16 protein-coding genes (2 of these 16 cut by a window edge) are annotated in these 57671 nt (G+C 34.5%); 12 read left to right on the top strand and 4 right to left on the bottom strand.

Annotation, left to right across the window (positions count from 1 at the left end; genetic code table 11):
* The 3 genes in view from AC1RRQ_RS07450 to AC1RRQ_RS07440 are tightly spaced (at most 24 nt apart) and all read right to left on the bottom strand, a layout consistent with a single transcriptional unit that may run on beyond the window.
* Positions 1–1952: the 5' portion of a GNAT family N-acetyltransferase gene (locus AC1RRQ_RS07450; RefSeq protein WP_493022381.1), read on the bottom strand. Its footprint begins 505 nt before the window's first position; the window shows 1952 of its 2457 coding nt (coding positions 1–1952); its start codon is at positions 1950–1952; the stop codon falls past the left edge of the window.
* A complete protein-coding gene (locus AC1RRQ_RS07445; protein ID WP_493022380.1) occupies positions 1933–3450 on the bottom strand; it encodes a pyridoxal phosphate-dependent decarboxylase family protein in 1518 nt (505 codons plus the stop codon). The genes AC1RRQ_RS07450 and AC1RRQ_RS07445 overlap by 20 nt, the downstream gene beginning before the upstream one ends.
* A gap of 24 nt (positions 3451–3474) precedes the next feature.
* Positions 3475–4101: a nitroreductase family protein gene (locus tag AC1RRQ_RS07440; protein ID WP_493022379.1), complete on the bottom strand. Its 627-nt coding sequence runs from the start codon at positions 4099–4101 to the stop codon at positions 3475–3477.
* 272 nt (positions 4102–4373) lie between these two features.
* On the opposite strand from AC1RRQ_RS07440, the gene AC1RRQ_RS07435 reads away from it, so the two are divergent.
* Positions 4374–5486, top strand: a complete 1113-nt coding sequence (locus AC1RRQ_RS07435) for a Fe(II)-2OG oxygenase family protein (protein ID WP_493022378.1) — start codon at positions 4374–4376, stop codon at positions 5484–5486.
* Between the two features lie 119 nt (positions 5487–5605).
* On the opposite strand, the gene AC1RRQ_RS07430 is transcribed toward AC1RRQ_RS07435, so the two are convergent.
* Positions 5606–6274: a response regulator gene (locus AC1RRQ_RS07430; protein WP_493022377.1), complete on the bottom strand. Its 669-nt coding sequence runs from the start codon at positions 6272–6274 to the stop codon at positions 5606–5608.
* A gap of 313 nt (positions 6275–6587) precedes the next feature.
* On the opposite strand from AC1RRQ_RS07430, the gene AC1RRQ_RS07425 reads away from it, so the two are divergent.
* The 11 genes from AC1RRQ_RS07425 to AC1RRQ_RS07375 all read left to right on the top strand — a co-directional run.
* Entirely contained in the window at positions 6588–6803 is a 216-nt protein-coding gene (locus AC1RRQ_RS07425; RefSeq protein WP_493022376.1) for a hypothetical protein, read from the top strand.
* 126 nt (positions 6804–6929) lie between these two features.
* Positions 6930–8888, top strand: coding sequence for an ATP-binding protein (locus tag AC1RRQ_RS07420; protein ID WP_493022375.1), 1959 nt, complete (start codon positions 6930–6932; stop codon positions 8886–8888).
* A 266-nt stretch (positions 8889–9154) separates the two neighbouring features.
* Positions 9155–9676 (top strand): UpxY family transcription antiterminator, encoded by a 522-nt coding sequence (locus AC1RRQ_RS07415; protein WP_493022374.1) that lies wholly within the window; start codon positions 9155–9157, stop codon positions 9674–9676.
* 15 nt (positions 9677–9691) lie between these two features.
* Positions 9692–18382, top strand: a complete 8691-nt coding sequence (locus tag AC1RRQ_RS07410; protein ID WP_493022373.1) for a non-ribosomal peptide synthetase — start codon at positions 9692–9694, stop codon at positions 18380–18382.
* Between the two features lie 363 nt (positions 18383–18745).
* Complete coding sequence (locus AC1RRQ_RS07405) at positions 18746–25129, top strand: amino acid adenylation domain-containing protein (RefSeq protein ID WP_493022372.1); 6384 nt, start codon at positions 18746–18748, stop codon at positions 25127–25129.
* 6 nt (positions 25130–25135) lie between these two features.
* Positions 25136–32785 (top strand): amino acid adenylation domain-containing protein, encoded by a 7650-nt coding sequence (locus tag AC1RRQ_RS07400; RefSeq protein WP_493022371.1) that lies wholly within the window; start codon positions 25136–25138, stop codon positions 32783–32785.
* Between the two features lie 30 nt (positions 32786–32815).
* Complete coding sequence (locus AC1RRQ_RS07395; RefSeq protein WP_493022370.1) at positions 32816–37174, top strand: beta-ketoacyl synthase N-terminal-like domain-containing protein; 4359 nt, start codon at positions 32816–32818, stop codon at positions 37172–37174.
* Positions 37175–37249: 75 nt separating this feature from the next.
* Positions 37250–48241, top strand: coding sequence for a hybrid non-ribosomal peptide synthetase/type I polyketide synthase (locus AC1RRQ_RS07390; protein ID WP_493022369.1), 10992 nt, complete (start codon positions 37250–37252; stop codon positions 48239–48241).
* A gap of 38 nt (positions 48242–48279) precedes the next feature.
* Positions 48280–53001 (top strand): amino acid adenylation domain-containing protein, encoded by a 4722-nt coding sequence (locus AC1RRQ_RS07385; RefSeq protein WP_493022368.1) that lies wholly within the window; start codon positions 48280–48282, stop codon positions 52999–53001.
* 59 nt (positions 53002–53060) lie between these two features.
* The gene (locus AC1RRQ_RS07380; protein WP_493022367.1) at positions 53061–54050 is read left to right on the top strand and encodes a TauD/TfdA family dioxygenase; all 990 of its coding nucleotides are present in this window, start codon (positions 53061–53063) and stop codon (positions 54048–54050) included.
* Between the two features lie 74 nt (positions 54051–54124).
* Positions 54125–57671, top strand: partial view of an amino acid adenylation domain-containing protein gene (locus AC1RRQ_RS07375; protein WP_493022366.1) — the 5' portion only. 2681 nt of this gene lie beyond the right edge of the window; only the first 3547 of its 6228 coding nucleotides appear in the window; its start codon is at positions 54125–54127; the stop codon falls past the right edge of the window.

Below are 57671 nucleotides of genomic sequence, written 5' to 3'. Positions count from 1 at the left end.
CGATGAAACCATTCGTGCAGCATTTCCAGGTCATTATCTATATCAAGAGGGCGTAAACTTATAGTCACATCTTCTTTAGGGAAATAACGATTGTAGACTAAATCTTTTCCTTTTGGATTTATTAATTGCTCTGAAAAAAAGCGTTTGTGTAAAACATTTGGGAAATTGATGCGGGTAACGCCAGCAGGATTACCGCCGCAGTCAATATCATTAAGTGCTGTAAGCAAATTGCCTTTTACTTTCCAATATCTGCTTTCTAGAATAAATGTAACCAGACCGCTTTCGTCTTCTTTTTGTAAAACCTCTAAAGCATCGTATAAAATATTTAGGAGATTTTTTTCCGCCGCAAGTCCGTTGGCGCCAAAAGTATTTACAACAGCCAATATATTTCCTACCCAGAAATAATGAAGCAGTAAATTGAATAAACGATCGTCTGGTATAAACATTTTTCCGTTTTCAGAGAAACCGGGTACGATAGCATTTAACTGTTCTTCAAAAGATTTTCGGAATAAAAAACTTTGATTATCACGGAAAAATAGTTTTTCAGGCAGGAACGCTCCATTCAATTGTACAAGTGTATTTTGCTGATGCCACTCGCAAACCATTCCCTGTTCATTAAACATTTTTACTACGCCGTTAAGTATAATATCAATGTATTTTTTGAACCAAATCTCACTGGTTTTTTCTACAGATAATCCGGTTTGTTCAGCAGCTTTTTGAATGATGTTCTCCATTCTGGAAGAATCTCCCAATATGCTGTCCTGACATAAAGAAGCTAATAAAGAGACATTATTTTCTTTTTCGGCTCCAGTTCTTTTAAACGGATTGTATCGCACACTGGTAGAAAAAGGATCCAGTACATTTCCGTTATAGGATACAGATATAAAACCCGGATCACAAATCAATTCAATATCAGGATAGGTTTTCTTTACATTGTCTCCCCAGGCAGTCTGCATTAATCGTGATACATCATACCCTCTGTAAAGTTCATGATAATGATTAATACGTTCTGCGCCTGTAATTTTTACGTGAAGCGAAAATTTATACATATAATCGCTTTCGTTATTGTATACGGTTCTTACAGAAGAAGTTGCTGTGAATTCTTTTCCAAATTCACCTAAATCGATAAGCAGCTTTTCTTTTACCAGTGTATCAAATACGGCTTGGTTTTTAAAATGTGAAGCTTCCCACGGATGAACTGGAAGTACTTTCCACTGCGGATTTTTTTCCAGTAAATCTTGCAATTTTTTATCTTCTTTACCTGCTTCTAATACTGTTGCTTTTGCAAAATCAGAAGGTAAAATATTATCTACAGATTTTTCGGTAACCAAATCAGGATGTACTAAAAAATAATGCAGCTTAAAATAACCGCCGGTTTCGGGAGCATATTTTAAAACTTCAGCTTCCGTAAATCCTTCACGTCCTTTGGTAAGAGGGTGCAGTAAATGTCCAGCTGGAAATAATTGTTCTGCTTCAATAAAAGTCATTTCCGCTTTATTAAAATCCTGCTCGGTAGTTTTAAAATGCTCTAAAAACTGCGCTATTTTTTCGGTGCTTAGCTGCATTCTTTTTTTTACATTTTTAGAATCTGCCAACGGATACTGCTGTCTTATGTGAGTTGTAATTAGTTCTAAAAGACGATCTGCATCTATTTCTTTTATAGTTTCAGTAGTAAGATCACGTTCCATTACCGGAAAATCATATAAATGTCTGAAAGTTTCAGATCTGTAGCGTACTGGCGCATAGACTTCAACGTTATCAACAGGAAAATCCAATTTTAGATGAAGCTTATGATCGTACTTTGACATATAAGATTTCAGAACAGGATCGTATTTCGGAATCCCTTCATAAAAACTGCTGTTGCCTAATTCGCGCAGGCAGCAGTTAAGTAAAATAGTAAACGTAATATGGACTGCTTCCTGAGCAATCTCTTTAGGAGAAGATGTAGTCATTTCCGTGTTTTTTTATAATTGAAAGGATATTATTAATGTGTGCAATAGTCGTTAATGGGTTCAAAATGGTGAACTTCAGGTAAAAAATGCCATTTACTTTTGTACTTGCCACTAAAACTTCACCATTAAAAAACATCTTCTTTTTGATATGTAAATTCATTTTACATGTATCTCCAGGCCAGCCGTCTAGTTTATATCTAAAAACCAAAACGCTTAAATCAGAATCTGTTAAAAGTTCAAAATCTTTGTCGTTGTCTATAATTTCAGCCGTTTGCTGCGTAGTTTCGATAATGGTTTCTGTATACTGTCCCAGTTTAGTTCTTCCCATGTGGCGCAGCGTACACCATAACTTTAAAGCATCAAAACGACGTGTACTTTGTACCAGAGACTTGTTAATTTGAGCCGGAAGTTCATCATAATCCTGCTCTTTAGGATTTAGATAATCGGCGTGGTGTTTTATAATATGAAGATGCTGTTTGTTTCTCACCATAAAAGCACTGCTGCAGATAGGCTGAAAGAAAGATTTATGGTAATCAATCGTAACAGAATCAGCTTGTTCGATACCGTTTAGAAGATATTTGTATTTGTCTGTCAGTAATAAACCGCATCCATAAGCAGCGTCAACATGCATCCATAATTCATGTTTTTTTGCCAGAATTGCAATTTCAGATAATGGATCAATATTTCCGAAATCGGTTGTGCCGGCTGTAGCCACAATAGCAATAGGAATGTTGCCTTTTTCCAGTTCTTCAGTAATGGCCTGCTGTAATTTTTCAGCATCCATTCTATAACGGCTATCTGTAACAACCTGTACGATAGACTGCTCGCCAAGTCCTAAAATAGAAGCGTTTTTTTGATTGCTGAAATGAGATTTTTCAGAAACAAAAATTCTAAACTTACTCGCTTCCGGAGGGCATCCGTTTAATTTGATGTTCCAATTCAGGTATTTTAGAGCAAAATAATCTCTTGCCAAAAGCAGTCCCATAAGGTTACTCTGCGAACCGCCTCCAGTAAAAATACCATCACAATCAGCATTATATCCAATTTGTTCACCTGTCCAGGCAATCAATTTTCTTTCTATAAATGTTCCTCCGGCACTTTGATCATAGGTATCCTGCGATGAATTAATAGCGCTTATCAGCACATCGGCAGCTAAAGCAGGAATTACTACAGGGCAATTTAAATGAGCTATATATTCTGGTAAATGATAGGCAGTTGCATGGTTGACATAAATTTCATCAATCTCATCCCAAAGGCTTTCATAATCTTGCAGCGGTACATCTAAGTTTACAGCTTCTACTTTATTTCGTATTTCCTCAGGTTTAATACCGCTGAACGGAATTTTGGTATTTTCAAGAAAACCATTTACGCGTTTTTGCACTAATGCTATGGCGTTGTTGTATTCTGTACCGGAATTTTCATGAAAAATATCCTGATAAAAATGGTCTGCAGGACTTTTAACTAAGACTTCCTGATCGTTGTCTAATAGGTTTTGCATAATTATTAGTTTTTAAAATTTGGGTTACTTAAAATAGGTTACTTTGTTGGAAACAGGGGTTCTCTTTTTTCTTGATGGTTCAATATCTTCGGGATAGTATCCAACATAAATCAAACCGAGAGATTTTTCATTTTCGGCGAGATCAAATTGCTTTAAATAATCAATAGCACCTGCCGATGTACTCCAGTAACTGCCAATATTATGGGCAGTGCAGGTGAGGGCGATGTTTTGAACGGCAGATGAAACGGCGGCAACTTCTTCCCATTCCGGAAGGTTTATTTTGTGATTGCGAACCATGACAACGCCAATCACACAAGCTGAATTAAGAGGATATTCTTTAAGCAGATTGTACTTTTCTAGAGCCGTTTCGGCAGAAAACTTTTCATAATAAAAGTCTTTGTAATAGGCCGCCAGAAAAGAGCCTAGTTTCTCTAAATAGCCATCCTTGAAAACAATAAACCTCCAAGGTTCGGTCATTTTGTGCGTAGGCGCATAAGTTGCATTTATTAAAATTTCATTTAATAATTCATCCGGTATGTCTTGCTTAATAAACTCATCAGCATAAACACTTCGTCTGGTCCGGATAATCTTTGAAATTTTTTTTTGCAAATCTGAGCCCTTGATTTTACTGGGTTTAGTGCTAATATTCATATTTTTTTAATAAATTTTTTAAGAAAATTCTTTTTTAAATTATAAAAACAAATATATTTGTAAGTAGATTTTATTTAGAATGAATAAAAACAGCGCGAGCAAATGTAGAAATTAATCTTTATAAAAAAAATAAAACCGAAAAAAAATTATACGAAATCCTGTACGTTTTTAAAGTACATTGGAACAAGGTTTTATTTGTATAGAATTTAGTTTTAGAAGTTTGTGTTTTTTATTTGTCCCAATTGTTATTAACTGTTAAATAAACTAATGAAATGAAATCACAATCCTTAATTGAAGATGAAATACCAGTAAAAGAAAATTATGCCTATCAGATTCCTACAAGCCCGCTGATAGTGGAGATTACGCCTCAGGAAAGAAATATTTTATCTAATGTGGGAGCACTTTTGGAGAAAGCATTCCAGAGCTATGAAAATCCGGATTATATAGAGGCGCTTCATCTTTATTCTTTTCAGCTTCTTCCGGAAAGAATAGCTAGAATCTTAAGCCGTTTTGGAACAGACTTTTCGGCAGATCAATACGGAGCCATTATTTTTAGAGGTCTTCTGGAAGTTGATCAGGATCATCTGGGACCTACTCCCTCTAACTGGCAGAGTGCCGATTATTCCAAACTTAATAAATACGGATTTATATGTTCACTGCTGCATGGCGCAGTTCCGTCAAAACCTGTTCAATATTATGCCCAGCGAAAAGGCGGAGGGATTCTTCATGCTGTTATTCCGGATGAAAATATGGCCGCTACGCAGACAGGATCAGGATCAAAAACTAATTTGTATGTTCATACCGAAGATGCTTTTCTGCTTCATCAAGCCGATTTTTTAAGCTTTCTTTATTTGCGAAATGAAGAAAGAGTTCCTTCAACACTTTACTCAGTACGATCACACGGCAAGGTTAATAAAGTAATGAAAAAGCTTTTTCAGCCTATTTATCAATGTCCAAAGGATGCTAATTATAATGAGGAAGTTAATGATGGTCCGCTGGCTTCGGTGCTATATGGAAACAAGGAACTGCCTTTTATTAGATTCGATGCGGCAGAACAGATATTTAATGAAAAAGCAGGACAAACTCCTGAAGCTCTTTACAATTTAACTGAATTCTGGAATGAGGCCAAAGAGTTAATAAATAGTGATTATATACCGGATTCCGGAGATGTTATATTTGTCAATAATCATTTATGCGCGCACGGCAGAAGTGCTTTTATAGCAGGGCAGAGAGAGGAAAATGGCAAGATTGTAAAATGTGAGAGAAGACAAATGCTCAGAATGATGAGTAAAACGAGTCTAATTCATATAAGGTCAATGACGCATACCGATGATCCGTATTTTGTTATGGAAGAACATTTGGGAAAAGTTTTTGATCAGGATTAAGCAGCGAGGCTGCATTAGAGAGAGATGTCAAAATAAGTTTGATGTCTCTTTTTTGTATCGGTTTTATAAAAAAACGAGTTAAATAGTATCCATTTAACTCGTTTTTTATTTTTAACTTTTTATAACAATCCTAAGTTCTTCGCTTTTTCTATTAAATCTTTATCGCTTCCTTTTCCTTTTAATAACTGATCTTTAATGTTTGCTTTTCTTTTTTCTATAGCACTCATCGAAAGAGGAATATAATCCGGAAGATTTACCGTTTTTACTCCTTCAGAAATTAAAATTAAAATCTGATTGTCATGATTATCCCAATTTATATTTTTCTTAAATAATTCTCTTTGGGATTCTATTATTGTAGGACTTCTATATATTGTTCCTTCAATAATACTCTTGCAGATTATCGAAAATAATTCAAAGTTGATATCAGTTTTTGCTATAAAACCTTCAGGCTGTATTCCTTTTATAATTTTGTCTACAGTTAAAGGTTCACTTCGCATTGTAAGGAGAACTATTTTACAATTAGGAAATTTTTCTCTAATTAAAGATGCCAAATCAATACCACTATTAATATTCATTTTTTTAAAAGGGGGCATATTAATGTCGAGTAATGCAAAGTCAATATTAATATTTTGCTTAAAGTGAAGCATGATTTTACTATAAGCATCTTCACAATTATGACTTTTTATAAAAGTTGGCGGATTTTCCTGAAATTCTTTATCCGACAAGAGGTTGACATAACTATCCACGGTCATAGGATGGTCATCAACTATTAACATATTTAGGCTCATAATTTATGGGGGATTCTATTTGAAACAAATCTAATAAAAATATTACGGACTTTACGTACAATTTTTCGAATCAGGTTTTTTTTACTATTAAATAACTTAGGAAAATTTTATTTTTTGAAAAAAAACATCCAATCATTACACGCTATCGAGCATTGAATTGTGAAATTTAGAGTCGATTGTTATCTAGTGATTAATAGTTTGTTATTGATTTGTTTTTTTTATATATGTAAGTGTAATATTACGGATTTACCGTAAATGCCAATTAAGTATTAGCTGTTCTTTTGTTAAAGTAAATAATCAACCCCACTTTTTTATGAGAAAAAAAATGCAAATTTTAGGATTACTTTCTTTAGCTTTATTAACTTTTTCCTGTTCAAATGATGATTATGAAATTCAGGATGCTAAAAGCAGCGATCTAAAAGATTTATCGATTGAGAGCTTAAAAAAAGAGTTAAAAGAAACCAAAACCGACTCAATTGGAGTATATAGAACTAATGGAGAACCAAACAATCCAAAACCTCCAAGATAGTAAAAGGCAGATTAGAGTATGTAATTTATTTTAAAATTACATACTCTTTACATGTTTCAAAATAGTATATTTGAAACTGTTAAAAATAATTTGATCTTGAAAACTCCTTCCAGAATTCTATTTTTTTTGTTCGTCGTATTTTCCTTTTTTTCATGTAAAAAAAATGAAACTATCTTATTTGATAAAATTCATATTAATGAACTATCAGAAAGTAAAAAAGAACATTATCTGGATTCTATAGTGGTTTTATTAAAAAACAGAAAAAACGATTCGGTTACCAGAAATCTTTATCTGGATATTGCTTCTGAATACTATTACCTCAATAATTTAAAAAAATCTTTAGCCGCCAGTTTCAAGGTTTTGCATTTATCTACTCAGGTTAATGACACCATTCGAATGGCAAAGGCATCTTACTTTGTGGGCGACTGCTATGAAAATTCTAAAAAAGACAGTGCCTATTTTTATTATTTAAAAGCAGAGAAAATATACTATGCAGTAAACGACTATAATAATGTAGCCAGAATGTTGTTTAACAAAGCGCATGTTTTGTTTTATGATGCTAATTATATAGAATGCGAAATTGAGGTTTCAAAGGCGTTGCAGTATTTAAAAGGATCTGGAAATCATAAATTGTTATATTCTTGTTATACCTTAATGGGAAACTGTTTAGAGAAGTCAGCAAATTATAACGAAGCATTAAGGTATCATAATCTGGCGCTGACTGAGATAAAAAGTATGAAGATTAAAGATGATATCAATAATTATAACGTTATCTCAATTATTAATATTTGTAATTTATACGACCTTCAGGGACAATATTCAAAATCTATAAAGGAATTGCAAGGTCTCGTTTCAGAGGATTTAAAGAAGAAATGGCCAAAATTGTATGCTAATGTTTTAAGTAATCTGGCTTATTCTAAAATGAAGAATGGAGATTATAAAAATGTGGAATCAATGTTTTTAGAATCTCTTAAAATTGTAGACAGCATTGGAATTGAATCGGATGTATTGTATAAAAAGATTTATATAGGCGAGTATTTTTTAACTCAAAAAGATACGCTGAAATCAATCAAAAGCCTAAAGGAAGCAAATCAGCTTGCCAATAAAATTAAAAACTTTAATGAGGTTTTGACTTCATTAAAACTGCTCTCAAAATTAGATAAAAAGAACCGTCTTTTTTATACCAATAAATACATTAGAGTAAGTGACAGTATTAATGCATCTCAAAAAAATACTCATAATAAGTATGCCAGAATTGAGTATGAAACTTCAAGGATAGAGGATGAAAACAAAGTTTTGACAAAAAGGAACTTTTACATTTTAATTTTTTCATTTGGGCTGATTTTATTACTGGTAGTAATTTTTGTTTTGAGGTATTTAGAGTACAAAAATAAAGAGCTGCAGTTTTTAAAGAAACATCAAAAAGCGAATGAAGAAATATACCAGCTGCTGACGGAACAGCATGAAAAAATAGATGTTGCCAAAGAGAATGAAAAAGCCAGAATTGCAAAAGAATTACATGATGGTGTAATGAACAAAATTTATGGTGTTCGAATGAATCTTGGTTTTTTTAATTCTAAAACAGATGCAGCCATAATTGAAAAAAGAAAAGTATATATACATGAGCTGCAAAATATTGAAAATGAGATTAGAACTATATCGCACGACTTAAGCCGGGGTTCTTTTTTTGATGGTAATGATTTTGATGTGCTGCTGCTAAGTTTAATCGAAAATCAAAGAGATATAAGCGGTACTCAGTTTAAATATATAAATGACGAAACTTTTGAATGGTCGACTGTTCAAAATATCTATAAAATAAATTTATATCGCATAATTCAAGAGGCTATTTTAAATATTAATAAATATGCAAATGCAGAAAATTGTGAAGTAAAAATTCAGTGTGAGGAGAACAATCTTTTAAAACTGACTATTACTGATGATGGAAATGGATTTGATATTAAAAATAAAAGAAATGGTATTGGATTAAATAATATGAGAGAAAGGGCAAATTCTTTAAAAGGTCAATTTAACATTGAATCGAAAATTGGAGAAGGAACAAAAATTGAAGTTACATTTAATTTTTAGAACTTATCTATACCCCAAATTAACCATTCTCAGCTAAATCCATAATTTCAAATTCTTCATAAGATACTATTGATTACATTGTTTGTACTCAATAGTATTTCTTGCGTTATATTTAGGTTATCCGCTCATTATTAATCGTTTGTACATTGGATATAAAAGCCCGTAATTTTTATATCAAAAGCCCGTAATTTTTAGATAGATGTTACTGTTATTTTCGTAACAGAGGATAGGTAAGCTATGTTTAAAAGCCTATACTTTATCTTATTATGAATGGAACTAACAATGGCTGGCATGTTCTATATGTTAAATCTCGCCATGAGAAAAAAGTATACGAAGCGCTTAAAGATTTATCAATGGAAGTTTTTTTGCCTTTAGTAAAAGAACATCGTCAATGGAAGGAAAGGAAGGCAGTTGTTCAAAAGCCGCTTTTCCCGTCTTATGTTTTTGTATACATTAACTCTTCACTCAATTTTTACAAAGCGCTGTCAGTAAGCGGGGCGTGCATGTATATTCGTTTTGGAATAGAGTATGCTAAAATTTCTGAGGAAGAAATTAATAAAATTAAGCTTCTAATTGGTAAAGAATACATTACCAACATAGAGACTAGTTCTATGATGCCAAAAATTGGCGATTTAATGGAGATTACAGATGGTCCGCTTTCGGGCTTCAACTGCAAAGTTGTAAAAATAAATAATGAACATAAAATCATTGTTCGTATAGAATCATTGCAGCAAAACATAACTGCGGCTATCCCAGCCAGCTTCTTGTTTAATAAACTAACGGTATAAAATAATTATAATAAAATGGATCACATCAACAACAAAATAGCTAAAGACTATTGGCATAAAAAAAACAGTAGAATTGTTTATTCTAAAGAAAGTTTTCCGGGAAGTTCTTCTATTAATTTTATTATAGTTGATGCTCAGGAACTTTCTTATTTCTACAAATTGACAACGGAAAATACCGTTGCTGAATTTACTGTTTTAATTACACTTTATAATATGCTGCTGCAACGGTATTTTGGAGATTGTAATATTTTGTCTTCAAAATCATTTTTACCTTCTCAAGAAAAGCTGCTGTGCTATGAATTTCAATCGATTGGGCAAAAAACGCTAAAAGAGTTTATGCAGGAAACTAAAGAAGAAATTCAAGAAGTTTATAAGTATGCGCCTTATTTTGATGAAGCATTTGCTGAAAAAACATCCTTTGTAAATAATATTCCCTATCAGTTTAATTATGGGGTTCATAATAAACTAGATGACTCGTATTACGGATTGTCATTTTATGTTGAAAAGTTAAAAAATAAGAGTTTAAAAATTTCATTATATTATTCTGACCAATTTGCTGACAGTACTATTGTCTCACATTTTTTAAATAATTTTAAAATCTGGTTGGAAGAATTAGAAGAATATATTAATATATCGGCATCTAAGATTCCTTTAACTTCCAAAAAGGAAGAAAGAGCGCTGTTAGATGCGTCGAATGCTTCAAAATACGACGATACGCTGACACTAGCCGAAATTGTAGAAAGACAAGCAGATAAAACACCTCAAAATATTGCGGTTGTCTGTAAAGAAACAGTACTTACTTATGAATCTTTTAATGAACAGGCAAACCAGCTTTCCTATTATTTTATTAAAGAGCATGGCATTGCCCAAGGTGATTTTGTTGGGGTTAAAATGGAAAGAAGCGAAAAACTGCTTATCACTATATTGGCGGTTTTAAAGGCAGGAGCTGTTTATGTTCCTATCGATGTAAATTATCCTGAGGAAAGAATTACCTACATAGAAAAAGACAGTAATTGCAAGTTGGTTGTTGATGCTGCAGTATACTGTGATTTTCAGGAAAACCAAGTTCAATACGCTAAAGAAAATCCATCAAATAAGACAACATCCAGCAGCTTGGCTTATATTATTTACACTTCGGGCACTACAGGAAACCCTAAAGGCGTAATGATAACCCATCAAAATGCTGTTGCTTTAATTCATTGGGCGCAAGAGGAATTTAATAGTCAAAGTTTTGACATTGTTTACGCAGCGACTTCGCATTGTTTTGATCTGTCTGTGTATGAAATGTTCTATCCGCTTTCAATTGGTAAAAAAATAAAAGTATTAAACAATTCTTTAGAGATTGGAGGAGAATTAGTCAAAGATCATAATATATTATTGAACACCGTTCCTTCGAGTATGCGAAATATTTTAGAGGAAGGTTTTTCTCTTGAAAATGTCAGCGTAATTAATCTTGCAGGAGAACCCTTTCCGGTAGATATAGCCAATAAACTATTGCAGACTAATGCCGAAATAAGAAATTTATACGGTCCGTCAGAAGACACAACATATAGTACTTGTTATCAATTATCATCAGAAAAAATATATCAAAGCATTCCTATTGGAAAACCTATCAGCAACACACAAGCTTATATTTTAGATGAAGAGTTGCAATTAGTGCCGGCGGGTGTTATTGGAAAATTATATCTTTCCGGAGATGGAATTGCCAAAGGTTATCTCAATCAGCCGGAATTAACCGCTGCTAAGTTTATAGAAAATCCTTTTCAAGAAGGGGAGAAGATGTATGATACGGGCGATTTAGCAAAATGGATGCCGGATGGAAACTTAGCCTTTCTAGGAAGAAAAGACCATCAGGTAAAACTCAGAGGCTATCGTATTGAACTCGGAGAAATAGAAAATGCCATTTTTTCGTTTTCTGAAAACATATTACAAGCAGTTGCTGCGGTTAAAAAGAATAAGGGGGCAGATGTTTTAGCAGGGTATTATTTAGAAAATACTGCTGTAGATAAAACACAATTAAGAACTTACTTAGAAAAACAGCTTCCGGCTTACATGATTCCTTCCTACTTTATAAAAGTAGACACGATTCCGCTAACACCTAACGGAAAAGTAAACAAGGACGCTCTTCCTGAAATATCGGATACTACTATTATTAAAAAAGATTATACAGCGCCTGCAGATGCCGTAGAGAGAGAATTGGTTCAAATTTGGGAGCAAATTCTGGGAATTTCGCCTATAGGCATGAACGATCATTTTTTTGAATTGGGAGGCCATAGTTTAATGATTTCGCAGATTATTAATGCCATCTACAAAAAGCTTAATAAGAGTGTTCCGTATAAAGTATTTTATACCAATCCTACGATCAGTGATTTAAGAAAAGTACTTAAAAACAAGGAGTATCAGCCAATTCCTTTGGCTCCTTATTCAGAATCATATCCGCTGACACATTCTCAAAAAAGATTATGGTTATTAAGTCAGTTAGAGGGCGGTAACGAGGCCTATCAAATTTCGGGAGCAGTAGTATTAAAAGGAGCACTTCATGCTGATAACTTTATCAAAGCATTTGAGCAGGTTGTCGCACATCATGAAGTCCTTAGAACAATTTTTAAGAAAGATAACGAAGGAACAGTAAAACAATATAGTATTCCAAATCAGGATTTTCATTTTGTTGTAGAAAATCAAGATTTTTCTAATCAGGAATTACCATATAATGCGGTTCAAAAGTATATAAGAGAAAAAAACGAGCAAAGTTATAATCTGGCCGAAGCACCTTTATTTAGAGTTTCGTTGTTAAAAACTGCTAATGATAATTTTGTGTTTTACTTGTCGATCCACCACCTTATAAGCGACGGATGGTCGCTGAAAGTATTAACTGCGCAAGTATTAGAAAATTATGCAGTTTTAGAAAAAGGAGATGCTGTTACATTACCTCAAAATCCGGTTCAGTTTAAAGATTATGCGGTATGGCTAAATGATGAACAGAATAATGACAACTATAAAACGGCAAAAGAATATTGGCTAAAACAATTTGAAGAAACAGTACCAGTGCTTCAAATACCGGGTTATACGAGTCGTCCTGCTGTAAAAACATATTCAGGGAATCAGCAGCGTTATACTTTCTCAAAAGAATTACTGAACGGATTAACAACTCTTTCTAAGAATTATCAGGTAACACTATTTACTGTGTTAATGACAGGAGTAAATGCATTGTTATCCAGATACAGCAATCAGGACGATCTTGTTATAGGAACTCCTATTGCCGGACGTGAGCATCCGGATTTAGAAAATCAGATTGGTTTGTATATTAATACACTTGCCATACGAACAGCAGTAAATCAAAAAGAAGAATTTTCGACATTGCTGCAAAAGACAGGAAAACATCTTTTAGAAGCTTACGAACATCAGAATTTTCCATTTGATGCTTTGGTAGAGCAATTAAAAATTTCCAGAGATACTTCAAGATCACCTTTATTTGATATTATGGTGGTGCTTCAAAATCAGCATCAGGTAGCTGGCTTTGCAAATAATAATTCTTCTGATATTGTTATGGAAGATTTCGAAATCAGCAGTGCTGTTTCTCCGTTTGATATCGTCTTTACTTTTACGGAAAAAGAATCACTTCATTTAGAAATTCTTTATAATACCGATATTTATACTGCAGCATTTGTTCAGGGAATAGCGGAGCACCTGGAGAATTTGTTTCTTCAGATTGTAAAAACTCCTGAAATCGCGCTGGAAGAAATAGATTTAGTTTCTGAAAACGAAAGAGAAATTCTATTGAACACTTTTAACGATACTGATTTTGTTTTTGATACCGATCAAACCGTTATAGACCACTTTTTGTATAAAGTACGTAAGACACCTCAAAAAATGGCTGTTGTGACAGAGGATAAGACTTTGACTTATATTGAATTAGATGAATTGTCTAATCGATTGGGAAATTATCTAATCGAAAATTATCAAATCACGAAACAGGATCTGGTCGCTGTTAAACTGGAGAGAAGCGAACATTTGCTTATCTCATTATTAGGAATTTTAAAAACAGGTGCCGCTTATGTGCCTATCGATATAAACTACCCTGAAAACAGAATCAAAGATATTCTGGAAGAAGTAAACGCCAAAGCTATAATAGATGATGCTTTTCTTGATGTATTTTATAGCAAAGAAACCTCATCTCTACAGCCAAAAGTTAAAAGATTGAGTACAGATTTGGCTTATGTAATTTTTACTTCGGGTTCTACAGGAAAACCAAAAGGCGTTATGATTACGCACCAGAGTTTGGTAAACTTGTGTTTTTGGCATAAAGAAGCCTATAAGGTTAATGAATCCAGCAGAGGAACTTTATTTTCCGGAGTTGCATTTGATGCTTCCGTTTGGGAAATCTACCCGTATCTTATATCAGGTGCTTCGCTTTATCCAATCCAAAAAGAAGAAATACGTCTTCAGACCTCTAAATTAGTGTCTTTTTTGCAAGAAAAGGAGATTACTCATGCTTACCTGCCTTCAAAAATATGCCAGGATCTTATGGCAGAGGACAATCTAACATTATCAACCATAATACTTACCGGAGGAGAACGCTTAAATTATAATGTTAACACGTCCTTACAAATCTATAATAATTACGGCCCAACGGAAAATGCTGTTGTAACGACTTATTATGATTGTAAACAAGCTTTGGAAGAAAAAGTATCTATTGGAAAACCCGTATTTAATACTGAAGTTTATATCTTATCCGATAACTTAAAATTGCAGCCAGTTGGCGTTATTGGAGAGTTATGTGTTTCGGGAATTGGACTTTCAAAAGGTTATTTGAATCAGCCTGAACTCACCAAAGAAAAATTCATTCAAAACCCATTTTTAGCAGAAGAAAAGCTGTATAAAACGGGAGATTTAGCCCGATGGCTGCCTGATGGAAATCTTGAATTTATAGGAAGAAAAGACAATCAGGTTAAAATTCGCGGTAATAGAGTTGAATTAGGAGAAATAGAACATGTTATTAGAGAATATGACGCTGCAATATCCAATGCATTAGTGCTTGTAAAAGAAGTAAATAATGAACCAGCTATAATTGCCTACTATACTGCTTCATCAGCTGTAGATAAAAAATCACTTAGAGATTATTTAAAAGAGCATTTAGCTGATTATATGGTACCTAGTTATTATATCGCACTGGAAACTGTACCATTAAACGCAAATGGAAAAGTAGATCTTTCAAAATTACCGGATGTTTCAGAATCAGATATTCTGAAAAAAGAATACGCTGCGCCAACTAACGAAACCGAAGCAAAGATTGCAGTAATCTGGCAGGAACTTTTAGGACATCAAAAAATTGGTGTTACTGATGATTTCTTTGAACTTGGCGGACATAGTTTATTATTAACTAAACTATTAAGCGAATACCAGAAAACATTTAAAACAGCGCTTGATCTTAAAACACTTTATACGAATACCAATCTAAAAAGCCATGCCGTTCTTTTAAATGATTCGGAGGAAGAAGTGTATGAAATCGAAAAATTAGCTTCTCAGGAATATTATGATTTATCTCCTTCGCAAATTCGATATTGGCTGCTTTATAAAATCGACGGAAAATCCAGAGAATTTAATATCTACAGCACGCTTGATTTACCGCAGAATTTAAATTCTGCAGCTTTTGAAGCCTCGTTTAATGTTCTTTTGGAACGTCATGAGATTTTAAGAAGCATATTTGTAGAAGATGCAGGTATTCCGAAACAAAAAGTACTATCTCATCTGCCGGCAGCTATTCCGTATTTTGAATTGGAATCAGATATTAAAAACGAAGTATTCGAGCATGAGTTTGATCTTGATACCTATCCTTTGTTTAAAATAGCCATTTTAAAAGATGGTTCAGCTCATAGATTGTACTTTAACATACACCATAGTATATGTGATGGCTGGTCTATGGGCGTTATATCCAGAGATTTAATGAACCTCTATAATGCTGCCGTAACAGGAAAAACGGCCGTACTTCCGGAATTGTCAATACAATATAAAGATTATGCACAATGGCAGAATAAGGTGCTGCAATCATCACAAGTTAGTGCTCAGGAAAATTATTGGAAAGAACAATTAGCCGGACCATTGCCTTATTTGCAATTACCGTCGGATTACATCTCTAAACTAAAAACGAACGACAGCACTTCATCTTCCTATACTGTTTACATTACCAAAGAACAGAAGAAAAAGATAGAAGAATTATCTTCAAGAAACGGAACAAGTGTCTTTGCTGTTTTTGCTGCTACGCTAAAAATGCTCTTGTTTAGACTTACTTCAGAAGAAGATATTATTATAGGAATTCCGGTGGCCAACCGAAATCATTATCAATTAAAAGACCTGGTAGGCTGCTTTATAAACACGCTTATGCTGCGTGATAAAATAAATGAGAATGAATCTTTTGGAAAATGGTTACAGCAGGTGAATGAAACCTTAATAAACGCTTTGGCACATCAAAACTATCCTTTTGAACAGTTATTAGAATTGATTGATGCTCCTCTTAATGATAATCGTTTTCCTCTAAGTCCGGTCTTTTTAAACATGGTTGATTTTGATACAAAAGCGCTGGAAACAATAACAGACTTTAGTTCAAACCACGAAGTGCTAGAAGCTGCTCCAAAATTTGATATAGAATGCTATATAAAAAGTTTTGTTAATGGTTACAGCATCAACTGTGTTTACGATCATGAGCTCTTTAAAAAAGAAACCATTGTGTATTGGATAGAGGCTTATTTGTCGATTATAGATCAAATAGCAGTCGATAGCGAAAAACCGTTACGATCTGTAAAAATATTTGAAAACTATATTGGTCAGGAAGAAGATTTGAAACCAACTAATGATTTTGAGTTTTTTGAGGCAGAAGAAATCCAGCAAAGTATAGCGCAGCGATTTGAAAAACAAGTAAAACGATTTCCAGATCGTACGGCAGTATATTGTAATAATACGGCACTTACCTATCAAGTACTGAATAATTGTGCCAACCATTTAGCACAGCAAATTATAGAAAAAGCGAATCAGTCAACAAAGCGCATTGCCTTGCTTTTAAATCACAATGAAACCTGTGTAATAGGAATGCTGGGCGTGCTTAAAGCCGGATTTACTTATGTGCCTATAGATGCAAACAGCCCATTAAATAGAATTCAGTTCATTATTGAAGATTCAGGATGCGATCAGTTGGTCTGCAACGGTTCCACTTTAGAAAAAGCACAACAGCTGCAACAGGAATTACCGCAATTATCTATCATAAAACTGTCTGAAAATTATAATCTTCCGGAAATTTCAAATCCAGAGAATACGGTAAGCGCTTCTGCAGAAGCTTATGTATTGTATACTTCAGGGTCTACGGGTATGCCAAAAGGAGTTTTGCAAAACCAAAGAAATGTACTTCATTTTATTAGAATATATACGAATAATGTTCACATTTCAGCACAGGATAATTTAAGTGTTTTCTCTACTTATACATTTGATGCTTCTGTAAAAGATATTTATGGTGCCATTTTAAATGGTGCTGTAGTTAGTATTTATGATATAGTCGAAAACGGGCTTGATCAGCTTTCGCACTGGCTGCAGCTTCAAAATATTACGATTATACACATGGTGCCTACTATCTATAGAAACTTTTTAAAAGGACTGGAAGAAGGTAAATTGCTGCCTGGCATAAGATTAATTGATTTAGGTGGAGAATCATGCCACAAATCAGATTTGGATTTATTTAAAAAGCATTTCCTTGAAGGCGCTTTTTTAGTAAACGATTATGGACCAACTGAATCTACTATTGTGGCTCAAAATTTCTTAAAACATGAGTCTCAATTAACCAGAAACAATATACCTCTGGGCAGAGTAGTTGAAGAAACGGAAATTTTCTTATTAGATGAAAACAACAAACCGAGAGGTGTTTATCAAACGGGAGAAATTGTTTTCAAAAGCGAATACCTTTCATTAGGTTATCTAAACAGAGAGGAATTAACAGAGAAAGTTTTTATAACAGATCCGGTAACAGGAAAAGGCAGAGTTTATAAATCCGGCGATATAGGAAAAATGCTTCCTACCGGTGAAATTGAATTTTTGCAGCGTAAAGATTCTCAGGTAAAAATCAACGGACTGCGAATAGAACTATCTGAAATTGAGTATCAATTAGAACAGGTTGAGTTGATAAAAGAAGCAGTAGTTTTACTGAAGGAACTACAAGGAAACAGTTATATAACGGCATATATAAGGGTGACTGAAGATTTTGAAGCAGCTAAAGTAAAAATGGCTTTAGGACAAATATTACCTAAATACATGATCCCGACAATCTATATAACTCTGGAACAATTTCCGTTAACAAGAACCGGAAAAATAGAACGAAAAGCATTGCCAGACCCAACAGTGTCCGATTTGAAAACGGTGCCTTATGCTGCTCCTAAAAACGATATAGAAAGTGCATTGGTAAATATTTGGGCCGAAGTTTTAAAACTCGATCCAGCGATAGTAGGAACTGAAGATAATTTCTTTGAACTGGGAGGTAATAGCCTGCAGGCTGTAGTTTTGATTAATAAAATAAACAAAACATACAATACGGTCCTTTCTATAACAAACTTATATGATACCTTAAACATACGGGATTTAGGAGCGTTGCTGCACTTTTCAATTCTTCAAAATCATGAATTAGATACAGTACTTCAGGAACAAGATCAAGACGAAATTATTTTGTAATGATTTTCAAAATAGAAGATGGAATGTTTCTCATTATTAACTGATTAAACATTTTAAAGATAAAGGGCTGCTTTTAATAGTAAGCCCTTTTTTGGCTTCTGTATGTAAAATTTTAATAAAAAAAATGCTGCCTTTACCTACAGCTTGTATAATCATTTTACTGATTATTAGTGATTTATATGACTTGTAGGAAAGTCCGTAAATTATAGATTAAAAGTCCGTAATTTTTATAGCCATGTTGCTGATATTTTTATATAAAATATTTGATGCTTTAATGCTCGCAAAATAACTCTCAAAAACAAATTACAGTTGTTGAGGATAGCGAAGCTGTTTGTTTAATACTAGATTTAAACTGTTTTTTTTATGAAGAATGAAATTATAAATAAACTTACTTCTTTGGGAGTTCAGTTGAAAATAATTGATGGTAATCTTAAGGTAAATGCTGCAAAAGGAGTATTAACAAAAGAATTATTAGAAGAAATTAAAGAGCACAAAGCATATTTAATCAGTTTGATATCTTCAAGTACTTCAATCCCAAAAGCTAAAGTAACAGAAAGTTACGCCTTGACTCCAACGCAATACTTCATGTGGTTTATTCATGAACATCTGGGAGGAAACAAAGCCTATAATATTACTTCGACATTAAAGCTGGAGGGAAAACTGGATAGTGCACTTCTGGAAAAAGCATTTAAACAGGTTATAGTAAGACACGAATCACTTAGAACTGTTTTTAGAAAAAATCAAAGCGAAGAAATACAACAGTATATCCTGAGAAATGAGGAAATAGAATTTAAGCTTCAAACTGTAATTGTAGAAAATTCTTCTATTGAGCAGCTTCACCAGCAAATAAAACAACAATACCAAAAAGCTTTTGATTTAGAGAAAGGTCTTTTATTAAGTGCCGCATTATTTAAGAGAAATGAAGAAGAACACATTCTGCTGTTCAATCTTCACCATATTATAGGAGATGGCTGGTCATTACAAATACTTACCAGAGAAGTCATGGTAGTTTATAATAGTTTGGCTGGTAATCAGGAAATACAATTATCCGAACTTCCTATACAATACAAAGATTACAGCGAATGGCTTAACGAAAAGCTTGTAAGCACTGAATATAAGAGCAAATTAGAATACTGGAAAAAGCAGTTTGAAACAAGCTGTCCGGCATTGAATTTAGTTCCGGGAAAACGTCCGGTTATGAAAACCTATAAAGGGCAAATCCATCAGCATGAATTTTCGAAACAGTTTTTAGGAGACCTAAATACATTTGCCAGAGAACAGCAGATGACCTTATTTATGTTATTACTTGGAGGTCTTAACGGATTGTTTTCAAAATATACAGGTCAGACCGATATAACATTGGGTACTACTGTTGCAGGACGAGAGCATTCAGATTTAGAAAATCAAATAGGATTGTACTCAAATGCTTTGGCGATTCGTACACAATTTGAAAAAGAAGACAGCTTCCTGAAGCTTATGCAGCAACAAAAGCAGACGCTTATAAAAGCTTATGAAAACAAAGAATATCCTTTTACAGCGATTGTAAATCAATTAGCACTTCCTAAAGACCAAAGCAGATCACCGTTGTTTGACATTATGGTGTTATTGCAAAATCACCAGGGATTGGAAATCAACGATCAGAAAGGAATAAACGGAGTTGTGGCTTCTCACTACAATGAAGTAGAAAGAGAAGTAAGCCAGTTAGATATTAGTTTTGTATTTGTAGAAAATGAAAAAGGATTATCGCTTAGTGTAGAATACAATACAGATATCTACGAGGAAACTTTTATAGTTAATTTATTAAACCATTTTGAAGTATTTGTAAATGCAGGTATTCGAAAACCGGATTTAGCAATTAATGCTATTGAAATTGTATCTCCAGCAGAAAAAAATACGATTCTTAACGAATTCAATCATGCTTTAACTCCTTATGATTCTTCCTTAACGGTTGTGAACCTTATAGAATCAATAGCGAAGGAAAATCCAAATCAAACAGCATTCATTCACCAAGGAGAAAAAAGCAGCTATGCTTATTTAGAAGAATACAGCAATAAATTAGCCAATTACCTTGAGCAGCAATTCGATGTAAAAAAAGGTGATTTTGTTGGAATAGAGTTAGAAAGAAATTCGTGGACTATTATTACCATCATCGGCTTACTAAAAACCGGAGCTGTATATGTACCTATAGATCCTGCATATCCTGAAGCACGTAAAAATTATATACAGCAAGACAGTGCGTGTAAACTGATTATCAATAGCGAAATATTAGCAGCGTTTAAAAGTAACTCACATCATTATCCTGCACTATATACAGCTGCACTAACTCAAAAAGATTTAGCTTATGTAATATACACTTCGGGATCAACAGGAAATCCTAAAGGAGTTCAAATTACACATGAATCTTTTGCAGACTACGTACTAACTTTTAAAAATCATTTTCAATTAACACCAAATGATAGCGTAGTACAGCAAGCCAGTATTTCTTTTGATACCTCTATAGAAGAAATATTCCCAATTCTTATAAGTGGAGGAACGTTAGTATTTCATGAAGAAAAAGGTGATTTCGAAGAATTATTCAGCCTTTGCGAACGCCATAAAATAACAGTTTTAAGTACGAATCCGTATGCCTTGCAATATTTAAATGCTGTATATAACAAGTTCAATCTTAACATAAGAATACTCATTAGCGGTGGTGACACATTACAAGCAGATTATGTCAATAACCTGTGGGATAAAGTTTGTGTGTATAACACTTATGGTCCTACAGAAAGTACAGTTTGTGCAACGTATCATCAAATAACAAATAAAGAAGTTACGATTCCTATTGGTAAACCTATAGCAAACAGACAAGTTTATATTATAGAGCCTGATGCTGCGCAATTAAGTCCTGTGGGAATTGTGGGTGAGATCTGTATTTCCGGAAAAGGATTAGCGGCGGGTTATTTGAATCAGCCTGAACTAACCAGAGAGAAGTTTACAGCAAATCCTTTCAGCGTTGATGCATTGATGTATCGTACAGGAGATCTTGGCTATTGGACACCAGATGGTAACGTGAATTTTATTGGCCGTAAAGACCACCAAATAAAGATTCGCGGCTACCGTGTAGAACTTGGCGAAATAGAATATGCTTTAAAAGAAGATAAAACCGTAACCAATGCAGTAGTGCTCATTAAAGAGCATGCTGGAGAGAAAGTTCTTATTGCTTATCTGGTTGGTACAAATATAAATATCGAAGAATTAAAAAATTCCTTAAGAAGTAGTTTGCCGGAATACATGATTCCCGGATTCTATATAGAACTGGATTCAATTCCTTTATCACCTAACGGAAAAATAGACAAGCACGCACTGCTGGCTATAGAAGATTTAGGCATAAAAAATGCGGAGTATACTGCACCACGAAACGAACTTGAATCTCAAATAGCATTGATATGGGAAGAGATTTTAGGAATATCTAAAATAGGAATTACAACTAGCTTTTTTGACTTAGGCGGACACAGTTTGAAGATACTGAGACTTATAAACGAATTAGAAAAGCTGGGTTATGAATTAAAGGTAAAAGATGTTTTCGAAAGCCCTACCATAATGGGAATGGTAGAAAAATTACATGCATCTTCCAGAGAGGTGCTTACTAAAGCACCGGAGCAGGAATACTATCCTGCGACTTCTTCACAAAGACGATTATGGACTTTAAGCCAATTTGAGGGTGGAAGTGCAGCTTATAATATTACGAATGTCTTGGAATTGAAAGGGGCATTAGATATTTCATTATTTCAAAAATCAGTAGATAAACTAATTGAACGTCATGAAAGCCTTCGTACTGCTTTTAAAAGAGATGAATGGGGAACATTACATCAATATATTCTGCCTGCGCACGAAGCTGCGTGTCTGGTAAACGTACATCATGCATTACAAGATGAAGATGTTTCGGCAATAATAAGCAGCCATATTGACCATCCTTTTAATCTGGATGAAGCACCATTACTTAAAGTAGAAATTATAAGTTTCAGTGATGAGCATCATTTGTTGTTATTCAATCTTCATCATATTGTGGGTGACGGCTGGTCTATGGAAATACTTTCGAGAGAAATAGTAGCGCAATACAATAATTTAAAACAATCCAAAACAATAGCCCTGCCAGAGCTGCCTATTCAGTATAAAGATTATGCGTATTGGTATAACAGTGCCTCAAATCAGGAAAAATTAGCCCAATCAGGAACTTATTGGCTGGAGCAATTTGCAAGCGATCTTCCTGTATTGGAATTATCGACAATGGCAAACCGCCCAAAAGTAAAAACGTATAATGGAGATAGTTTTTCCTATACTTTTCCTGCCGATTTTACAGCTGGTTTAAAAAGCTTTTCCCAACAAAACGGAGCTACTTTGTTCATGGCTTTAATGGCCGGATTAAACGGATTGTTTTACAGATACAGCGGACAAACCGATATCATAATCGGAACTCCGGTAGCAGGAAGACATCATTCAGATTTAGAATATCAAATAGGACTTTACCTTAATACAATAGCCATTCGTACTCGTTTTGAAGCCGCAGATACGTATGGCAGTTTATTAGAAAAACAAAAAAAGGTACTTCTGGATGGCTATGCAAACGAGTCTTATCCTTTTGATGTTCTGGTTGAACAATTATCATTAAAAAGAGACCTTTCAAGATCAGCATTGTTTGATGTTATGGTGGTTTTGCATAATCAGCAGGATATTTTTTCTAAAGAAGAAACTTTTTCAGAAATAGAAATCTCATCATACAATAAAGTACAAAAAAAGTCGAGTCAGTTTGATTTAAGTTTTTCTTTTGTGGAAGAAAAAGACAGTTTAAGCGTAACGCTTACTTATAATACTGATATATATACTTCGAAATTTGTTCAAAAACTACTTCATTATTTTGAAAAGTTTATTGCTGAAGGTATAGAAAAACCAGAAAATAGTATTGCTAAAATTGACTATGTTGGAAATGAAGAAAAGCAACGATTATTGCACGTTTACAACGCAGCAGACAGCGACTATCCAGGTAATACAACAATTGTAGACTTCGTAGAATCTCAATGTCTGAAAACACCGGATGCAATTGCACTTATTTCTGATGACAAAACAGTTACTTATAAAGAACTACAACAAAAATCCAATCAATTAGCACAATATTTATTGGATCACTACGCGGTAAAACCAGGAGATTTTGTTGGTGTAAAGCTAAAAAGAGACGAATGGTTAATCATATCGATATTGGCGATATTAAAAACAGGAGCCGCTTACGTTCCTATAGATTTAAATTATCCGGAAGACCGAATTGCTTATATAGAACAGGACAGTTCTTGTAAAATAACGATAGCAGAAAAACTACTGCAGGATTTTGAACAGGCGAATGTACCAGTTACGGAGCTGCCTAAAATTAAGATAACTCCCAATTCATTAGCTTACCTAATTTATACTTCTGGCTCTACAGGAAAGCCTAAAGGCGTAATGCTGACACATGATAATGCTGTGGCTTTTTTAGATTGGAGCATGCAGGAATTTGCTTCTGCTGATTTTGACATTCTCTACGCAGCAACGTCTCATTGTTTTGATTTGTCTGTTTTTGAAATGTTTTATCCGCTGTCTATAGGAAAGAAAATTAGAATTATTACAAACGGATTATCCATTTCCGATTATGTAAACAAGGATCAAAAGATATTAATCAATACAGTTCCTTCGGTAATAGATAATTTGCTGGAGAGAGAAGTGTCGCTAGAAAATGTAACGGTTATAAACATGGCCGGAGAACCTATCCCAATTGGTTTGAGTAACAGCCTGATTCAATATCCTGTAGAGATTAGAAATCTATACGGCCCATCAGAAGACACAACCTATAGCAGTTGTTATAGAATCGATAAAATTCATGAGCATTCACTTCCTATAGGAAAACCTATTTCGAATACACAATTTTATATACTATCTGACGAATTATCATTACAAGGAGAAGGATTAGTGGGCGAAATCTGTATTTCCGGAAAAGGATTGTCATTAGGCTATCTGAACAAGCCTGAACTGACGAAGGAAAAATTTGTTCCAAATCCTTTTAGCCCTGATAAAGTAATGTATCGTACAGGCGATTTAGGATATTGGATGCCAGACGGAAACATCGGTTTTATAGGCAGAAAAGATCATCAAATAAAAATTCGCGGCTACCGTATAGAGCTTGGAGAAATAGAACATGCACTGGAAGAAGACGAATCGGTTGCTAATGCAGTAGTGCTTACCAAGGATCATGCTGGAGAAAAACAAATTGTTTCTTATTTAAAAGGAGAAAAGATTGATATTCAGAAAGTACGCAGCAAGCTGTCTCAAAAATTGCCAGGTTACATGTTACCAACCTATTATCTTTTATTGGATGAAATTCCGTTAACGCCAAATGGTAAAGTAGACAAAACAGCACTTTTAGAACTGGAAGTTCATAAAATCAAAACCTCACATTATGTAGCTCCTGAATCTGAAACAGAAAAGCAGATTGTAACCATGTGGCAGGAAATATTAGGTGTAGAAAAAGTAGGGGTAACAGACAACTTTTTTGAACTGGGCGGACATAGCTTAAAAGCAACAGAACTATTATCAATCTTACATAAACAATTTGATGTGACTATTAGTTTACAGGAACTGTTTGTGCGTCCTACGATTCAGAATTTAGCACTGAATATTGAAAATGCAAAATGGCTTGAAGAAGCTGATTACAGTCAATCGGTTAAGAAAATAGTAATATAATTCAATATGGAAATAATCTTTTTTATTAAAGAACTCAGAGAAAAAGGAGTTGTGTTAAAACTAATTGAAGATCAATTAGAGATTACATTGCTCCATGACCATATTGAGGATGAAACACTCGAGCTTCTTAAAAAGCACAAGCAGGAAATTATTGCCTATTTGTCTTCTATTTCTACAAAAAATAAGTTTACAGAAATACCTAAAACAGCAATTGATTCCTCTTATACAGTATCTAATGCCCAGCTTAGAATATGGCTTGAATCGCAATCCAGCCAAGCTTCTGCCGCATATAATATGCCTTTTGAAATTTTATTAAAAGGAACTTATCAAGTGTCCTATTTTAATAAAGCACTTCATCATGTTATAAAGAGACATGAAATATTGCGTACTGTATTTAAATTAGATAAAAATCAGGAGTTAAGACAATATGTATTGCCGGAATCTGAAGTAATTTTTGAAATCGCGTTCGAAGATTACAGAAAGTATGATCATTCTTTAGACAAAGTCAATAACTATATTAAAAAGGATGCCGCAATACCGTTTAATCTGGAAAAAGGGCCATTGCTGAGAGCTGCTATATTACAATACAAAGATGATGAATATGTCTTTTACTGTAATTTACACCACATAATTTGTGATGCCTGGTCGATTCCTGTATTAAAAAGAGAAATCCTAACAAGCTATCAGGCTTTTAGCCAAAATATACAACCAGCATTACCAGCTTTAAGAATTCAGTACAAAGATTATAGCGCCTGGCATTTGCAGCAATTAAATAGTGAATCGCTTCAAAAACAAAAAGCCTATTGGATAGAAAAATGCAGTAATGAGATTCCGGTTTTGGAATTTCCTCTAAAACAAACCCGACCAGTTGTAAAAACATACAACGGACAGACTCTTAAAACTAATTTTAGCAGCCATACCTCAGCATTATTAAAAGAGTATGCAGAGAAGAATAATGCTTCCCTGTTCATGGTAATGTTAGGAACACTGCATATCATGTTGAGCAGGTATACAGGAGCTGACGACATCATAATAGGCACACCTGTTGCAGCCAGAGAACATGCCGATTTACAAAACCAGGTAGGCTTTTATACCAATACGCTGGCAATTAGAAACGTACTTGAGTATTCGGATTCTTTCGATGCTTTCTTTTCAAAAGTAAAACAAGGCGTATTAGATTCATACGCTAATCAACAATATCCTTTTGAAGAGTTGGTAAAGGATTTGAATTTAAAGAAAGACCCGTCAAGAAATCCTCTTTTTGATGTAATGTTAGTTGTTTCATCAAAAGAAGGCAGAGAGAATACTTTCAATAACAGCGAAGACCTTCAGTCTATAACAAAGGACAAAAATACAACAAGCAAATTTGATTTATTATTTTATGCCGATGAAGCAGCAAATAACTGTATCACATTTAAAGTGGAATATAATACTGATTTATTTGAAGAAGCTCTTATCGTACAGTTCATCAGGCACTATGAAAAGATGATCAATTTAGTATTGACAGAACACAAGCAAACCATAGCCGCAATAAATTACCTGACAGAAAACGAAGGAATACTAAAACAAGAATCCGAAACGGGAAAATATGTAAAAAGAACCGTAATCGATTTTTTTGAAAATCAGGCAAAACGTACACCGGAAAATATTGCCCTGCAATATGAAGATATTACCCTAACATATAAACAAGTAAATGAATACACCAATCAGCTGGCGCATTGTCTGCGTGAAAAACATGGTGTAACTGCCAAAACCAATGTTGGAGTCTACTTAGGACGTTCTCATTTCAATGTTCTGGCCATGATAGGCGTTATAAAATCAGGAGCCTGTTATGTTCCAGTTGATTATAAATACAATGCAGAGCGTAAAAAATATATTCTAGAAGATGCTGCAATAGAAATCATAATTTCAGCGGCAGATTTAGCAGCTGAAGAATTATCTGAAAAAGCGGTAATAATCAATTTAGATCAATTTGAATTTTCAGAATGGGATATTGCAAATCTGAATACCGTAAATGAACTAGATGATGCATCTTTCATCATTTATACTTCGGGATCTACAGGAAACCCTAAAGGAGTGGTACAAACGCATAGAATGCTGAGTAACTTAATTCAATGGAATATTTATGATTCTGGAATTGAATCAGGATTAAAACATTTACAATACACTTCTTTCAGTTTTGATGTTTCGCTTCAAGATTGCTGGTTTGTACTCAGTACAGGCGGAACGCTGTATGTAACTCCGGAATCAATGAAAATTGATTTTAAAGAGCTTTCAAATTACGTTGCAATCCATGCTATTGAAGTATTATGCTTTCCGTTTTCGGCATTAATTAACTTTTTTGACTCTTTAGAAGAAACTTTTATTAAAAATCATAAGATTAAACATATTATATCTTCAGGAGAGCAATTAATGGTAAGCAGTGCATTAGAAAAATTTCTGTTAGAGAATCCTAAAGTAAAATTACATAACCATTACGGTCCTTCAGAAACCCACGTTGTGACAAGTTTTACAATGTGTGAAGAAGAAAACGACATTATATCTTATGTTCCAATAGGAAAACCCGTTGCCAATACGACTATCTATTTATTAGATAAGAACCGCCAGCCCGTACCGCAAAAAATAATTGGAGAGATTTATGTTGGAGGCGAACATTTAGCATTAGGCTACTTAAACCTGCCTGATCTGACTAACGAGCGATTTATTGCCAATCCGTTTCAAAAAGAAGAAAAGCTATACAAAACAGGAGATTTAGCATACCAGGACTATACAGGCAGCATTATATATTTAGGAAGAAATGATGATCAGGTAAAAATTAGAGGATACAGAATAGAATTAGCCGAAATAAAAAGTGCTATATCAATGCAGGAATCTGTAATTCAGTCCTTTGTTGAGGTTATAACTAAAGGAAATGAACAATTTATAGCTGCTTATGTTGCTGCAAATGAACCTATAGACAGGCTTTACCTTAAGAAACAATTAAGTAAGGTTCTTCCGGATTATATGGTGCCTTCTTATATCATTTTAGTAGATACAATCCCGCTGACATCTAACGGAAAAATCAATAAAAAAGCATTGCCGGAAATTGATGACAATGCATTAATTACCGCAAAATATACAGCTCCGGAAACGGCCTTAGAAAAACAATTAGCAGCAATATGGAAAGAACTCCTTGGTGTTGATAAAGTGGGGATTTCCGATAATTTTTTCGAGTTAGGCGGACATAGCCTTAAGATGCATAAAATGTTGAATCGCATAAAAACCGATTTATATGCGGAGATCACATTCGAATTGTTTTTAAGTAATCCCACGATTGAATCTATAGCAGCGCATATAGAAAATTTAGGGGCATTACAAAATCAAGTAACTGAAATTCCACAGGCAGCTCAAAAAGAGACGTATCCACTCACATCTTCGCAATTGAGATTTTGGATTCTATGCCAAATGGAAAATATAAACAGCGCGTACAATCTGCCTCTTATCTTAAAATTAGAAGGAGATATAAATACGAATCAATTGCAGCAAGCGGTTAATGAACTGGTAAAGAGACATGAGATTCTAAGAACACATTTTATAGTTCAGGAAAGCGGAGTAATAGCTCAAAAAGTTTTAGAACAAACCAATTTACAGATCGAAATACAGAATGCGGGTTCAGAAGAAGAAACTAAGGATAAAATAACTCATTTTATAAAAGCTCCGTTTGCATTAAAGGAATCTTCTTTCCTGAAAATATTGTTATTGCGCAAAAGTAATACTGAAAACTACTTATGTATTAACATACATCATATCATATCAGACGGGGCTTCTTTAGAGATTTTATTGTCGGATTTAGCACAAATCTATAATAATATAAACTCAGAGAATCCGGTTAGTTTGCCGGCACTGGCAATACAATTTAAAGATTATGCGGAGTGGGTTAACGATAAAGAAAATGTAAAAAGTGCAGAAAAATACTGGCTCGAAAAATTTTCAGGCGAATTGCCTCTTATCAACTTACCTGTTTATCAACCAAGACCAGTTATAAAGACCTATAATGGTGCTGCTTATGTACATTCAATAAGCAAAGAAAATTTAAAGAAAGCAAGAGCATTTTCAAGCGAAAACAAAGGAACCCTTTTCATGTCGCTGATGGCCGCAGTCAATGGTTTATTGTACCGATATACTGCTCAAACCGACATTATTTTAGGAACTCCTGTTTCCGGCAGAAATTATGCCGAGCTTCAAAACCAGATTGGTCTGTACATTAATACGCTGCCTATTCGCATGCAATTTGAAGAGAACAGCTCTTTTCAGGCTTTATTTAAGCAGCAGAAGCAAATTTTAGAAGAAGCGTATTCGAATTCCGGCTATTCATTCGACCAATTGGTTGATAACCTTAATTTGACAAGAGATATAAGCCGTTCGCCTTTGTTTGATATTCTGGTGGCACATCAGCAAAATAATGACGAATCAGTTGGTTTTGAATCGGGTTTTGATGGGTTAAAATGTTCGTTTTACAACAATTTCGAAAGTACAGTAAGCAAATACGATATCACCTTTACTTTTTTTGAAGACAAAGATAATTTGAGTTTATCTATAGAGTATAATACAGACCTGTTTCAGAAAAAATTTATCGAAAATCTGGCTGTTAATTACGAAAACTTCCTGGCACAAAGTATCGATAATTCTCATATCTATATCAAATACATAAAGTATCTGAATGCAGACCAAACAGAGCAATTGCTACAGAAATTCAATAATACGGCACATCAATACGATCAGGAAGAAACAAATATTGCAGCATTTCAAAAGCAGGCAGTAAGATTTCCGGAAAAGACAGCTTTGGTATGCGAAGGTGTAGAAATGAGCTATAAAGAGCTTGATGAAAAATCAACACAATTGGCTTTATACCTTCATCAACAAGGAGTAATGCCAAACACCACGGTAGGTGTTTGCTTGGGACGTTCTATGGAAATGATGACAGCTATTCTTGGAATATTAAAGTCTGGCGGCGCTTATCTGCCATTAGATCCATTTTATCCTTTAGACAGGATCGATTACATTTTACAGCAGAGTAATACCAAAATTGTTCTGGCAGACCAGCATACAAAAGACATGATTTCTAAAAATGTAAATGTCATTTGTGTCGATTCACAAAATAGGGAGATACAGGAAGAATCTCCTCTGCCTAAAATTGAAAACACATCATTGGCCTACGTTATTTATACATCTGGATCAACCGGTAAGCCAAAAGGAGTAAAGATATCCCATAAAAACCTAACCAGTTTTATGGAAGCAATGAACCAGAAGTTTACACAATCTTCTCCAGATGATGTCTGGTTAGCTATGACCAGTATAAGTTTTGATATTTCGGTATTAGAATTATTATGGACTTTGACCCGCGGATGTAAAGTAGTAATTCATTTAGAAAGACCAGTTTATGCGCAGCCTAAACCGGAAATGGATTTCAGTTTGTTTTACTTTCCTTCCGGAACAAGTGCCGAAAGCAATAAATACAAACTGCTTACAGAAGGAGCGGTTTATGCTGATAAACACGGCTTTAAAGCTATTTGGGTTCCGGAAAGACATTTTCATGATTTTGGAGACCAATTTCCTAATCCATCTATAGCAGCTGCAGCGGTTTCGACCATTACTAAAAACATAAAACTTCGTTCAGGAAGTGTCGTGCTGCCACTGCATGACCCTGTGAGAGTTGCCGAAGAATGGTCTATGATCGATAATTTATCTGAAGGAAGAGTAGAATTATCAATTGCTTCAGGATGGCATCCAAATGATTTTGTTTTAGCGCCAGATGATTATCAAAATCGTCATCAATTGATGCGCGACAAAATAGAAGTACTAAAAAACTTATGGAGAGGCGATTCCCTTATTCGTAAGAACGGAATAGGAAAAGATTTTGAATTTACAATTCATCCCAAGCCAATACAAAAAGAAGTTCCTATATGGATTACCGCAGCCGGAAGTATTGAGACATTTAAATATGCCGGAAGCATTGGCGCAAACGTTCTGACACACTTATTAGGTCAGAGTATGGAAGATTTAGGCGAAAAAATAGAAGTCTACAGACAAACGCTTCAAGATAACGGATTTGATCCAGAAAAAGGAAAAGTCGCTTTAATGCTGCATACGTATGTAAGTGACGACGATGATTTGGTTAAAAAAATTGTCGAAGAACCTTTTAAAAACTATCTCAAAAACTCCTTAGATCTTCTAAAACCTATTGCCGAAGAGCAGGGACTGGATTTAAATGCAGATGCTGAAAAGTTACTGGATATGGGATTCTTAAGATATTACAAAAGCGGCAGCTTGTTTGGAACACCCGAAAAATGTCTGGAACTCATAAATAAAGCTTACAGTATTAAAGTAGATGAAATAGCTTGTTTAATTGATTTTGGTGTTGAGGAAAAAAAGGTGTTGGACAATCTGGATCATTTGTTCAGCCTAAAAGAAATGGTACGAAGATCTAAAGTTCAATATGATTGTATTGTTGAGCGAATGAAAAGATTAACCAAAGAGCAAGATACAGCAGCACTTATCCACCAATATAAGGTTACACACATGCAAGCCACTCCATCGTTTTATGAGGAGCTTTTGCTGGATGTTAAAGCCAAAGAAGCATTACAAGAAATAAAAACACTTTTAATAGGCGGTGAAGCCTTAAAAAAATCACTTGCAGAAAAACTAATCAGCGAAGTAAAAAGCGGTATCCATAATATGTACGGGCCAACAGAAACAACCATTTGGTCTTCTGTAAAAACGGTAAAAACCAGCAGCGATATTACTATTGGCAATCCTATTGCAAACACAAAAATTTACATTCTGGATGCCTTTAACCAGTTATGTCCGGTAAGTGTTTCCGGAGAATTGTGCATAGGAGGCGACGGAGTTTCGCTTGGGTATTTAAATAATGATGAATTAACACAATCAAAATTTATAGATAATCCTTTTGAGTCCGGCCAAAAAATATACAAAACAGGTGATCTGGCTTGTTGGAACCCAGATGGCGAATTGGAATATCAAGGCAGGATAGACAGCCAGGTAAAAATTAAAGGACACCGAATAGAATTAAAAGAAATTGAAAATGTAATCCTGCAGCACAAAGCGGTAGTTCAATGTGCAGTAACAGCTTTTGAAGAAAAAGAGCAGACATTCATTGCCGCCTATATAAAAACAGCGAGTGCTATTGAAGAAGAAAAGGTTAAAGAATTCCTTCGATTACGTCTGCCTCACTATATGATTCCGCAGCAAATAGTTACGCTTGATGATTTTCCGCAAACGCCTAATGGTAAAATAGATTTTAAAAAACTGCCTCTTCCGAATGGAGGAATAACAAAAGCTAAAAACTATGCAGCTCCTAAAAGCGAAATGGAAAAAAAACTGTCCGTACTGTGGAGTGACTATTTAAAATTAGAGCAGATAAGCGTAGAGGATAACTTTTTTGAAATTGGAGGTAATTCAATGAAAGCGTTTCAGCTGCTATCGATAGTAAATGCTGCATTAAATGTGGAGTTAGAGATCATTTCTTTTTTCCAATATCCAACCATCAGGACTTTGGCAGAAAATTTAACTCAGACTGCAGTATCGTATGAAATTGAAACAGAAAAAGATGAGATGGAAAATGTAGAGGAATTGATGGATTTTATGAGTGATTTATAAAGCTGCGAAAAACTAAATGTGATTTACTAAATGAAAAAAGATATAGCTATTATTGGAATGTCAGGAAGATTCCCGAAATCAGACACTATAGATGGGTTTTGGAAAAACCTATTGGATGAAAAGGAATTGATACACTTTTATTCAGATGCTGAACTGGAAAACTTAGGTGTTCAGCAAAAAGACCTTTCCAATGCAAATTATGTAAAGGCTGCCTCATTTATAGACAATGTAGAAAGCTTTGATTATCCTTTTTTTAAATACACTCCTGCCGAGGTTAATTTTATGAATCCCCAAACAAGGCTTCTTCACCAGCTCGTTTGGGAAGCGCTGGAAGATGCCGGATGCGATACAGAAAGATTCGTTAAGAAAATCGGGATTTTTGTTGGAGCTCATAATGATTTAAACTGGAGCTTGTATGCGGCCACATCACAGGATAATTCTATAGATTCTTTTTCAAAAACATATTTATCAGATCCTAGTTTTATGGCTTCTATGACAGCTTTTAAATTAAACCTAAAAGGGCCATGTTATTATGTTGACACGGCTTGTTCGACCTCTTTAAGTACAATTCATTTGGCTTGCAGAAGCTTATTGTTAAATGAGTGTAATGTTGCGGTAACTGGCGGTATAAGAGTCAATTCCTTTAATGATGTAGGATATTTGTATCAGGAAGGGATGATCGAGTCTATAGACGGACATTGTAAAACATTTGATGCCGAGGCTTCCGGAACTATTGGAGCAGAAGGAGCAGGCCTTGTAATTTTAAAAAGATTAGAAGATGCAATAAACGATAACGATCAGATATACGCCGTAATTAAAGCTTCGGCCATGAATAATGATGGTAATCGTAAACCAGGTTATTCCATGCCAAGTATTCAAGGACAAGTTGAATGCATAAAATTAGCGCATAAAATTGCTGGTATTCAATCTAAAGATATAACGTATATCGAAGCTCACGGCACCGCTACCAAAGTTGGTGATCCTATAGAAATTGAATCTTTAAACAAAGCATTTGATAATGACATAAATCACAAATGCGATATAGGTTCTGTAAAATCCAATATAGGCCATTCAGATGAGGCTGCAGGTGTTGTAAGTCTTATAAAAACGGCCTTATCGATAAAAAACGGAATAATTCCGGCCAGTATTAATTTCGAAAATACGAATCCGTTAATTAATTTCAAAAACGGACCATTCTCCGTAGTCACCAAAACTAAAAAATGGGAAAGAAAAAATAATACTCCATTAATTGCTGGTGTAAACTGTTTTGGTGTTGGAGGAACAAATGTTCATGTCGTTTTACAGGAAAACGAAAACCGAAATAATACTTCATCTATAAACCAGAGAGCGTATAAATTAATACAATATTCAGCTAAAACCCTTAGTTCGCTGGAGGCTTATGAGGCAAAATTAGTAAAGTTTTTAAAGGAAAATAAAAATACAAACCTCGCAGATTTAGCTTATACGTTTCAAGTCGGCAGAAAGCAATTTGGCTATTCCAAATACATAATTGCAAGAAATATCGAAGAAACTATAGCGGTATTAGAAAGTAAAGAAAACCCATATCAGGAGATTGATAAAAAAGAAAGAATAGTATTTATGTTTCCTGGACAAGGAAGCCAATACTATAAAATGGGAGCAGGGTTGTACGAAGAAGAAGCATACTTTAAAGAAATACTTGACCAGGGCTTTGAAATCTTATCTGAGATTGACAATACAAATTACAAAGAAATTTTATTTAATCATGCCGACAGTTCTCTCATCAACGTTACAGAATATACACAGCCTATTTTGTTTCTTTTTGAATATGCATTGGCCAAAATGCTTATCAAATGGGGAATCCAGCCTGATTATTTAATAGGACACAGTTTAGGAGAATATGTTGCAGCAGCTGTAAGTGAAGTTTTTTCTTTTGAAGATGCCTTAAAACTTATAGTTAAAAGAGGAAAGCTAATGTCTTCTTTAGCAGAAGGTGTAATGCTTAGCATTGAAGCAGATTACGAGAAATTTGATAAAACGATTTTGGCAGGAGTATCATTGGCAGCAGTAAACTCGCCGGGTAATTTTGTAATGTCAGGAACACAGGATGAAATAGAAAAAATAAAGGCTTTATGTCTTTTAAATGATATTTCGTGTGTACAGCTCAAAACGTCTCATGCATTTCATTCAAAAATGATGCTTCCTATAGTAGACGAATTAAAAGAATATTTGTCAAACATCACTTTAAGTAAACCTTCAATTCAATACATATCAAATGTTTTCGGACAGTTAATTACAAATGAAGAAGTAACTTCTCCTGATTATTGGATAAAACATTTATTAGAACCTGTGTATTATGCAAAAGGTTTAAAAACTTTAACCAATATGGGTAATACCATATTTGTAGAAGTTGGCCCGGGAAAAACGCTTACAGGATTGTTCAGGCAGATTAATAGTCCTGAAAAAGAGAATGTTGTTATCCAAACCGTAAAACATCCTAAAGAAGAAACCAGTGATAAAGCCTTTTTATTAAAAGCAATTTCAAAATTAAACAGCTATGGATTCAGTTTAAATTGGGAATCCTACTATCAACAAGAAACAAGAAATAAAATATCGTTACCTACTTATGCTTTTGATGATTACATCTTTCCAGTTCGAGTAAAGCCTTATGAGAATTTAAGTCAAAATAAAATCAGGAAAAACGACAATCAGGAAAAACATCTGTATTACCAATCCTGGAAATATTGTCCAGTTGAAAGCCAACACGAAAAAAAAGAAATCGAAAACGTGCTGTTTTTTATAGATAAAGAAGAGAAGGCCGGACAGCTAGCTGCAATATTGTCAAAACGCAATGTGCATACAATCGTAGTAAATAAAGAAGAAACGTTTAGAGCAGACGGAAATTCAATTGGCATTAATCCAGAATCTCCGGAAGATTATAAAGCATTGTTTGATTATTTAAAGAACAACAATCTTGCTTTTTCGACAGTGATATATTCCTGGGGCGTTGATTCACCAAAAGAGCTAAACAGTAATTATTCTGAATATTTAAGAACGACACATCATTTTATTGCAATACTTAAGGAATTAAGCGGGCATTTAGCTCATAATCCTTTAAAAATTGTCAATATAAGCTTAAACAATATTGAAGTTTTAGGCGGAGAAAAAGCCGACTATACTTCAGGATTAGCGTCGGTTTTACAGGTTTTTTCAGAAGAAAACCCAGGTTTAAAAAGCATCAGCATTGATGTAGATGATTTTGATGCATTTACTTGTGAATCAATTGTAAATGAAATAAAAAAGGAAAAGAGATTTTATAGAATTGCCTTTAGAAATAAAAGAAAATGGGAATGTGCTTTTGAACCTTTGCCAGCTGTTGACCAAGACAATTCGGGTAAAAAGGAAATAAAACCTCAGGGAAATTATCTCGTAATTGGAGGACTTCATGCACATAACCATATCATACTGAATCATTTAATTGAAAATTATAAGGCAAAGGTTTTCCTTATCAATCAAGAAGATTACGATTCTGCGAAAGATAATCACGTACTTTTTGATGTTTTCAGAAGTTCCGGCAAAGTGACTCACATCAATTGTTCATTATTAGACTTCGATAAATTAAGTAATGAAATTCAGGATATTGAACTGCGTCACGGTAAAATTGACGGTTTAATTTATGCCGAAAGAAATACGGATTTAGAAAACTTTCCTGTGATAGAATCTATTTCAGAAAAAACGTTAGAAGCTCATTTTTCTGAAAAAATAAATGGGATTTTGAATGTATATCAAATCCTGCAAAATAAAGATCTTGATTTTGTAAAAGTAATTTCCAGCATGTCTGTTTTTTCAGGAGGAATATCTTATGGAACTTATGCTGCCTCTTATGCTTTATTAGATGATATCGTATTGAATATCAGTTCTCATACAAAATCCTGGTCATTGCTCAATGTATGCGGTATTTCTGCGACCGCAGCCCAGACTGTTTCTCCTGAAGAGTTTGCTCAGGCTTTTGAAAACAGTTTTAAATACAGTCAAATCAAACAGCTTTTGGTCTTTAATGAGACTTCGGGAAAAGCTAAAAATACGGTTTCGCAAAAAAGAACAAATAAAGATTCTTTGGCCAATAAAAATTACAGAGTTGCTGAAACGGCTACAGAAAAAGACATCACGAGCCTGTTTGAAGAGTTTTTTGGGATTTCAGGAATAGGTACAGAAGAAGATTTCTTTGAGTATGGTTTGGATTCTCTCAAAGGCATTTCGGTTACAAAACGAATAGAAAAGCAATTTGAAGTAAGCATTAACATCGATGAGCTTTATAAAAAGAATACAATCAGAGAATTAGCAGCATTAATTGATGAAAAACTATGGCTGACTGAAAAGCACAAAACGTCAAACCATATTCTTATTTAATAAAAACAGCCTTAAACGCATTCAAGATAATATAATTGAAATATAGCTTTTACAGCCTTTTAAAACTATTTAAAAATGACCAACATTCAAATTTTACTTAAGGAACTTAGAACTAAAGGAATTGTACTGAATTATTCGGAAGAGAATCTGGAAATGCATCAAATCAATGATTTGGAAATAGATGCTGACGATATAAACTTAGTGAAGGCCCATAAAGAGGCTATAATTGAGTATTTAAAAGGCATCTCTAGAAAAAACAGCCATAGTGATATTCTTCAATTGCAGCCACAAGACGATTATGCTGTTTCTTCTTCTCAAAAAAGAATATGGATTCTGAGTCAGTTTTCAGAAGCGTCAATAGCCTACAATATGCCTTTTCATACAAGACTGGGCAGTGAGTATCATATTGAAAGCCTTAAAAAAGCGGTAGAAACAGTTGTAGACAGACATGAAGTTTTGAGAACTGTATTTATCCAGACTGCTTCGGATGAAATAAGACAAAAGGTTCTTTCAAGAGACGAGCTGGAATTTAATGTCGCAGTTATAGATTTCCGTAAAGAAGAAAATAAAGATTTGAAGGTTCAGGATTATATTAAAAAGGATTCTTACAGTCATTTTGATTTAGAAAACGGACCGTTATTGAGAGTATCTATACTACAAATTTCTGATCTTGATTTTGTATTTTACTTCAATATGCATCATATTATTAGTGATGGAGAATCGCTGAATATCCTTATAAAAGAAATTTTAGAATGTCATGATGCTTATAAAAACGGAAATAAACCCGTTTTGAAGGAGCTGGCAATTCAATACAAAGAATATGCAGCCTGGCAGAAGAAAAAACTGGAAGAAGGCGTTTTTGCTCCTCATCAAGAATACTGGAAAAATAAGTTTTCGGGTGAAAACAGCATATTAAACCTGCCATCAAAAAAAGTACGTCCAAATTTAATGGGACATTCCGGACATTGTCTGGGAGCGGAAATTCCATCTTCTTTGGCAGAAAAACTTAAAAAAATATGCCAGGAACAAGATGCCACCCTTTTTATGGGACTGCTGGCCAGCTGGAATATAATGCTGCATCGTTATACTTCTCAAAGAGAAATCATAATTGGTTCTCCGGTATCAGGAAGATATCATACTGATTTAAGAGATCAGATAGGTTTTTATGTGAATACAATACTTTTTAAAAATAAGATAGATTCACAAAAAAGCTTTGTTGGTTTCTTAAACAGCATCAAGGAATCTACGTTAGAAGCTTATAACTATCAGGAATATCCTTTTGATGTTTTATTAGAAGAATTACAAATTACTACAGATACCAGCAGAAATAAATTATTTGATGTATTGCTTGTGCTTCAGGAATCAAGCGCTGTAAAACTTAACCTGTCAAAAGATAATGCTATAGCAGATCGCGGTAACAGGCCTGCAAAATTAGATATTGAAATAATTTTTTACAACACAGCTAATGAGTTGTTTTTTGAAATTATTTACAACACAGAGGTATATGAGAAAGAGATGGTTTCTAACCTGATCACGCACTATATTAACCTATTGGAAAACGTACTGGCTGAACCTGAAAAGGAAATTGGAACTGTTGCTTTTCTGTTAGAACAAGAGAAAAAACAGATTTTAGAAGTATTTAACGGTACCAAGACAGATTATCCGGAAAATCAAACAGTTATTGATCTGTTTAAACAGCAGCTAAAAGAAAATCCAGATAATATAGCGGTTGTTTTTGAAAATAAAGAATTAACATTTAGAGAATTAGATCAATTGTCAGGTCAGCTGGCCAACTATCTTTCTGCTAATTATGATTTAGAATCCAAACAAATAATAGCAGTTAAGCTCTACAGAAGCGAATGGATGCTGGTATCTATATTGGCCATATTAAGAATGGGTAAAGCTTATGTGCCAATTGATCCTGATTATCCGGAGAAAAGAATTGAGTACATAAAAGAAGACAGCAAGTATGCTGTATGTATTGATGAGGAGGAGTTAAAAGCATTTCAGAAATACCAAGATACGTATTCCGGATTTTTTCAGGAACCTGTTTTAAGCATGGATGACTTGGCCTATGTAATTTTTACTTCAGGGTCTACAGGTATTCCAAAAGGAGTGATGAACAGTCATGCGGGATTATTTAACCGTTTGATGTGGATGAAAGACGATTTAAACATCACTCAAAGCGAAGTTATATTACAAAAAACACCTTATACTTTTGACGTTTCTGTTTGGGAACTTATCATGCCTTTAGTTACCGGATGCAAATTGGTTTTTTCTAAACCAGAGGGCCATAAAGATCCTGTATACCTGCAGAACCTGATCGAAGAAAATAAGGTAAGTCTGCTGCATTTTGTGCCTTCTATGCTTGGCGTATTTCTTTTAGATGTAGATTCAGATAAATGCCGCTCTTTAAAACATGTAGTATGCAGCGGTGAAAGTCTGCCTGTGGCTGTTGTAAAAGAATTCAAAGAGAAACTGCCGCAGGTAAAAATCCACAATTATTATGGCCCAACCGAAGCGGCTATCGATGTAACGGCAATAGATCTTACGGAACAGGATACCATAAACAGGGTATCAATAGGAGCGCCTGTAGCCAACACTTCTATATACATTACAAATGAAGAATTGAGACTGCAGCCTATAGGTGTTGCCGGAGAACTTATCATTGGCGGTGTACAGGTGGCGCAGGGTTATATGAACCGTCCTGAATTAAATCAGGAAAAATTTATTGCAAGTCCATTTAAAAAAGGAGAAAGACTTTACAGAACAGGAGATTTAGCCTGCTGGCTGCCAGATGGCAATATAGAATATATAGGAAGAATTGATAATCAGGTAAAAATAAGAGGAAACAGAGTTGAAATTGGAGAAATAGAATCTGTTCTGGAACAATCAGGCCTTGTAAAACAATGTGTCGTATTAATCAAAAAAGACAAATTTGAAAACCAAAATTTGATTGGTTATATACTTGCAGGTGAAGAATATAAAGAAAGTGCCTTATTAGATTACTTAAGGGCAAATCTACCGGATTATATGATTCCTTCGTTGATTATTCCGGTACCCGAAATGCCGACAACGTCAAACGGAAAAGTAGACAGAGCAAAGCTTCCGGAACCTGATTTTGGACAAATTTTAACCCAGGAATATATTGCTCCAAGAAACAAAACTGAAGAAGCATTAACTGCAGTTTGGCAGTCTACCTTGAAAATCGAAAAAATAGGAGTGTATGATAATTTCTTCCAGATGGGAGGAGATTCCATTGTTTCCATCCGATTAATCAGTGCAATCAACAAAGCATTGAACACAAGTCTTCGTGTAGATCAATTGTATAAAAACCAGTCTATTGCAGATTTGGCTATTGCAATTGAAGCAGAACAAAACAATAATTTCACTATTGAAAGGTATTTAAGAACTAAAAAACACATTGAGAATCTTAGGGATACTGTTTTGGAAGTAATTGCAAATCCGGAAGCAGTAGAAGAAGTATATCCTATGAGCGATATACAAAAAGGTATGGTATTTTCTTCTGTAATGAATCCGGAAAAAGCAATTTACCACGATCAGTTTGTGTACCAAATACCAAAGGCAGATATTGACCGCCTTAACAAATCGCTGGCTCTCATGATAGAAAAACATGCTATATTGAGAACGGCTTTTGATTTGGAAACTTTCGAAGAGCAATTTCAAATTATCTATAAAACAATCGATTTTGAAATAGATGTTCAGGATATTACCGCTGTTGAAAATGAGTCTCAGCAAAACAAGATAACAGAATACATTTTAAAAGAAAGAAACCGTTCGTTTGATTTCTCTAAAGCACCTTTGTGGAGATGTACGATTTTCAATCTAAACAAAACTACAGATATATTCCTGTTTCAGTTTCATCATTCTATTTTAGATGGATGGAGTGTGGCCTCATTCAATACAGAGTTATTTGAGATTTACGGTAAACTTCAAAAAGAAAATGATTATAAACCAGAAAAACTGGCTTATGATTATAAAGAATCTGTAATACAGGAAATTGCAGAGAAGGATAATGAGAAATCTATCGCTTTCTGGAATCAGGAATTGTCAGATTACAAAAGACTGGCTATTTTTTCTGATGTATATTCACCGGATCATTACAGAAAAATCTATGATAAAGCACTTTTAAAAGACCTAAGAGAGAAAACAAAAAAAGACGGATTAACGCTTAAAACCGTTCTGTTTGGGGCTTATGCGCTTGCACTAAAAATGCTTACTTACGACGACGATATTGTATTGGGGCTGGTATCCAACAACAGACCAATTGTTGAAGACGGGGATAAAATCCTGGGTTGTTTCCTAAACACACTTCCAATACGAATTAATTTCGAAAAGTATAAAACTACTTCATGGAATGAGTACTTCTCGGCTTTAGAACAAGAACAAATTAATTTGAAGGAGCACGAACGATTGACATTATTTGAAATATCAAAAAATGCCGACGACCGTTCCAATAACGAAAATCCATTTTTTGATGTGATTTTCGATTATATAGATTTTCACGTCTATGATGCCATTGCAAGTCAAAATACAGAGCATAGTTTTTCGAGTGATCAATCTTACGAAGCAACCAATACAGCATTAGATTTAACATTAAGTGCTACTGGCGGTGTATTGTCTTTTGATTACAGATTAAGAAAGAAACTTACGGTTGACGTATCTCTGGAAAGACTGCATAATTATGTAGAAAATATATTAAATCAATATCTTGATTTTTCTGATCGTAAAATGGACACGAGTACTATCCTTACGGAAGATGAAAGAACGTTATTGCTTCAGACAACAAATAAAACAGAAGGTGTTGCATATTCAGGAACATTTGTCGACGTATTTAACGATCAGGTTCAAAAAAAACCAGCCGATACGGCTCTGATTTTCGAAGGAAAAACATTTACTTATCTGGAACTGAACCAGCTTGTTAATCAATTCGCCGCTTATCTAAAAGAAAACCATAACGTACAGGAAAACGATCTTGTAGGGATTATGGTGGAAAGAAGCGAATGGCTGATTGTTTCTATGCTGGCTGTAATAAAACTTGGTGCGGCCTACATTCCAATAGATGCAAAGTTTCCGGAAAGCAGAAAACAATACATTAAAGAAGACAGTAATTATAAATTATGTATTGAGAATACGCATATTGAAGCGTTTATTCCTCAAAAGAACAATTACGCAGTTCAAAATGTATCTGCTGCAATAAGTCCTGATAATTTGCTGTATATCATTTATACTTCAGGAACAACAGGTAATCCTAAAGGAGTAAAAGTAACCCATGCTAATCTGGTTTCTTTTCTGGATAATTTCGAAACAAGATTTGGGTTCTTTGGCCTTACAAGAATCGGTGCCACTACCAATATCACTTTTGATATTTCTATTCTTGAAATTTTAGGAGGTTTAGGAACAGGCAAAGAATTGTTTTTGTTTTCAAGTGAAGACTTAATAGATCCGGACCGATTGATGAATACTATTGCTTCTGGAGAAATTGAAATCATACAAATGACACCTTCCAGATTAATGCAGCTGTATGAAACCGGCATCCCTTTCCCAAATAATTTAAAATTATTACTGGTAGGCGGAGAAGCCATGGATGAAGCCATGTATAACCGATTAAAGTCAGAACATTTTGAATCCATAAATGTATACGGACCAACAGAAACTACTATTTGGTCAAGCTCATTAAATGTTAAAGAAAGTGAAGGATTAAGCATTGGTTCACCATTAGTAGACGAAAGTATTTACATATTGGACAGCTATAATTACCTGCAGCCTCAAGGCGTAATTGGAGAAATAGGCATAAGCGGTCTTGGAGTATCAAACGGATATCTTAACAAAGACGATTTAACAGCTGAGAAATTTATCGATAATCCATTTAAGAAAGGAGAGAAGTTATACAAAACCGGAGATTTAGGAAAAAGACTTTCAAACGGAAACATCGCTTTTCTGGGCAGAAAAGACGATCAGATAAAGATTAGAGGATATAGAATAGAACTTGGAGAAATAGAAAATGCATTACAAAAATATGCTGGCGTAACATCAGCTTTAGTGCGTGCCATTAAAGCAGAAGGAAAAGAGCTGGAATTGGCAGCCTATGTAATTTCTCAAAAAGAAATTCAGGTTCAGGAATTAAAAGTGTTTTTACGAGAATACCTGTCTGAACACATGATTCCTCTGCATATTATACAAATGGATGCCTTTCCATTAACCACCAGCGGTAAAGTAGATCGTAAACAACTTCCGTTACCGGAAGAAAAATCAATAGCGTCCGGAGCAAATTATACTGCTCCCCGAAATGATATCGAAAATAAACTAGTAGCGATTTGGGGAACAATCCTGAATTTAAATGCTGGTCAGATAGGGATAGACAATGCCTTTTTTGAATTAGGAGGTAATTCGATTACGATAATGAAGTTGAGGAATGAAATCAGGAAAGAATTCAAAAAAGAAGTTGCTGTAGCTGCTTTGTTTCAAAATCCAACAATTCGCTTGCAGGTAGAATTCTTCTTAGAAGAAAAACAAAAGAACGTGATTTCAGATGAAGAAATAAACACGTTAGACACCAGTTATAATCAAAACGGAAGCCAGAATTCAGATATTGCCGTAATCGGAATGGCGGTTAAGATTCCAGGAGCAAATAACATTGATGATTTTTGGGAAAACCTTCAAAACGGAACTGAATCTATAAGTCATTTCAGCGAGGAAGAATTAAAAGCCACAGGAGTTTCAAAACTGCTGTTGAAGAATAAAAATTATGTCCGCGCTAATTCTTATATGGAAAACCGCGAATTTTTTGACGCTTCCTTTTTCGGGTATTTACCAGACGAAGCTAAATTAATGGATCCGCAAACCCGTATTCTGCATGAAGTTGTCTGGACAGCTTTAGAAGATGCCGCTTGTGACCCGTTTCGCTATAAAGGACTAATAGGCTTGTTTACCGGAGCAAGAACCAACGTAAACTGGCAGGCATTCAGTATGCTGACTAATAACAAGATTGACGAATATACGGCGGCTTATTTAAGAGATAAAGATTTTGCTTCGTCTTTGATAGCGCATAAACTTAATCTAAAAGGAGGAGTTAATGCTATTAATACGGCATGTTCAACCTCTTTGGTAGCCATTCATCAGGCGTGTACAAGTTTATTATCCGGAAATTGTACAGTAGCCCTAGCCGGAGGAGTTTCGATTAACTCGATTAAAAAAGAAGGCTATTTATATCAGGATGGAATGATCATGTCTCAGGACGGACATAACAGAACATTTGACAGCAGCGCAAGCGGAACAGTGAATGGAGAAGGAGCTGGTGTAGTGGTCTTGAAAAAATTGAGTGATGCTCTTAAAGATGGCGATAATATTATATCGGTAATCAAAGGAAGCGCCATTAACAACGACGGTAACAGAAAAGTAGGTTTTACAGCACCAAGTGTCGACGGACAGATAGAAGTAATCAAAATGGCTCAAAGAAGAGCCGGAGTTCAGCCTGATGAAATTAGTTATGTAGAAGCACATGGTACAGCAACCAAATTAGGCGATCCTATTGAAGTAGAAGCATTAAGCCAGATTTTTGGCTTCAGTGAAAACAAGTATTGTGCATTAGGTTCTGTAAAAAGTAATATCGGACATCTTGATGCTGCAGCCGGAATTGCAGGATTTATAAAAACGGCACTTTGTTTAAAAAACAAAAAACTGGTTCCATCATTGCATTTTAATGAGTTGAATCCGAATATCAATTTCGAAAACACTCCTTTTTATGTAAGTACAGCGCTAAAATCATGGGAATCGGAATCTTCAGTCTTAAAAGCTGGTGTCAGCTCATTTGGTATTGGCGGAACGAATGCCCACGTTATTTTACAAGAACCTCCAGTGGTTCATAACAGCCAGAAGAAAAACAAGAATGACATAATTGTATTGTCTGCAAAAACAGAAAAAGCACTGGACAATCAATTAAGTAATCTGGTTTCTTTTCTGAATAAAAATCAGGATGTTTCTGTTGAAGATTTGTCGTGGACGCTCCAAAAAGGAAGAAGCCAATTCGATTTCAGAGCTGCTTTAGTAAGCGATGAAAGTGAAACTTTGGCGGATAAAATACAAAGTACCATTAAGAAAAACATTCATAAGGCTAAAGCCAAATCTTCTCAGAAATTGGTGTTTATGTATCCTGGTCAGGGAACGCAATACATAAACATGGCTAAAGGTCTTTATGAAGATGAATTTATTTTTAGAAAAGAAATGGATTCCTGCTTGGATACTATGGAAAAAATAACCGGAGAATCCTATAAGAATGTATTATTCCCAGATTCAGAAGAAGGGAAAGATATAATCAATCAGACGCAATATGCACAGCCTTTATTATTTTCAATTGAATATGCTTTAACACGCTTGCTTAACCATTATGGCGTAAAACCGGATATATTAATAGGACATAGTATTGGCGAATATACTGCAGCTTGTATAAGCGGTGTTTTAACATTAGAAGACGCACTTTCTCTGGTTATTCATAGAGGGAAAATTATTCAGCAGCTGCCAAAAGGATCTATGTTAAGCGTTGATCTTCCTGCAGCCAAAGTAACAGAACACCTAAGAAAAGGAGTAAGCATTGCAGCTGTAAATACGCCGGAAAGCTGTGTATTATCAGGAGAAGATAATGTAATTTCAGAATTGTATGATTATTTTGAACAGAACGGAATCAAATCTCAGAAACTGAAAACATCACATGCATTTCACTCTGAAATGATGCGTCCAGTCTTAAAAGAGTACACTCAAAAAGTATCAGAAATTACAATAGGAACTCCGGCTGTTCAATATTATTCGAATCTTACTGGTAAGCCAATTCTGCCTTCTGATCTTGAGAATCCGGAGTATTGGTCAGATCATATTTTAAAAACAGTGAATTTCTCGGCAGCATTACAAGATATGATGCAGCAGGACAATCTAATTTTTATAGAAGTCGGACCAGGAAAAACATTAAGCAATTTTGTTCGTCAGCATCAGCAAAAAAGTATTTCTATAAATGTCTTGAGACATCCGAAAGAAGAGGAAGAGGATAAAAAATATTTTGCATCCAGCATAGCAAAATTATGGACAAATGGAGTAAATATCGATTGGGATCAGTTTCACGCAGATGCAAAAAGACAAAAAATCTCTCTGCCAACGTATCCGTTTGAGAAAACAAAATACAGTATTGGTGAAGATGTCTACGAAATTGTTACCAATAATGCGATGATTCCAAAAATGGAGAAAAACGAAAACATCTCAGAATGGACGTATGAACCTTCCTGGAAAAAGATCAGATTAACGGCTGATGAAACAGTTATCGAAGATCATTTCAAGTACTTGTTCTTTGCAGATTCTTCTAACGTAACTTCAGAAGTAATTAAGAAAATTCAAGGCAGTCAAAATGTAATAAAGGTTTCTAAAGGAACAGAGTTTACCAAAGTATCTGATCAGGAATACATTATAAATCCAGAATCGTATCATGATTATGCATTACTATTCCGTTCCCTGAAAGAGCAAGGATTTGTACCTAATAAAATTGGTCATTTATGGAGCGTATCAGCTTCCGAAGAAATCAATATTCTGAGTAAAGAATACGCAGCAATTACACTAAAACAAGGTTATTACAGCTTGCTGTATATAGCAAAAAGCATAGGTGAATTCTTCCCTTCAAAATCAATAGATCTAATGGTAGTATCTAGCGGCGTTTCAGCTGTTACTGCTTCAGAAGTGATAAATCCTGTTAAAGGTGCCATAATTGGAGTTGTTGCTACAATACCAAAGGAATACCTGAATGTAAATTGCAAACACGTAGATATTGACATTAAATCTGGTTTAGATAATCCTCTTATTACAAATCTGTATCATGAGATTTTTGAGGAGAAAACTGTTAAATCAATAGCGCTGAGAGGCCGTGACAGATGGGTAGAATTTTACGAAGCAGTAAAATACAATCCTGTTAAAAAAGAGCCTGTTTCAATCAAAAAAGACTCGGTTTATCTAATCACCGGAGGTATTGGAGGTATGGGACTTGTGTTTGGAAAGTATCTGATAGAAAACTTCAATGCAAAACTAATTTTAGTTGGAAGAAAAGAAGAAACTCCCGAAGTAACATCAAAACTAAAAAAATTTGGAGGCGAAGTACTTTATATTTCTGCTGATATCTCTGAAACAGAAGATTTAAGAACTAAAATAACTCAATCCGAAGCCATTCTTGGAAATGTTCAGGGAGTAATTCATACTGCCGGAGTTATTGATTATGCCGGAATTATCCAAAACAGACTTATTGAAGAAAATGAGAAAGTATTTGCACCAAAGGTATACGGTACTTTGGCTTTGCATGAAATCTTTAAAGATAAAAACCTTGATTTCATGATTTTATGCTCTTCTATTTCGTCTTATGCGGCTCCGTTTGGAGAAGTTGGTTATACTTCTGCCTGTATATTCCAAAATAAATTTGCGCAGCATTTTAGCAATACCGCAAAAGAAGTCATTAGTATAGGATGGGATACCTGGTCTGATACAGGTATGGCCTTAGAGGCTGTAAAAAACATGTCGGACATTGAAAAGGAACAAAGCTTAAATCACGGAATCAGTACAGAAGAAGGATTGGAAGTTTTCCACAGATTAATTGCCAATGCTGCATTAAGACAAACGGTTTCAGACTTTATTGTTTCTACCAGAAATATAGAAATGTTCAGTTTTGACTTTAACAATTACCTGAATTTCAGCAATGAAATAGAAACCGATGTAGCCGCAGCAATAGAAATTTTATTAGATCTTGACGAGTCAGCTACCCAGACAGAAAGAAAGGTTTTAGAATTGTTTAGCAGCTTCTTTGGTCATTCGGGAATTGGTTTAGATGATGACTTCTTCGAATTGGGAGGAGATTCTCTTAAAGCAATGTCATTTATAAATCAATTGAACAGGATTTTAAAAGCTGAAATTTCTCTTGTGGATTTCTTCAATAACTGCTCGGCAAGAGCATTGGCCTCATTTTTAGATAAGCTTGATTCGATAGAAAAAAATGAGACAACAAGTAATGAGATTTTAATTTAAATAAGCAGTAAGTATTCATTCTCTTTAAATATAATATAGTGGAAAAGTTATTAGAAAAATTAAGAACTGAAAAAGTTTATATATCTCTCGAGGGAGAAAACCTAAAAATTAATTTCAACGGAGAAAAATTGCCGGATGGTATTTTAGAGGAATTAAAAGCTAAAAAAGAAGACTTAAAGAGTTACTTAAAAAATACAGCAGCTGCTTCAAAATTCGATCAGATTCCGGTAGTAGAAAAAGAGGATAATTGCTATCGTCTTTCTTCTTCGCAAAAAAGATTATGGATTTTAAGCCAGCAGGAAGATTCTTCTAAATCGTATAACATGCCTTTTCATGTTGAATTAAAAGGAAATTACGATGTAGACAGTTTCAAAAAAGCGGTAATGGCAGTTATCAAAAGACATGAATCGTTGCGTACTGTTTTTATATCAGACAAAAACAATGAAGTATGGCAAAAAATAGTACCTGCAGAAGACATCAATTTTAGTATTGATTATAGAGATTATAGATTAGAAACTGATATTAAAGGCTCAGTTGAGCATTATATCAACGAAGATTCTTTCAAGCTTTTTGATTTAGAAAAAGGACCGCTTTTAAGAGCAACTTTACTTCAGGTTGGCGAAGCCGACTATGTTTTCTATTATAACATGCACCATATTATCAGCGATGCCTGGTCGTTGCAAGTATTGGCTAATGACGTTTTTGCTTATTACAACGCTTTTAAAAACAATACGACAGCAGCATTATCGCCGCTTAGAATTCAATACAAAGATTATTCGTCTTGGCAGCAAAACAGACTGGAAGAAGATAGTTTCCTAAAAAACAGATCTTTTTGGATGGAGAAGTTGTCCGGGGAAATTCCAACGATAAATCTCCCAAGCAATACCATACGACCAAAGGTTAAAACAAGTAATGGTCAAAGCCTTGAAACATATCTTGATGCAGCAACGACAAAAAACATAAAAGAGTTTGTACAGAAAAAAGGCGGCAGCTTATTTATGGGACTTATATCTGTTTTTAAAGTGCTGATTTATAAATACACAGCACAGGAAGACATTGTAATTGGAACATTATTGGCAGGACGTGATCATATTGATTTAGAAAACCAAATTGGATTTTATGTAAACGCCTTAGCGTTGCGAAATCAAATAGACGCTGATGACCCTTTTATTAAATTCTACGATAAGATAAAAGAGTCTACCATTAATTCTTTTACACACAGAACCTATCCTTTTGACTTGTTAATTGATGATTTACAGCTAAAAAATGATCTTAGCAGAAATGTCCTGATCGATGTTTTATTTGTACTTCAAAATGCAAGTGAAAGAATTGAAAGTTACCAGATAAGCGAAGAACAGACAATCTCTTTTGCAGATAAAGGAAGCATTTTTTCAAGATTTGATTTGGAAATAAGCCTAAAAGAAATTGGAACGTGTCTGCACATGGAAATCAATTATAATACTGATGTTTATCAAAGAGATATGATTGAGGCCATGATGAAGCATTACAAACAATTGCTGGCTCTTTTTACAAACAATCCCGAAGAAACGATAGCTTCATCTAACTACCTTACAGCTCAGGAAACCAATAAACTTTTGTATGAGTTCAACCATACTCATACAGATAGAAACAGAACAGAAACGGTATTGGATTTGTTTCATAAACAAGTGCAGCATTCAGGAAACAAAACGGCTCTTATTTATAAAGACAAAAAGATTTCCTATAAAGAATTAAACGAGCTTTCAAATCAATTATCTAATTTCCTACAGGCGAATTACGGTCTGGAAAAAAATGATTTGGTTGGAATAAAATTGCACCGAAGTGAATGGCTGGCAGTAACCATTTTGGGTATCCTGAAATCCGGAGGCGCTTATCTGCCAATCGATCCAACATATCCAGATGAGAAAATAGCCTATATCGAGAAAGACAGCTCTCTTAAATTATGTATTGATGCCGCTGTAATAGAACAGTTTTTAGCACAAAAAGATACTTTTTCTGATGCTGATAATACTGTTGCTGTTACTCCAGAAACATTGGCGTATGTTATCTATACTTCGGGATCTACGGGTTCTCCTAAAGGGGTTTCGATTACGCATTTCTCATTAGCCAATTATATCACTTGGGGTGCTTCGCATTATTTTAATGAAGGTGATGAAGCAAGTTTCGGACTTTTTACTTCGCTGTCATTCGATTTAACCGTAACCAGTTTGTTCCTTCCTCTAATAAAAGGAGACAGCCTGCATATTTTCGATTCAGATGAGGATATTTCAGAACTATTAACACAATATGTAAAAGCTGATATAAAGGCGATAAAGCTGACACCAGCCCATATTACGATTATTGGCAGTTTGGGAATAGACAGCATTGCTATCGAAAAAGCTATTGTGGGAGGAGATATACTGCATACAACCCATGTAAAAATCTTAAAGAAATTAAATCCTAATATAAAAATATACAACGAATATGGTCCAACTGAGGCTACAGTGGGATGTATTGTCCATGAAGTAGCTTTAGACGAGGAAAATGTGCTCATTGGAAAACCAATAGCCAATATGGAAGCTTATGTTCTGGATAAAAAAGGAAGTCTTGCTCCTATAGGAGTTACGGGAGAATTGTTTCTTGCAGGCGAAGGTTTAGCTCAAGGATACCTGAATAATCCGATTTTGACAGCCGAAAAATTTATTCCACATCCTTTTAAACAAGGTGAGAAAGTCTACACAACAGGAGATCTTGCATTTTGGACAGCCGATGGAAACCTGAAATTTTTAGGAAGAAAAGACAATCAGGTAAAAGTTCAGGGATATCGTATAGAATTAGGCGAAGTGGAACATACTTTACTTCAAAATGAAAACATAAAAGAAGTAGTGGTATTGGCGATTGAAAATGATTTTAAAGAAAAAGAATTGGTTGCTTACTTCACTTCTTCAAAACAAGAAGATGAGGCAGCATTACGAAATCACTTTAAAGGACTTCAGCCAGAGTATATGGTTCCGGCAAGCTTTATTCAATTAGATGAATTTCCATTAACGTCTAATGGTAAAATAGATAAAAAACAATTGGCAGATAACCCGTTAGTTTCCAAGAGAGACGCAGCACCGGTTAACGAGTCTCCTGCAAATGAAACCGAACAAAAAGTCATTGATATATGGCAAAAAGTTCTTAAAAGAGAAAATATAGGACTTAACGATGATTTTTATTTGTTAGGAGGAAACAGCTTAAAATTGATCCGTCTTATAAACGAATATCACAATGAATTTAATGTAAAGCTGAAAATGAAGGATTTGTTTGCAAATCCGGTACTTCAGGATCAGGCAAAAATTATAAGATCTTCTGTTCATGCAGATTACCTTGAAATAGAAAAAGCCAGCCCGGCAGACAATTATCCGCTGTCAGAAGCACAAAAAACATTGTGGTATATCAGTCAGGTAAAAGAAAGATCAGTTGCCTATAATATTCCTGTTACAGTAGAATTGAAAGGCAGTTATGATGCAGAAAAGTTTATAAAAGCGATTAATGCAGTCGTAGAACGTCATGAAATCCTGAGAACCGTTTTTAAAGAAAATGAATCGGGAGAAGGCAGACAATGGATATTACCTGTTGATGAAGTAAATGTTCCTGTTTATTATTTTGACTATAGAAACGAAACGGATAAAACGAACAAAGCATTACAGTATATCGCAGAAGATTCCTTTAATCCTTTCGATATAGAAAACGGACCTTTATTGAGAGCCGCTTTATTTCAAATAGAAGAAGAGCATTACCTGTTTTACTATAACATGTTCCATATCATTAGTGATGAGGTTTCTATGGATGTATTAAAAAGAGATGTGCTGGCTTTTTACACTTCTTATATAGAAAATACAACGCCTGATTTGCCTGTTCTCAACATCCAGTATAAAGATTATGCAGTTTGGCAATTGAAGTCTGAAAACGGTGCCAAGTTTACAGAAGATAAAAATTATTGGACAAAGAAACTTTCGGGCAATTTACCATTACTGAATCTGCCGTCGCAAAATACCAGACCTGCTGTAAAAACCTATAATGGCTATAATCTGGGGACTTATATTTCTGCCGAAACCAGTGCTAAACTTAAAGAGTTCTGTAAAAATCAAGGAGGAAGTTTGTTCATGGGAGCCTTAACCGCCTGGTACATTCTGTTTCACAAATACACGAACTCAAACGACATTATTATGGGTACTCCGGTGGCAGGAAGAGAGCACTTGGATCTTAAAGACCAGATAGGGTGTTACATTAACAATATAGCGTTAAGACAGCAGATAGAACCAGATACTGATTTTATCTCTTTGTTTAAAGAAGTAAAACAATCAACCATCAGCAATTACGAACATCAATTATATCCTTTTTATAGAATTGTTGAGGATTTACAGTTAAAGAACGATTTGGGAAGAAACCAAATTTTCGATGTCATGTTCTCTTTCCATATCGCTGATGAAAACCAAAAGTGGGAAGGCATAAAATATACAGACAAAATTATAGATTATGGTGCAGCCAAGTCAAAACTGGACATCCTGATTAACTTCTATGAGTACGGAGAGCTGCTGTATTTTGATATTAATTTCAATACAGATATCTACACCAAAAAGGCAATAGAAGAAGTAATGGGAAGCTATAAAATAATACTCCATAAACTTTTAGAAAACCCAGCAGAAAGTATTGCCGGCCTTGATTATAAATCAGAAATGGCAAAAGAGAAAAACCTTAAAAACCTTCAGAAACTTAAGCTTTTAAAACAAATCTAATAAGCGGTTTACGCAGCAACACATTAAAATCTAATAGCGATACTTAAAAAATTGAAACCATGGAAAACAAATTGCAAAATTTTGAAAACACGTTAGAGAAAGATCATTCTAATGGAACAACAGAAACTTTTATTTTAAATGATAAATTGGGGTTTCCGAAAGTAATTAAGAGAAAGGATGAATCTATTGAATTATCAGAATGGATAAGTGAAAATCGCGAACAATACGACGAAGACTTAAGAAAATACGGAGCCATCTTAGCCAGAGGTTTTAATATTGATTCTGTAGAAAAATTCAAAGAAGTAACACAAGGATTTCAAAAAGAATCTCTTGCCTATACGCTGAGATCATCACCTCGTTATGAGATCACCGAAAATGTGTATGTTTCTACAACTTATCCGGAAGACGAAAGCATCAACATGCACAGCGAAAGTTCGTATGCGCCGAGTCATCCTTCAAAAATAATTTTCTGCTGTGTTATTCCTGCAGCCTACAGAGGAGAAACGCCTATTGCAGATAACAGATTGATTCTTAAAAACATCAGACAGGACATTTTAGAAAAGTTCAAGACTACAGGAGTTATTTACAAAAGAAATCTAACAGGTCTTTTAGGAATGTCATGGGAAGAGGTTTTCCAGACTTCTGATAAAAAAGAAGTAGAAGAAGATTGTATCAAAAACGGAATGGATTTTAAATGGATCAGCGATACGCATTTAGAATTAAGCTGGAAGAAAAAAGCAATCTGGGAGCATCCTGTAACAGGCGAATTGGTATGGTTTAACCACGCGATGTTTTTCAACAAATATTCTTTCAGCGAAGACCTGCTTGATTTTATAAGCTCTGATGATGAACTTCCAAACAACACCTATTATGGAGACGGAAGCGAAATTTCTAAAGAAGAAATTGAAAACATAAAAGAAGCGTATCAAAAGGCAATCGTAGAATTCCCTTGGGAAAAAGGCGATGTTCTTTTTCTGGACAATATGTTAATGTCACACGGACGTAATCCATACAAAGGAGACAGAAAAATAATCGTATCGATATCTTAACAAAAGACCTCACCATAATTACTGCTTAGACAGCAGCAACATATCTCAATAAATAATAATCAAGCATCTAAATTATGAGTTCAAATATTATAGAAAGCGCTCTTTCAATACCTATTTCTTATAATCAAAAGAAAATACTAAAGGCAGCTAACGTTCACTTATATAATTTCTACAGCCAATTAACAATTGATTTTGATAAAGATTTATCATCTGAGGAATTGCTTTTGGCAATTAAGGCAGTAATAAAAAAGCATGAAGTACTGTCTTTAAGATTAAACAAAGAAGGAAATGAAGAGCACTCTCTCCAGATTTCGATAAACGCTGCTACTTTAGTATTGGAGGAATCTGACTGGAATGAGAATGCTGAAAATCCAGTGAACCATAACTATGATGCTTCTATTGATGCGCCTATCCGTTTTCATGCTTTGAAAAAATCAGGAAAAATAAAATCGCTGCTTGTTAGATATTATGCGATATGGGGCGACACATATAGTAGTTTGTTGTTTTGTGAAGAACTGGGAAAAGCGCTTGAAAACCTGGAGGTATATGAATCAAACCAGCAGGAAAGAATTGTATATTCTGATTACTGTGAATGGAACAATTCTTTAGTTTCAGAATCTGATGAGGAGGCAGTAAACTTCTGGAATTCGTATCATCCGCAAATCAATAATAAAATAGTTCCTTTTAGCGAACCATCACAAAATGGTTTTAAGCCGGAACGCAAAAGCATTGCGGCTATTACAAATGATAATTATAAAACAGCTAAAGCTTTATGCGAAAAAAAGGGAATTTCTTTATCGGATATGCTGCTGCTTAATTTTGTAACCTATCTGCAGTTATTTACAGAAAATGAAATCACTATTGGCTATTATCCGCTAAAAAGAAATTATGCTGATTTAGATTATACGCTGGGTGCAATCAACAAATTGATTCCATTAAACAGCAGACAATTTTTGGGTGAATCAGTCGAGGAAAAAGTGAATTACTTAAAAAGTGAACTGGAAAGAGTAAATCTTTGGTCGGATTACTTCTTGTTGAATACAGAACAAAATGATAAACAATCGGAGCAGGTTTTTCATGCCTGCTTCGAATTTATCGACATTCAGGAAGTTTTTTACGGAAAAGATCTTAAAATTTCCAACGCTTATTCAATACAGGACCACTTCGAAATCAAACTAAGCTGTGTTGATTACGGAGACAGACTTTCGGTTGAATTGTATTATGATGCTGCAAAATTTTCACCGGAAACCATACGCATTATTTCTTCACAGTTGAATGCTTTCTTTGGAGAAACAACTGTTATCGATGAAAATAAATCCATACCGAGTTACGAGGAGATTGCCTTTATCAACAAATTAAATGAGACAAATCAAACGTTTTTAAAGTCAGAAAGTCTTATAAAATTATTTGAAAATCAGGCTTTGCAATCACCTGAAAATATTGCCCTGATAGAAGGAGAATCTATAATAAATTATAAAGAACTTGATACTAAAGCAACTCAGTTTGCTCATTATCTTATAGATACGCATGGTGTTACGAAAGGGGACGCGATATGCATATTAACGGAACCTTCTGAAAATTTTATAGTAACTGTACTCGGGATTCTTAAAGCAGGAGCTTTTTATGTTCCAATTGATCATAATTACCCTGAAGAAAGAATGCAGTTTATATTAAAAGACAGTAAAACAAAACTTTTAATAACAGATAAAGAATATAACAGCTCTGATTTTCAGGATGTAGCTGTATGTAATCCTTCATCAGAAGAAATTTATACCGGAAATGCAAGTCCAATAACTTTGGAATCAAATCCGGATGATATTGTGTATTGTATCTATACATCAGGTTCTACAGGAAATCCAAAAGGATGTTTTATTACGCAAAAAAATATACTCAATTATATTTCATGGGCAAACGAATATTATTTTGAGGATGAGAATGTTGGAAATTGGGCATTAATCACTTCTGTATCTTTCGACTTGACTGTTACTTCTATTTTCACCAGCCTTACCAGAGGAAAGAAAATATGGATTGGAAGCGCCAAAAAAGACATCGCAGCCTTATTAAAAGAAAGTTTCCATAATCCTGAAATCGACACTTTAAAAATTACGCCATCGCATGTTTCTCTTTTAAAAGAGCTTGATATAAAAGCAACTGCCATTAAAATAGTAATCTGCGGCGGGGAGCATCTTACCAAAAATCAGATTAAAATTCTGAAAGACATCAATAGTGAGATTAAAATTTACAACGAATACGGACCAACAGAAGCTACTGTAGGATGTGTAGTTAAAGAAGTTACGGCAGAAGAAACCAGCGTACTTATTGGTAAGCCTATTGCAAATACACAAATATTGATTGTTGACAATGAGGATAATTATTGTTCTATTGGTGTGCTGGGAGAAATGATAATTCTGGGCGACAGTATATCTATTGGGTATAATAACAGACCGGAATTGAATGCCGAAAAATTCATAGATAATTATTTAAATACCGGAAAACGTGCTTATAAAACCGGGGATTTAGGAAGATGGCTTCCTAACGGGAATCTGGAATATTCTGGAAGAAAAGACAATCAGGTAAAAATAAGAGGTTACAGGATTGAATTGGATGAAATAGAAAGAAAGATCCTGACTCACGACCATGTACAACAAGCAGCAGTTTTGGTTGCGGATAAAGATGAAAATGACAAGCAGATATTGGCTTTTGTGGTCAGCGAAGAAGCATTAGACGCTTTAGACCTGAGAAATTATTTATCTGATCAGTTACCAGAATATATGGTTCCGAATCATTTTTTTCAACTAAAAGAAATTCCATTAACCAATAATGGTAAAGTGGATAAAAAACAATTAATCCAGCTTAATCTGGAAGAAGCAAATTATGGATCAGAATTCCTTGCTCCAAGAAATGAGGTAGAATTGAATTTAGCCGCGATTTGGTCCGAAATATTAAAAAAGGATGAAATTGGAGTTTATGATGATTTCTTTATTCTGGGCGGACAAAGTTTAAAAGCCATTCGATTAATAAATGAGTATCACAAAAAGTTTGGGGTAAAACTTTCCCTAAAAGAGCTTTTTAATAATACGACTTTAGAATCTCATGCAAAACTTATAGAAAATGCTGCAAAGTCAGCTTATCAACCTATAGAAAAAGCAGTGGGTCAGGAGCATTTAGCCTCAGACGGACAGAGAAGAATTTGGATGCTGAGCCAGTTTGAAGAAAGTTCGATTGCCTACAATATGCCGGAATATTTAACCTTATACGGCGTTTACAACGCAGCATTTTTAGAAAAGGCAATACAAAATTGTATAAAAAGACATGAAATCTTAAGAACTGTTTATCATTTAAATGAAAATGGGTTTTTATACCAGCAAGTACTGCCTGTCGATCAAATACAATTTCATTTAGAATATCATGATTTTACATCAGATTCAGAACAACAACTAAGCGTTGCGAAATACATTGAAGAGGATACCAGAAAACCATTCGATTTAACCAATGGACCTTTACTAAGAGGAGCTTTGTTTTGTCTGGCAGAAGACAAATATGTGTTTTATTATAACCTGCATCATATTGTTGGAGATGCCTGGTCTATGAAAATTTTGGAAAAAGAAGTTTTTGAAGCGT

Source organism: Flavobacterium sp. GW821-FHT12A05 (assembly GCF_058807735.1).
Note: the sequence above shows the minus strand (reverse complement) of the source record. Positions and strands in the feature narration are given on the sequence as shown.

Excerpts from the sequence above, each read along its gene's own strand:
- AC1RRQ_RS07445 (WP_493022380.1), bottom strand. The coding sequence starts at position 3,450 with ATGCAAAACCTATTAGACAACGATCAGGAAGTCTTAGTTAAAAGTCCT.
- AC1RRQ_RS07440 (WP_493022379.1), bottom strand. The coding sequence starts at position 4,101 with ATGAATATTAGCACTAAACCCAGTAAAATCAAGGGCTCAGATTTGCAA.
- AC1RRQ_RS07435 (WP_493022378.1), top strand. The coding sequence starts at position 4,374 with ATGAAATCACAATCCTTAATTGAAGATGAAATACCAGTAAAAGAAAAT.
- AC1RRQ_RS07430 (WP_493022377.1), bottom strand. The coding sequence starts at position 6,274 with ATGAGCCTAAATATGTTAATAGTTGATGACCATCCTATGACCGTGGAT.
- AC1RRQ_RS07425 (WP_493022376.1), top strand. The coding sequence starts at position 6,588 with ATGAGAAAAAAAATGCAAATTTTAGGATTACTTTCTTTAGCTTTATTA.
- AC1RRQ_RS07415 (WP_493022374.1), top strand. The coding sequence starts at position 9,155 with ATGAATGGAACTAACAATGGCTGGCATGTTCTATATGTTAAATCTCGC.
- AC1RRQ_RS07410 (WP_493022373.1), top strand. The coding sequence starts at position 9,692 with ATGGATCACATCAACAACAAAATAGCTAAAGACTATTGGCATAAAAAA.
- AC1RRQ_RS07405 (WP_493022372.1), top strand. The coding sequence starts at position 18,746 with ATGAAGAATGAAATTATAAATAAACTTACTTCTTTGGGAGTTCAGTTG.
- AC1RRQ_RS07400 (WP_493022371.1), top strand. The coding sequence starts at position 25,136 with ATGGAAATAATCTTTTTTATTAAAGAACTCAGAGAAAAAGGAGTTGTG.
- AC1RRQ_RS07395 (WP_493022370.1), top strand. The coding sequence starts at position 32,816 with ATGAAAAAAGATATAGCTATTATTGGAATGTCAGGAAGATTCCCGAAA.
- AC1RRQ_RS07390 (WP_493022369.1), top strand. The coding sequence starts at position 37,250 with ATGACCAACATTCAAATTTTACTTAAGGAACTTAGAACTAAAGGAATT.
- AC1RRQ_RS07380 (WP_493022367.1), top strand. The coding sequence starts at position 53,061 with ATGGAAAACAAATTGCAAAATTTTGAAAACACGTTAGAGAAAGATCAT.